Below are 57,029 nucleotides of genomic sequence, written 5' to 3'. Positions count from 1 at the left end.
GCACCCGTAATAGCGGGCGAGAACCTCGTCATGCACGTTCGACAGAGCCGCTTTCAGCTCTGCCGACAAATCGTCGGGAGAACAGCAGGCATTGGTTTTGAGATCCCCGCTGCCTTGTAGAACCTTGCCATAATACTCTTGCACATCTGCGTGGCTCATTTTGTTCTCCCTAACTGACTTTCAATTACATCGTGCTGTTGGTCGCGCCACCATCGAGCAGGATATTCTGCCCGATCATAAAACCGGCGTATTGCGAACACATGAAGGCGCAAGTGGCACCGAACTCTTCGGTGGTGCCATAGCGCCCTGCGGGGATTCCCTGGCTGCGACCGGCGCGCACTTCTTCCGGCGTTGTGCCGGTTGCGTTGGCCTGATTTTGGTCCATGCCCACCATACGATCCGTCGCGTGGAAGCCCGGCAGAAGGTTGTTCATGACAACGCCTGCGCCCGCGACCTGACGCGACGTGCCTGCAACGTAACCTGTGAGACCAGCGCGCGCGGAGTTCGAAAGACCCAGAACACCGATTGGGGATTTCACCGACACAGACGTGATGTTGACGACACGGCCCCAGCCACGCTCCATCATGCCCGGAACCAGCGCTTTGATCAGAGAAATTGGCGCGAGCATGTTGGCGTCCAGAGCAGCAATGAAATCGTCACGCTCCCAATCGGTCCACATCCCCGGCGGCGGGCCACCGGCGTTATTGACGAGGATATCAACACCTGCCGCTTTTTCGAGAACAGCGGCGCGACCGTCTTCGGTCGTAATATCGGCAGCAACGGTGACAACATCCACGCCGAACTCTGCGCGAATGGCTTCAGCGGAGGCTTCGAGCGCCTCAACGCCACGCGCATTCATCACGAGATCAACACCCGCCTCAGCCAGAGCGCGGGCACAGCCGAGCCCGAGCCCCTTTGACGATGCACAAACGAGCGCGCGTTTACCTTTGATTCCAAGATCCATGATCTACTCCCGAATAGCGTTTCAAAAACGGTTGTAAGCGACGGTCTCCGCCGTGTCACCCGCCTCACGCGCCCGCACAAATCCTGTGCGGCTTTGGAGGTGTCCGCAGCTCCGTCAGAATGAACCAATCGTGCCCCAATTCGGACACTCTTGGGGGGCAATAACGCCCATAGAATAAGTTTTGTGAGTAAGTGGCACCGCGGAGAACAGAAAAATGTTCAACTTTGGCAGTTTCCATAATAACGAAGGGATAGTTGCCAAGTTAAATAGTGGAACGCCAGTGCGTTCGGAGGTTTCCGTGGGTCTTTATAGCAAAGATATCGCGTCTTATGCGGAGAGAAGCGCGCCCGAGCAGACGCTTGTGGTCTACCGTGGCTGCGATCTGAAAGTGGTCAGCGGAGCCAATCTTGGCGATAGCCTCCGCCACGCGGACGACATCGAACTCGCCGACAGCTATCAACTTTCCCGCTACGCCAACGGAGCGCGACTTTCCATTCATGTGGACGAAGAGCGTCTCACCGTTGCAGGTGGCTCAGAAATTTGCACTCCGGGAAACACTCTGCATCTCGACTGCATCGCGACACTTATGGGGCTTTGCGGTGCGACGGTCGAGATCCTCGTCGTTGTGGAAACCGATGCGAAAGGCATGATCGAGGACGTGCTTTTCCTTCCCTTCGCGCCTCTAAAGCACGAGGCGGAATACGCACTTATCAAGCTCGACACCGAAAACGTGCGCGCCCGCCTCGGAGAAGTCGCCTGCCTCGCCTTTTCGCGCGGGACGCGGATCACGCTTGCCAACGGGCTGCAAAAGCCAATTGAAGACCTGAGTGTCGGCGACAGCGTTCTGACCCGAGATAACGGCCCGCGAACCGTGCGCTGGATCGGCATGACCACCATGCGCGCCACGGGTGCGTTCGCCCCGATCGTGATTAAAGCGGGCGCATTCGACAACACGGGCGACCTGATGCTGTCACCGAACCATCGCATTTTTATCCGCGACCGCCAGGAGAGCGCTTGGCCCAAAAGCTGCGCCGAAGTGCTCGTAAAAGCGCGTCATCTCGTGAACGGTCACGACGTCATTCAGGCCGAAGGCGGATTTGTCGATTATTTCCAGCTCATGTTTGACGAGCACGAAACAATCTTTGCAGAGGGTCTCGCCGCAGAAAGCATGTTTGCCGACAGTCGCGCTCAGCCTTTCCTGCCAGCCACGATGCGCATCTGCATCGCCGAAGGGCACACCGTCGCGCAGGCCGGCCGAAAGTCCGAAATGCGCCCTGGCGTGCGAGAAGCCAAAGCTGCCAACAATCTCCTGCGCCTGATCAACCGGGACTGACACCACGAGGCGTCTGACTCGCACTGCGCCATGTGGAAACACCCATGGCGGTGGTTTCCACGCCATTCCCCATTGCCCAGTCCCATGAGCAGACGTATATGAGCGCCATGTCGAACGCTTCACACACCGCCCTTGATTTGCCGGACGAGATTGCTCGTCGCCGGACCTTCGCCATCATCTCGCACCCGGACGCCGGTAAAACGACGTTGACGGAGAAATTCCTTCTGTATGGTGGCGCGATTCAGATGGCCGGTCAGGTGCGCGCGAAAGGCGAAGCACGGCGCACACGCTCCGACTTTATGCAGATGGAAAAGGATCGCGGGATTTCCGTGTCGGCTTCTGCCATGTCGTTCGACTTTCAGAACCACCGCTTCAATCTCGTTGACACACCCGGCCACTCGGACTTTTCCGAAGACACCTACCGGACGCTGACCGCCGTGGATGCGGCGATCATGGTGATCGACGGGGCGAAAGGCGTGGAGAGTCAGACGCAGAAACTCTTTGAGGTCTGCCGTCTACGCGATCTGCCGATCCTGACCTTCTGTAACAAGATGGACCGCGAGAGCCGTGATACGCTCGAAATCATCGATGAGATTCAGGAAAACCTCGCCATTGACGTGACGCCCGCCTCTTGGCCCATCGGCGTCGGTCGTGACTTCCTCGGCTGCTACGACGTGCTCAATGACCGCCTTGAACTGATGGACCGCGCTGACCGCAACAAGGTCGCCGAGAGCATCAAGATTGAGGGCCTTGATGACCCGAAACTCGCCGAATATGTGCCGGAGCATCTTCTTGAGCAACTCAAGGAAGAGCTTGAAATGGCGCGTGAATTGTTGCCGCCGTTCGACCGTGAGGCTTTCCTTCAGGGCACGTTGACACCGATCTGGTTCGGCTCCGCGATCAACTCCTTCGGCGTACAGGAACTCATGGACGGCATCGCCAAATACGGCCCTGAACCGCAAGTTCAAAATGCCTCCCCGCGCGAGATCAGCCCTGATGAGAAAAAGGTCATGGGCTACGTCTTCAAAGTGCAGGCGAATATGGACCCGAAACACCGTGACCGCGTGGCCTTTGTCCGCCTTGCGTCGGGCCATTTCAAACGCGGGATGAAGCTCACCCATGTGCGCTCCAAGAAGCCGATGGCGATCTCGAACCCCGTTCTCTTCCTCGCCTCCGACCGCGAACTCGCAGAAGAGGCTTGGGCAGGTGATATCATCGGCATTCCGAACCACGGACAGCTGCGCATCGGCGACACGCTGACCGAGGGCGAAGACATCCGCGTGACCGGCATCCCGTCCTTTGCGCCGGAATTGCTCCAAGGCGTCCGTGCGGGCGACCCGATGAAAGCAAAGCACCTTGAAAAAGCCCTCATGCAGTTTGCTGAGGAAGGTGCTGCGAAGGTCTTTAAACCGGCGATCGGCTCCGGCTTTATCGTCGGCGTTGTGGGCGCGCTTCAGTTCGAAGTGCTCGCGAGCCGGATCGAACTCGAATACGGTCTCCCCGTGCGGTTTGACGCGTCGCAATTCACCTCGGCGCGTTGGGTCACTGGTCCGAAGGCCGAGTTGGACAAGTGCATCAACGCCAACAAACAGCACATTTCCTACGACCACGACGGCGACCCCGTGTTCCTCACGCGCCTGCAATGGGACATCGACCGGATTGAACGCGATTATCCGGAACTGACGCTGTCGGCGACGAAAGAAATGATGGTCTAAAGCGACTGGCGCCCCTTTTCGGCGCCAGTTTCCATACTTAATCAGCGCAAAGACGGGCTTTCCTTGACCTTTTACGGTTTCGGGCGTAGAACGCGCGCAATGACGCTCTGGTAATCCGACCAGACGGGCCGCGTGGTGTTAGCGGCCGACTTTTTAGCCGCACATCACGAAAGGCAACCATTGACAAAGTTTACTGATCTTAACCTCGACCCGAAAGTTCTCCGCGCCGTCCAAGACGCCGGCTACGAGAGCCCCACTCCGATTCAGGCTGGTGCGATTCCTCCTGCGCTTGAAGGCAAGGACGTGCTCGGGATCGCGCAAACCGGGACGGGTAAGACAGCCTCTTTCGTGCTTCCGATGATCACCATGCTCGGCCGTGGACGCGCACGTGCGCGGATGCCGCGCTCTTTGGTGCTCGCGCCGACACGGGAACTCGCGGCGCAGGTTGCGGAAAACTTCGATCAATACACGAAATACATGAAGCTGACCAAAGCGCTCCTGATCGGTGGTGTTAGCTTCAAAGAACAGGACGCCCTCATCGACCGTGGCGTCGACGTTCTGATCGCGACCCCGGGTCGCCTGCTTGACCATTTCGAGCGCGGCAAGCTCCTTTTGACCGGCGTTCAGATCATGGTGGTGGACGAAGCCGACAGGATGCTCGACATGGGCTTTATCCCTGACATCGAACGCATCTTTAGCCTCACGCCCTTCACCCGCCAGACCCTGTTCTTCTCGGCGACGATGGCGCCGGAAATCGAGCGGATCACCAACACCTTCCTCTCGGCACCAGCGAAAGTCGAAGTTGCCCGTCAGGCGACGGCATCCGAGCGCATCGAACAGCACGCTCTGATGTTCAAAGGATCGCGTCGTGATCGCGCCGCCTCCGAGAAGCGCAAGGTGCTCCGCGCCCTGCTCGACGCTGAGGGCGACACGCTCCAGAACGCTGTGATCTTCTGCAACCGGAAAACAGACGTCGATATCTGCGCGAAATCCCTGCAAAAGTACGGCTACGACGCCGCACCGATCCACGGCGATCTCGACCAGAGCCAGCGTAACGCAACGCTCGACAAATTCCGCAATGGTGAGATCAAGCTCCTGATTGCGTCTGACGTCGCCGCACGCGGTCTCGATGTGCCCTCCGTGACGCACGTGTTCAACTTCGACGTGCCTGGCCATCCGGAAGACTACGTGCACCGCATCGGCCGCACCGGTCGCGCAGGTCGCGACGGCAAGGCGATCACCCTCGTTGAGCCGCGTGACGAGAAAAACTTTGACGCCGTCGAGAAACTCGTCGCCAAAGAAATCCCGCGCATGGAAAACCCGCTCGGGTCCTCTGCACCGGAAGACGAGAGCAAAGACACCGCCAAGTCAGAAGCTCAGTCCGAGAAGCCGAAGCGCAGCCGCTCCCGCCGTCGCAAGTCCGACGAGCCGAAGCAAGAGGCTCAGGACACGGCACCTGTCGCAGTAAAAGAAACCGCGACGAAGGAAGAGCCTGCGAAGCAGGAACAGAAACCGCGCCGCGAACGTGGTGGCCGCCGCGACAACGACAAGGTGATTGGCCTCGGAGACCACCTGCCCTCTTTCATCGCGCTGAGCTTTGAAGAGCGGTTTGAGAAGCAAGCTGGCTGATCGCAGTTTCGCGTCCAAGAATTAAAAAACCCGCGCTCCGGCGCGGGTTTTCTTTTGCGCAAAGAAAAACGGCCCGACAAACGTCAGGCCGCAAATTCTAGTTCGCTGAGTGATGCATCGCTCAGGAAGACAGACGCGAGATCACGATCTGGACCTCGGGCTTTTTGCCCACCTCTTCCTGCGTCGTCTTGCGAATGATGCGGCGCATGTCGTCTTCGAGCTTGTCGTCGTCAGACAGCGTCTTCTTCTTTGCGCGCATGAGGAACTGGTTCACGTCCTCTTCGAGCACATCCACCAGCGGCGCACGCGACAGGCCAGTTTCTGGCAGGCCACGGACCTCACACCAGCAATCGCCGAGCGGTTCATCGTCCTCGATGATCACCGTGGCCACCACGAGGCCGTTCATCGCCATCCGGATGCGATCACGCACAATCCCGTCCATTGCCCCGATCTGGATCGAGCCATCGAGATAGGTGCGGCCTGTTTCGACGTATTCGGAAATCTTCGGCGTGTTGCCCCCGATATCGACCCCGACCCCGTTCGGCGCAACGATGGATTGGTAGCCGTTGCTCTCGGCGATCTTGGCGTGCTCCCGCAAGTGGCGGTGCTCACCGTGCATGGGAATGACAACCTGCGGCTTGACGATCTCGTGCATCAGAGAGAGATCAGGCTGGTTCGCGTGGCCAGAGACGTGAATGTCGTCGCGGCCGGAAATCGTCTCTACGCCCATTTCAGAGAAGCTATTGAGAATACGCCCGATGGCGACCTCGTTGCCCGGGATGGTCTTGGACGAGAAGATCATCGTGTCACCCTCGGCCATCTTGAGGCCGAGGTATTTGCCGCGCGAGAGCTGTGCAGTGGCGGCGCGGTATTCACCCTGAGAGCCCGTTGTCAGGAGCATCAGGTTTTCACGCGGAATGTCTGCTGCGTTCTCGGGTGACACGGTTTTCGGGAAGTCGGAAATGATGCCTGTCTCGATCGCGGCAGTGATCATCCGGCGCATTGCACGGCCCAACAGGACAACGGACCGTCCGGCCTTGGATCCCGCCTCTGCAAGCGTTTTCACGCGTGCGATGTTGGAAGCAAAGGTCGTCGCAGCCACCATACCATCTAGCGAGGCAATTAGCTCTGCCAACGGCTCAATCACCTCTGATTCTGAGCGACCCGGATTGGTGTTGAACACGTTGGTGGAGTCGCAGACGAGCGCTTTGATCCCGCCTTTGGAAATCTCTTCGAACATCTCGCGGTCAAACGGCTCCCCCACAACGGGGTTCTCGTCGACCTTGAAGTCGCCGGAGTGCAAAATGCGGCCCGCCGGCGTGTCGATCACGAGGGCGGAACTTTCGGGAATGGAATGAGAGATCGGCGCAAATCCGACGGTGAACGGGCCGCAAGTGACCGTTTCCGGCCAGCGCGACACGGTCTTGATCTGAAGCTCGTCGTGGCCGTGCTCTTCGAATTTGAGGCGGGCAAGGTGGGCCGTGAAGGCCCGCGCATATACCGGCGCGTCGAGACGTGGCCAGAGATGGCCGATGGCGCCAACGTGGTCTTCGTGTGCGTGGGTGATGAAAATCCCGTCGATCCGGTCCTTGCGCTCTTCGAGCCAGGAAATGTCGGCAAAGATCAGGTCAACACCAGGCGTGCCGTCCATCGACGGGAAGGTCACGCCGAGATCGACCACGATATAGCGTTCGTCATTGAGAGGGCCGTAACCGTAGACATAACAGTTCATGCCGATTTCACCGGCACCGCCCAAAGGAAGATAGAGAAGACGCGCGCTCATAGGTTGCCCATGTCCTTGTTATATTTGTGTATCACGGTCAAACCGTGGATCGTCAGAAACTCATCGAAATCGTCGAAGAGTTTGTGACCCTGATTGAACAGAGGTGCAAGGCCTCCCGTAGCGACAACGCGCATCGGTCTGGCGTATTCCTCTTTGATACGATTGCATGTTTCGCGCACGAGGCCAACATACCCCCAGAACACACCGGACTGCATACAGGCGACCGTATTGGTGCCAATGACCTTCTCCGGCATCGTCACGTCAACGTGGGGTAGCGCGGCGGCCTTGAGGTGAAGGCTCTCCAGAGATGTGTTCACTCCGGGAGAAATCACACCACCGACATAGGCACCGTCCTCGGCAACAACATCAAACGTCGTCGCAGTTCCGAAATCAACCACAATGAGATCACCGCCGAAACGGTCGAAAGCGCCTGCGGTGTTCACCAGCCTGTCGGGCCCCACCGTCGTACCTTCATCCACCCGTGGCATATGCGGCAGAAGGCACTCAGGCTTTCCGACGACTAGCGGGCGGCAATTGAAATACCGGTTCGCGAGAACGCGCAAGTTGAACACGACGCGCGGAACTGTCGAAGAGATGATCACCTCAGTGATGTCGGCTTCGATCTTCTGAAAATGCATCAGGGTCGAGAGCCAGACATAGTATTGGTCAGCCGTGCGCTGATGCTCTGTCGAGGTGCGCCAAGTCGCCACAAAGGACTCCCCGTCCCAAATCGAGAAGACGGTGTTCGTGTTGCCGGTATCAATACAAAGCAGCATCAGAAATAGACCTCAGCAGCAGGAATAGCGAGTTTGCCTTTGGTGGTCGCGAGGACCAGATTGCCGAAGGCATCGATCGTCTCGAACGTGCCGGTATGTTCCTCGGTCATCGTCCGGGCGCGGATGACCTCTCCGAGACGCGCGGCACGCGACAACCATGCTTCACGAAGCGGGGCAAATCCGTAAGTCGTGAATTGGCTTTCCCAAGTGGCATAAGTCGGCGCAAGGACGTCGAGGAATTCTTCAGGGGTTACCAGTGCACCCGTCTCATCAGCAAGAGAAACCGGAGCGACGGCCCCTGCCTCGACCTCGGAGACGCCCGGCGCGTGGGCGAGATTGATTCCGATCCCAATGGCAAGATGAGAGGGACCGCGTTCAAGAAGGATACCCGCCACTTTTCCGCCATTCAGCAGCACATCATTGGGCCACTTGAGTGAGAATGGGTCCGTGCGTCCGGTCACGGCAATGAATGTATCATGAAGTGCCAAGGCAGCTGCAAAAGAGCGCAACGCGACGAGTTCAGGCGCCTCCGTCGGAAACATCAAGAGCGTGGCTGCAAAATTCCCTGCAGGATTGGACCAATGGCGACCACGACGCCCGTGGGCTGCCGTTTGCTCATGCGCCATAATCCATTGCGGAAATGCGGAAGAGGCCGCGACTCGCGCGGCCTCCGACATTGTGCTGTCGACCGTTGGGAGGACGGTGCGCCCGACCCCCTCCGGCCACTTATGGCGATTATTTGACAAGAGCGTCTGCAGCGATTGCAGCCATGCCATCGACACCAAACATATTGATGATCCCGAAGAGCATGATCAGCGCGGACACTGCAAGGAGTGCATAGGCCACCGGCGCCTTGGTCTTGTCGAGCGGCTCGGATTCTGCGCCGAAGTACATGTAGTACACGATGCGCAGGTAGTAGAACGCACCGATCACGGAGGCGATCACACCGAACACAGCAAGGTAGGTCAGACCAGCGGACCATGCTGCCTGAAGCACGAACAGCTTGCCGAAGAAGCCGAGCATCGGCGGGACACCTGCGAGCGAGAACAACAGGATCAGCAGAGCCAGCGCCTTGACCGGCGAGGTGCGCCAGTAGAGGTTCAGCGCTTTGATGTCCGTCACCGGCTGACCGTCACGCTCCATCGTCATGATAAAGGCGAAGACACCGATGTTCATCGCAACGTAGATAGCCATGTAGACGAGCGCAGATTGCACGCCAAGCGCATCACCTGCCGCGAGGCCCATGAGAGCAAAGCCCATGTGGGAGATCGAGGAGTAGGCCATCAGGCGTTTGATGTTCGTCTGACCAATACCTGCGAATGCACCCAGGAACATGGAGGCCACAGCAATCACAGCGATGACTTGCTGCCAGTCGCCAACAACGCCACCGAAGGCATCATGCAGCACGCGAGCGAAAAGGCCCATGGCGGCGAGCTTCGGCGCGGTTGCGAAGAACGCGGTGGTTGGGGTCGGAGCGCCTTCGTAAACGTCCGGCGTCCACATGTGGAACGGAACAGCGGAGACCTTGAACGCGAGGCCGGTGATCACAAACACGAGGCCGAAGAGCACGCCAACCGGAACCTCGTCCTGCACCACGGTGATGATGCCGGCAAAGGAGGTCGTGCCGGAGAAGCCGTAAACCAACGAGGAACCGTAAAGCAGCAGACCGGAGGACAGCGAGCCAAGCACGAAGTACTTCAGACCCGCTTCGGTCGATTTCACGCTGTCACGGCGGAAGGACGCAATCACGTAGAGGGCGAGCGACATAAGCTCGAGGCCAACGTAGAGAGTCATCAGGTCGCCGGAGGAGACCATCACCATCATCCCGATCGTCGAGAAAAGCACGAGGATCGGATACTCGAACTTTGCGAAACCGCGCTTATCGAGGAAGTCGTAGGACATCACGAGGATCGCAGCACCGGCGAGCAGAACACCCACTTTGCCGAAACGCGAGAAGGCGTCGTCGATGAACATACCGTCGAAGGCCACATTCGAGCCGCTGCCACCGAGACCGATGAGCAGAGCGATGATCACGAAGACCGCCGCAGTCACCCAAGTGATCAGACCTGCGAGTTTATCCTTGCCGGTGTAGACGGCGAAAAGGAGTGCCGCCATGCCGTAGATGGCCAGAAGCACTTCCGGTAGGACGATGGAAAAATCAGAAGAAGTCATATCCACAGGTCCTTTAGTGAGCCGCGGCCTCTGCCACCATCGGCAGAGCTGCGTGATAGTTGTCGATGAGCGCCTCTACGGACGGACCGGTGATATCGGTCACGAGCGACGGATAAACACCGAGGAGCAAGGTCATGGCGACGAGCGGAGCAAAGATCCACTTCTCGCGCGGGGTCATGTCCTTGATCGCCTTGAGGCTCTCTTTGATCAGGTCGCCGAGAACGACGCGGCGGTAGAGCCAGAGTGCGTAGGCCGCCGAGAAGATCACACCGGTTGCCGCAACAAGAGCGACCCAGGTGTTGGCTTGGAACATGCCGATCAGCGTCAGGAATTCACCGACGAAGCCCGAGGTGCCCGGAAGGCCGACGTTCGCCATGGTGAAGAACAGGAAGACGAGCGCATAGGCCGGCATGTTTTTCACGAGGCCGCCGAAGGCGTCGATTTCGCGGGTGTGCATCCGGTCGTAGATGACGCCCACACAGAGGAAGAGCGCGCCGGAGACGAAACCGTGAGAGATCATCTGGAAGATCGCGCCGTCAACACCCTGCTGGTTCATCGCAAAGATACCGGCGGTGACGTAGCCCATGTGCGCAACCGAGGAATACGCGATGAGCTTTTTCATGTCCGCTTGGACCAGTGCCACGAGCGAGGCATAAACGATCGCGATAGCAGAGAGCCAGAGGACAAAGTCCGCGAGCATGTCGGAAGCGACCGGGAACATCGGGATAGAGAAGCGGAGGAAGCCATAGCCACCCATTTTCAGCAAGATCGCCGCCAGAACAACGGAGCCAGCCGTCGGCGCCTGAACGTGTGCATCCGGCAACCAGGTGTGCACCGGCCACATCGGCATCTTCACCGCAAAGGAGGCGAAGAAGGCGAGGAAGGCGAGCGTCTGCATGCCGCCGATGACTTGGAACCCGAGGACCGAGATGGTCGAGGACGAGAAGTCATGTGCGAGCAGCTGAACGATGTCGGTCGTGCCTGCGTCGATGTACATGGCGATCATCGCGACCAGCATCAGCACGGAGCCGAGGAAGGTATAGAGGAAGAACTTGAACGCTGCGTAAATGCGGTTCTTGCCGCCCCAGATGCCGATGATCAGGAACATCGGGATCAGACCTGCCTCGAAGAAGAGGTAGAAGAGGACGAGATCGAGTGCCATGAACACGCCGAGCATGAGCGTTTCCAGAAGCAGGAAGGCGATCATGTATTCTTTGACGCGGGTCTTCACGTCCCATGCCGACCAGATGGTCAGCGGCATGAGCGCGGTGGTCAGCATCACGAAGAGCACGGAAATACCGTCAACGCCCATCTTGTACTTGAGGCCCATGATCCAGTCGGCCTCTTCAACCATCTGGAAGCCGGTATCCTCGGGATCAAAACCCGTAAGGATGAAGAGCGAGATCAGGAAGGTGATGACCGTCGCGAACAGGGCCAGACGTTTGGCGTTGAGTTGGGCAACCTCATCGTCGCCGCGCAGGAAAAGCGCGAGAACGATGGCGGCAACCGTCGGAAGGAAGGTGACGAAAGAAAGCACGTTATCCATTAGTGTGCGCCTCCGCCAATCGACATCCAGGTAATCAAGATCACAATCCCCAGAACCATGCTAAATGCATAAGTGAAGATGAAGCCCGACTGCGCCCGACCTGCAAGGCGGGTGAAGAAGGGCACGATGCCCATGGCGAGACCGTTGATCGCGCCGTCGATGGTCTTCTCGTCGCCGCGCTTCCAGAGGAAACGACCGAGGGCGAGAGCCGGACGAACGAAGATCGCGTCATAAATCTCGTCGAAGTACCATTTGTTCAGCAGGAACTGGTAAGCGACGGGCTGGCTTTCGGCGAGTTTGCGCGGGGTTTCCGGTTTCCAGATGTAGAACCAGAGCGCCACGAGGAAGCCGAGAACCATTGCGACGAAGGGCGACACTTTCACCCAGGTCGGTGCGTGGTGCGCATCGTCAAGGATGGTGTTGTCAGCGGCCACATAGATCGCGCCTTGCGGAGCCATACCTGCGGCGTGCGCGTCGTCTGCGCCATGAGAGTCAGCAGCAACAGCATGCGTATCGGTTTCACCGTGCGCGTCAGCCGCAGCTTCTTCACCGTGGGCTGGAGCAGCCTCACCATGAGCGTCGGTCATTTCGACCTCTGCGTGGTGCGGAAGACCAAAGAACTCAACGAACTTGTCGTGGTCACCGAAGAACGCATTGTACCAGATCATACCTGCGAAGATCGCCCCCAAGGACAGCGTTCCGATCGGGACGAGCATGACCAGCGGGCTCTCATGCGCATGTTCGTGCGCGTGATGATCGCCGCGTTCCTTGCCGTAGAAGGTAAGGAAGATCAGGCGCCATGAGTAGAAGGAAGTGAACAGAGCCGCCACGACCAGCATCCAGAAGGCATAGCCGACACCGGAGGCATAGGCGCTCTCGATGATGGCGTCTTTCGACAGGAAGCCTGCGAAACCGAAGTGAGTGAGCGGGATACCGACACCGGTGATGGCGAGCGTGCCGATGATCATCATCCAGTAGGTGAACGGGATCTTCTTACGCAGCGCACCGTAGTTGCGCATGTCCTGCTCGTGGTGCATCGCGGTGATGACCGAACCAGCACCGAGGAAGAGCATCGCTTTGAAGAAAGCGTGCGTCAGCAGGTGGAACATTGCCGGACCGTAGGCACCGACACCGGCAGCCACGAACATGTAGCCGAGCTGCGAACAGGTGGAGTATGCGATCACGCGTTTGATGTCGTTCTGTACGAGGCCAACAGTCGCCGCGAAGAACGCGGTGCTTGCCCCGATGTAGATGATGAAGGTCTGGGCCTGCGGCGCATATTCGAAAATCGGAGACATGCGGCAGACGAGGAACACACCAGCCGTCACCATGGTCGCGGCGTGGATGAGGGCAGACACAGGTGTCGGGCCTTCCATCGCGTCCGGCAGCCAGGTGTGCAGGAAGAGTTGAGCAGATTTACCCATCGCCCCGATGAAGAGCAGGAAGGCCAGCAGGTTTGCGGCGTTCCAGTCACCCCAGAGGAAGTGGATGGTCGTTTCTGCGAGAACCGGACCGTTCGCGAAGACGTCGTCGAGGCGGATGCTGTCGGTCAGCAGGAAGAGACCCGCAATGCCGAGGATAAAGCCGAAGTCACCAACACGGTTGACGATGAACGCTTTCATCGACGCGGCACCGGCGGACGGCTTCTTCATGTAGAAACCGATGAGCAGGTAGGAGGCGAGACCCACACCTTCCCAGCCGAAGAACATCTGGGCGAGGTTGTCGGCGGTCACGAGCATCAGCATCGCGAAGGTGAAGAGCGAGAGGTAGGCGAAGAAACGGGCGCGATAAGGCTCGTCATCCCCGAAGTTCTCGTCATGCGCCATGTAACCCAAAGAGTAGAGGTGCACGAGCGCAGAGACCGTGTTCACCACGATCAGCATGATCGTCGTCAGACGGTCGAGACGGATGCCCCAGTCGACCGAGAGAGAGCCGACGTCGATCCAGCGCAGAACCGTGACATGATGGGTTTGACCGTCGTGGGAGAGAAACAGAACCCAGGACAGGATCGCAGCGAGAAAAAGCAGACCCGTGGTGAGATACTGCGCCGTCTTCTCGCCGATCAACCGCCAGCCGAAGCCGCCAATAATGGCACCCACAAGCGGGGCAAAAAGAATGATCGATTCCATGTCCTGTTACCCTTTCATCACGTTGACGTCTTCGACGTCGATCGTGCCGCGGTTGCGGAAGAAGCTCACAAGGATCGCAAGACCGATAGCTGCCTCTGCGGCGGCCACGGTGAGCACGAGCATCGTGAAAATCTGTCCCGTCAGATCCCCCATAAAGGAGGAGAAAGCGACAAGGTTGATATTGACCGACAGCAGGATCATCTCGATGGACATCAGGATGATGATGACGTTCTTTCGGTTCAAAAAGAGCCCGAAGATGCCGATGACAAACAGCGCCGCTGCGACTGTCAGGTAATGTTCAAGTCCGACCATGTCGTCCCTCAGTTTTTTCTCTCTCGCCGCTTCTATTGCGGCTGGTTCGTTTCGGGGCGGCACACATTGTCGCCCCGGCATTTCATATCAGGCGTTAGAGCCCCTGCCCCGGTTTGATGTCTTTCATCTCGAAGGCGTCTTCCGGGTTACGGTACATTTGCTTGAGCACGTTCTGGCGCTTGACGTCCGCGCGGTGGCGCAGGGTCAGCGTGATCGCACCGATCATGGACACGAGCAGGATCAGACCGGCGACCTGGAACAGCAGCAGGTAATCGTCATACATGATGCGACCGATGGCTGCGGTGTTGTGGGTCTCAGCCAGATCCGGTGTCACGGAGCGGCGAAGTGCTTCGGCACCCTCAGCGGAATGCCAGTCACCGAACGCGATGGCGAGTTGCAGGATCAGGACCACACCGATCAGGAGACCGAAGGGCAGATATTTCGCCATACCCGCCTTGAGTTCCGCGAAGTCCACGTCGAGCATCATCACGACGAAGAGGAAGAGCACCATCACCGCGCCGACGTAGACGATCACGAGTAGCATCGCCACGAATTCCGCGCCGAGCAGGACAAAGAGGCCCGCCGCCGACAGGAAGGTCAAAATCAGCCAGAGCACAGAGTGCACCGGGTTTCTCGAGACCACGGTAAAGGCCCCGGCCACCAACATCAGGATGGCAAAACAAAAGAATGCGAAATCCGCGACAGTCATTCACTGTCCTCCTGCGTCTCGGAGAAGACGGCCTGCGCCAACTCCAGTGCTTTTGACATAGCCGGGACACCGCCCAGCATGGACATTTGGTAGATCACTTCCGCGATCTCTTTTTGGCTGGCCCCTGCTTCAAGAGCATGGCGCACCGTCAGTTTGAACGGCGCCTCAGCCTGTGCGCCCAGAACGGTCTGACCGGCCAGCACGACGAGAAGCCGTGTCTTGGCGTCGAGCCCGTCCTTATTGAAGGTGTTGCCCCAGAACATTTCCATCTGTTCCTTCGTCATCGTCGGGAACAGCTTGTCGAGAGACGGCATCTGGAAGTTTTCCAGAGCCGGATTGAACGACGCCGCCATTTTCTGGCTCTGCTCGATCATCTCAGCGAAAAGTTTGGTGAAATCGTTCATCGGCTTTCCTTATAGGGCCTCAGCGATAGGGCGCGTCGAGTTCGAGGTTGCGTGCGATCTCGGCTTCCCAGCGCGCACCGTTCTCAAGGAGTTTTTCCTTGTCGTAGAACAGTTCTTCACGCGTTTCGGTGGAGAATTCGAAATTCGGACCTTCGACGATCGCGTCCACCGGGCAGGCCTCTTGGCAGAAACCGCAGTAGATGCATTTCGTCATATCGATGTCGTAGCGCGTGGTGCGGCGGGAGCCGTCTTCACGCGGTTCGGCGTCGATGGTGATCGCTTGTGCCGGGCAGATCGCTTCGCAAAGTTTACAGGCAATGCAGCGCTCTTCGCCGTTCGGGTAGCGACGCAGAGCGTGCTCCCCACGGAAACGCGGGCTCAGCGGGCCTTTCTCATGCGGGTAGTTGATCGTCGCCTTCGGAGCGAAGAAATACCGCAGACCGATTTTGAAGCCGGCCCAGATGTCCATCATCAGGAAATACTTGGCGGCACGGTTGTAATCGACAGCCATGGATCAGACCCCCATCGTCCAGCGCGCCCAGAACGCACCGAAAACTTCGAATTTAGCAAGGAACGCGACCAGAACGACCCAACCCAGCGAGAGCGGGAGGAACACTTTCCAACCGATGCGCATCAGTTGGTCGTAGCGGTAGCGCGGCACGATGGCTTTCACCATCGAGAAGATGAAGAAGAAGAACAGCATCTTGATGACGAGCCAGAAGATGCCATCCGGCAGGAATTCAACCGGAGAGTTCCAACCACCGAAGAACAGGATGGAGACGAGCGCACACATGAGCACCACAGCCATCAGTTCGCCCATCATGAAGAGCAGGAACGGTGTCGAGGAGTATTCCACCTGATAACCGGCGACGAGTTCGGATTCCGCTTCCGGAAGGTCGAACGGCGGACGGTTCGTTTCAGCGAGGGCGGAGACGAAGAAGAGGAAGACCATCGGCAGGTGCGGCAGCCAGTACCAGGACAGGAAGCCTGCGCCATCTTGCGCTGCAACGATGTCACCAAAGTTCATGGAGCCAGTGGAGATGATCACACCGATGATGATCAGGCCGATAGAAACTTCATAAGAAATCATCTGTGCCGCAGAGCGAAGCGAACCGAGGAACGGGTATTTGGAGTTGGAGGCCCAACCGCCCATGATCACGCCGTACACTTCGAGCGAAGACACAGCGAAGATGTAGAGGATCGCGACGTTAATGTCCGCGATGACCCAACCGTCGTTCCACGGGATCACAACCCAAGCAATACAAGCCGTGATGAAGGTGATCATCGGCGCGAGGTAGAAGACAAATTTGTCTGCACCGGCCGGCACAACCACCTCTTTCACGAGGTATTTGATAAAGTCTGCAAAGGACTGCAGGAGGCCGAAAACGCCAACGATGTTGGGGCCTTTGCGCATCTGGACCGCAGCCCAGATTTTCCGGTCGCCATACATCAGGAAGGCGAGTGCCACAAAGAGCGGCACGAGGACCAGCAAGATCTGCCCAAGCGTGAGCAGTGCGATCCCGAGATTAGTTGTCGTGAAAAATTCGACCATTTTTCAGCCTTTCACACCGTCGGTATTCCGTTGTCCCGGCAGCTTGCGAGATCGACCGTCGTGTCGAGCTTGCGCGAACCGTCGGGGAGCGCTGGCGAGATGGTGTAAACAGCATCCGCGCGCCAAATTCCACCCTCTTGTGCGACATTTGTGCGCACATCTCGCGCAAATCCGGTTGCCCGGATCGACGCGGTTTGTGCGGCGGCGCAATCTGCATTGGCCATCGCACTATTTTTTGCCTCTTCCCCGCGTGCGGAGAGGAGGGAATTTTCGAATGCACCGTCAAAAACGGCGCCGGTTGCCGCACGGCTCACCTCGGGGGCGCTACAACACGGACGGGCACAGCCGGAGAGCTGTGTGACCGCCAAAAGCGCCACCATGGTGGGATATGCGACCCCGTTGATCATTACTCAGCAGCCACCGGAGTTTCAGCGCGCGCTTTCGCCATCGCGGAAAGTTCCGCCATGAGAGAGGACGCGCGTGCGATCGGGTTGGTGAGATAGAAGTCTTTGACCGCATTGCGGAACGTCGCTTTGCCGAGATCTTTCTCCGGCAGGGCAACAACTTCGTTTTCCGGCACGCTGTCGATCTCTGCGAGGACCGGTGCGGCCTCGATCAGAGCGTTGCGCAGTTGTGCGAGAGAATCGTAGCCGAGGGTCGCACCGAGTTCTGCGGACAGAGCACGAAGGATCGCCCAGTTCTCTTTCGCCTCACCCGGAGGGAAAGCAGCGCGGAGCGCGAGCTGCGGACGACCTTCGAGGTTCACGAACAGACCGTTTTCCTCGGTGTAGGCCGCACCCGGCAGGATCACGTCCGCGCGGTGTGCGCCACGGTCACCGTGGGAGCCTTGGTAGATCACGAATGCATCGCCGGAGATTTCAACTTCGTCAGCGCCGAGGTTGTAGATGACCTCTGCCCCGTCGAGCGCCTTGTCCAGACCGCCTTCGGTCACTGCGTTCACATCCATCGCGCCGACGCGGGAGGCGGCGGTGTGAAGGATGAGCAGTTTGGAGTTGGTGTTTGCTGCGAGCTTCTGAGCAGCGGCCAGAACAGCCTCGCCATCCGCCTCGTTGATCGCGCCTGCGCCAACGATGATGAGAGACGGCGCCTCAACCACGTCGCCGTAGTCTTTGCTCAGCAGGCTTTCGAGCGCTACACGATCAGCCCCCACATAGGCGTAATCATAGGTCAGATCGGCTTCTTGACCGACGAGACCAACCTGAGCGCCTTTCGCCCATGCCTTGCGGATACGCGCGTTCAGGACAGGCGCCTCTTCGCGCGGGTTGGTGCCGATCAGCTGGATGAATTTCGCGTCGTCGATGTCCGCAATGGACGCGGTGCCTGCGTAGACAGAGCGGTTGCCAGCCGGCAGTTTCGCACCGTCGATACGGCACTCGACGGAGCCGCCGAGACCTTCAACGAGTTGCTTGAGCGCGAAAGTCGCTTCAACCGGAGCCAGATCACCGACGAGACCGGTGACTTTCTTGCCCTTCATCGCAGCGGCAGCAGCAGCGAGTGCCTCTGCCCATGTCGCTTTGGTCAGCTTGCCGTCCTTACGCACATACGGCGTGTCGAGACGCTGACGCTTCAGACCATCCCAGACAAAGCGGGTTTTGTCGGAAATCCACTCTTCGTTCACGCCGTCATGGTTGCGCGGCAGAATGCGCATCACTTCGCGGCCTTTGGTGTCCACGCGGATGTTGGAGCCCAGAGCGTCCATCACGTCGATGGTTTCGGTCTTGGTCAGTTCCCACGGACGCGCAGTGAAGGCGTAGGGTTTGGAGGTCAGCGCACCAACCGGACACAGGTCGATGATGTTGCCCTGAAGGTTGGAGGCGAGCGTTTCGTTGAGATAACTGGTGATCTCGCTGTCTTCGCCGCGACCCGTTTGGCCCATCTGGGTGATGCCCGCGACCTCGGTCGTAAAGCGCACGCAGCGGGTGCAGGAAATACAACGGGTCATCGCCGTGCCGACGAGCGGCCCAAGGTTCAGTTCGGTGGAAGCACGTTTCGGCTCGCGGTAGCGGGAGAAGTCCACGCCATAGGCCATTGCCTGGTCCTGAAGGTCGCATTCGCCACCTTGGTCACAGATCGGGCAATCCAGCGGGTGGTTGATCAGGAGGAATTCCATCACACCTTCGCGGGCCTTTTTGACCATCGGAGAGTTCGTCTTCACGACCGGCGGGGCACCTTCCGGCCCAGGGCGCAAATCTTTCACCTGCATAGCGCAGGAAGCGGCCGGCTTCGGCGGGCCACCCACGACTTCCACGAGACACATGCGGCAGTTGCCGGCAATCGACAACCGCTCATGGTAGCAGAAACGCGGCACTTCGATCCCGGCCACTTCACAGGCCTGAAGGATCGTCATGGCCGGATCGACTTCGACCTCGTTCCCATCAATGATAATTTTGCGCGTATCTGCCATATCACGTCACCTGTTCTTCATTAGAAGCATGGAGAGCTCGGATGTGCCCTCCCTCAGCTCCCGTTTCGCAAAGGCGCAAAGCGCCCTATTGTTCGTCGCATCTACCCCTTGGGCAGACAGATATTCATCAGCAGCCACCGACACGGTTTGCATGTAGGCGGGGCTCTGCAAATCTTGGACCTCGGAGGAGCTATAGCCCTGTTCCGAGATGTGTCCCATCAGCTTTTGCGCCGAAGCGCCGGTAGCCGTCGGGTTCACCGCATATTTCGGACACTCGGCGGCAATCTTTGTCGCCACGGTCGAAAGCATCACCTCGTTCATCACCACCGGATCTTCGGTGATGCTTCCCGCAGCATGTGCAGGAAGGGCGAGCATCGCTGCCGCGAGGATATGGAGCGCACGAACCGTCATTTCACATCCTTCAGGAAAGAGCCGATGATCGAGCCGCGCGCGATCTCTGCCTCACCGAAGGCACAAAGACCCTCCGGCGTGGACGGATCGAATCCCGCGTCTGCGATGTACTTGGTGCCGAGCGCACGAATACGGTCTTTCTCCGCATCACTTTCGACATAGGCGCGGATCTGATCGTCGGTGTATCCGAGATCAGACGCATCCGTCTTCACGCCCCACAGGAACGTCAGCCCCTTAAAGGTGCGCAGGTCGAGCGTCGGGCACTGGTCAGACGTCTCGATGGCAAGACCTGCCCAGAGCATATTCGTGTCGATCGCTTTCTGTTCGCGAAGCGGCGGAAGTTCCGCAGCAGCCGCAGCGCCGGACATCATCGCGAGAGAGAAGCCAAAGTATTTCAAAGCCTTCACAGGAGAACTCCTTCTGAAATTGGACGGTCGGCATGCATCGCTGCCATCGCTCCGTCTGTCAGATACGATCCGCCATTGGCGAAATCGCTGTCCCCATGATTTAGACTGTTGGCAAGACGTTCGAGCGCCTCGTCCGACTTTTGCAGATTTGTAGTGGGAAGTACCCCGAACTCATCCTGAGCATCGACCACAGGCACAACACACAGACCGGCCAACGGCCGTCCTGTGGTGCTGATCGCCTGATATGTGGTCTGACATGCCATCAGAGAACCGGTCCTTCTATGAGCGTGGCGCCGAGCGGCGTCATCTCGGTAATTTCCATCGAGGCGGCAGCGCAGATGTCTGCGTCTACGCCCGAGAGGCCGTGGCGGGCGTCGAACGCCGCCTCGGCTTTTGCCAGCCGAGCCGCCTTGACCTCTACCGGTAGGAACGGTGCGCGTTCGACCCGAGAGGACAATAGCTGCGTGGTCTGGTTGTTCACATAAATGCCCGAGCACTCATCCGCGATCTTCTCCGACAGAAGCAGCATCCCGGACAGGTCCTCTGTTTCCATCGTTTTGAAGGTCTCGTTTGCCACGGCCCGTCGCTCTTCTGTCATGCCACGCATAACCTCGTTCGCCTCGCTCATTTGGCAGGCGCTCAAGACCGTAAGCGGCAGGAGGGCGACGGAAGGCTTCATCAGTAAACCTTACTCCGCAGCGTAGGCAGCGGTGACGCGGCCCGTCTTTTTGGCTTTGATGCGATCTTCGATCTCGTCACGGAAGTGACGGATCAGGCCCTGGATCGGCCAAGCAGCCGCGTCGCCGAGCGCACAAATCGTGTGGCCCTCAACCTGTTTCGTCACGTCGAGCAGCATGTCGATCTCTTCGATCTCTGCATCGCCCGTCACAAGACGGTCCATCACGCGCATCATCCAGCCGGTGCCTTCACGACACGGGGTGCACTGACCACAGCTCTCGTGTTTGAAGAAGGACGCGAGACGCCACACGGCTTTCACGACGTCAACGGAGTTGTCCATGACGATCATACAGCCGGTGCCGAAGGAGGATTGGTTCTCACGCATCCAGTCGAAGTCGAAGATTGCGTCTTCGAGCTTGTGCTTCGGAAGAACCGGACAGGAGGCGCCACCCGGGATGATGGCTTTGAGGTTGTCCCAGCCACCACGGATGCCACCGCCGTGCTTTTCGATGATCTCGCGCACGGACATGGACATTTCTTCCTCGAACACACAGGGCGTGTTCACGTGGCCGGTGAGGGCCATGAGCTTGGTGCCGGCGTTGTTCGGGCGACCGAAGGAAGCGAACCAGTCCGCGCCGCGACGCAGGATGGTCGGCACAACGGCGATCGATTCCACGTTGTTCACCGTGGTCGGGCAGCCATAGAGACCCGCACCCGCCGGGAATGGCGGTTTCATGCGCGGCATGCCTTTTTTGCCTTCGAGCGATTCAATCAGAGCGGTTTCTTCGCCGCAGATATAGGCCCCTGCCCCGTGGTGCAGGTAGACGTCAAAGTCGTAGCCGGATTTGCAGGCGTTACGACCGATGAGACCTGCGTCATAGGCTTCGTCGATGGCTGCCTGAAGCGCTTCTTTCTCACGGATGTATTCACCGCGGATGTAGATGTAGGCCGCACAAGCACCCATAGCGAAACCGGCGATCAGAGCACCTTCGACCAGCGTGTGCGGATCGTGACGCATGATTTCGCGGTCTTTACAGGTGGCAGGCTCGGATTCATCGGCGTTGATGACGAGATAGGCCGGACGACCATCGGTCTCTTTCGGCATGAACGACCATTTCAGGCCCGTCGGGAAGCCCGCGCCACCACGACCGCGCAGGCCAGAGGCCTTCATCTGGTCAATGATCCAGTCGCGCCCGTTGGCGAGAATGCCAGCCGTGCCATCCCAATGCCCGCGCATTTTCGCACCAGCGAGACTACGGTCATTCATACCGTAGAGGTTGGTAAAGATCCGATCCTGATCCTTGAGCATCGCTCTTATCCCTTCAGTCCTGCTGACGCTTGTCGCGCCAGATCTGATAAATCACCACCATGGCCCACACGAACGAGGCCAAAGCTGCGAGGTCGAACAGGAAGACATATCTGGGATCAAGTCCCAATGTCCCGCCGATCCACTGGACCCCGATCCAGATCAACATCGTTGCTGCGATCACCACGGCTACCATCCGTGCCTTTCGCGCCAACTGCTGGTCCTTCTCCGGCCCCATCGCGTTCATAGTCTCAATACACGTCGCCGTCTTCGACGCGTTTCGAGAATTCGGTTTCCCCGCCTGCGGCGAGGGTCGTTGCCTGAGCCACCCAATCGTCACGGGTGACACGGCCTTTAAAGCCTTTCAGGTTTTCATCCATCCACGCCACTTCGGCATCGCCCCATCCGGCGATCTGGGAAAAATGAAAAATCCCCATGGAGTGCAAGAGTTGTTCGAGCTTCGGCCCGACCCCTTTGATCTCCTTGAGATTGTCCGCCGCGCCGCCCATCGGCCCCGCGAGGAACTCAGGTTTGGTTCCGCCCTCATCAGAAACGGGTGTCGCCTCTGGCGTCGCTGCGGCTGCAGACGAACGAACTTCACGCGTGTCGGCCGCATGCGGTTCCGGCGCGATCTCGTCGGCCACCGGAGTCGCCGGCTCGTCGCCGACACCAGCGGTGTGCATGAGACCATCCGTCGTCACGTCTGCCTCTGGATGTCCCTCTGCCACGGCAGCGTCATCCTCATACCAACCGATCCACAGCAGGATCGAGACCAGCGCAGCAACGAGAACACCGACAATCACAGACGCACCAGTGGAATACCCGGCGAGCACCAAGAGCGCCAGAAACGCCAACACACCGCAGATGGCAGCGATTAGCCAGATTTTCGGGGTTTTCACAGAAACCTCACTCATCCTTCTTCTCCTTTACCATTCCTAGTCGTCGGCCGTTTGGCTCTCTTATTGCTCGTTCCGCTCGGTCTTTTGCGCGTTAAACCTTAGGCGTCGCCACCTTCTGCAAAAATCTTGGCTTGCTCGATCCAGCCATCACGTTCGATCCGGCCTTTGAACTTCAGACGGCTGTCGACCCATGCGACCTGCTCCGGCGTCCATGCCGCGATCTGGTCGAAGTGGTAGAAGCCAAGCTCGTTCAGCGTTTCTTCAAGCTTCGGGCCAACGCCCTTGAGCTTTTTGAGATCGTCAGCACCACCTTCGCGAGCGGCGTCGAGCGTCACTGGCTTTTCTTCAACTTCAGCCTCGGCAGCAGGAGCGGGAGCCGGTTTTGCAGCCGGAGCCGCTTTTTTCTCGGCAGCCTGTTGAACAGCGGATTTTGCCGGAGCGGCAGGCTTGGCAACTTCGCCATGGCCCGCGCCTTTGGAAATCCACGGCGTCAGCAGCGGCACTTCGGTACCGTCGATGCGCTTGAGCGTGTCGCCAATATCAACTGCGCGCTGAACAGAACCGTTGTATTCCGCGCCGGTGCCTTTGTGCTCGGCGAGAACAACCGGACCACCTGCGGGCTCGGAGGAGTAACGACCAGCTTGCGAGCCTGGAACCGGCACATTGCCTGCTTCCATCTGGTCGAGCAGTTTCTCGAAGTTCTCTGCGGTAAGATCTTCGAAGTAGTCTTTGCCGATCTGCGCCATCGGGGCGTTCGCACAAGCACCGAGGCACTCGACCTCTTCCCAAGAGAACTTGCCATCGGCGGAAAGCGCATGCGGCTTTTCATTGATGCGGCGTTTGCAGACTTCGATGATGTCGCCAGAGCCACAGATCATGCAGGTCGTCGTACCGCACACCTGAATGTGTGCCACGGTGCCGACCGGCTGAAGCTGGAACATGAAGTAAAAGGTCGCAACCTCGAGCACGCGGATGTACGGCATGCCAAGCATGTCACCAACGTATTCAAGCGCAGGCTTCGTGAGCCAGCCTTCCTGTTCCTGTGCACGCCACAAGAGCGGGATCACGGCAGACTGCTGACGGCCTTCCGGGTATTTCGCGATCTGGCCTTCGGCCCACGCCTTGTTCGCCTCTGTGAATTCGAAAGAGGCGGGTTGTTCAGAATAAAGACGGCGCAGCATTAGCGGTCGACCTCCCCGAAAACGATGTCCATGGTGGCGATGATTGCGGACACGTCGGCCAGCTGGTGCCCTTTGGCCATGTAGTCCATGGCCTGCAGGTGCAGATAGCCCGGCGCACGCAGTTTCGCGCGGTAGGGTTTGTTGGAGCCGTCGGAGTAGAGGTAGACCCCGAATTCGCCTTTCGGCGCTTCAACGGCGGCGTAAACCTCACCCTCGGGCAGCTTGAACCCTTCGGTGTAGAGTTTGAAGTGATGGATGAGGGCTTCCATGGAGGTTTTCATGTCGCCACGTTTCGGCGGCGTCAGTTTTCCACGGGCAAGCACATCGCCCTGGTTTTCCGGCTCACGCAGTTTCGCGATCGCCTGTTTGATGATCTTCGTCGACTCGTACATCTCCTGCATGCGGCACATGTAGCGGTCGAAACAGTCGCCGTTGGTGCCAACGGGGATCTGGAAGTCGAATTCGTTGTAGCACTCATAGGGCTGCGAACGACGCAGGTCCCATGCCATGCCGGAGCCACGCACCATCACACCGGAGAAGCCCCAATCGAGTGCTTCTTGCTCGTTGATCAGGCCGATGTCCACGGTCCGCTGTTTGAATATCCGGTTGTCGGACAGCAGGTAATGAATGTCGTCGAGCACTTTCGGGAAGTGATCGGCCCACTCTTCGATATCGTCGAGCAGTTCCGGCGGCAGGTCTTGGTGCACACCACCCGGACGGAAGTAGGCGGAGTGCAGACGGGCACCACAGGCGCGCTCGTAGAAGATCATGAGCTTTTCACGCTCTTCAAAGCCCCACAGTGGCGGGGTCAGAGCGCCCACGTCCATTGCACCGGTGGTGGTGTTCAGGAGGTGGTTCAGCACACGGCCGATCTCGGAATACAGAACACGGATGAGAGACGCACGACGCGGGATTTCAACGCCAGCGAGACGTTCAATCGCGAGACACCATGCATGCTCCTGGTTCATCGGCGCCACGTAGTCGAGGCGGTCGAGATACGGCAGGTTCTGCAGGTAGGTGCGGTTTTCCATCAGCTTTTCGGTGCCGCGGTGCAGCAGGCCGATGTGCGGGTCAGCGCGTTCTACGATCTCACCGTCGAGTTCCAGAACCATCCGCAACACACCGTGGGCCGCAGGGTGCTGGGGCCCGAAGTTGATGTTAAAGTTGCGGATCTTCTGTTCGCCGTCGGTGGCGTCGCGCGAGCCGTCATCGTAGGTGTTTTGCCGGATGTCGCCGTCCATTCTCAGATCCTCGCCATGTTCGCCTGCCACCGTTCGGGTAGCCGGCCAAATGTCTTCTCCACATAGGCATATTGCGGGGCCAGATATTGGGCCGCTTTCTGCCGCTGTGCGTCACTCAGTTTCAATTTCACACCCTCATGGGTGCGGGGTTCTTCCTCGACGGTCTTCTCCGAGATGCCCAGAAACTCGCAAATCGTCGCGAGACCGTCGGTTGTCATCAATTCCTCGGTAAAGCCAATGAGACGTTTCTCCTCGGGCACCGAGCGTTTCAGTTTTTCCACAATCGTGGCGTAATCGCCGCGCGGGATGATCTGGTTCGGGCGGTTCTTCGTGACCAGACGATCCAGAACTCTGTCCGCCTTTTCCGCGAAATCCTCACCGTCTTTCAAGCCTCGCTGCGCGCGCATACGCACATGTGACCACAGCCGGTCCACAGGGTCGCGCATCAGGAACACGAAGCGCACGTCGGGGGCCATGGTTGCCATTTGCTTTAGCCGCTCTTCGGGCAAAAGCCCATAAGCCGGCGTCAGGTCCGCCACGAGTTTGCGGTCCCCCACCCCATCGACCAGATAGAAGAGATAATCATTCAGCCCCTCCTCCCCTTTCGACAGGATTTGCGTGAGTTCGTCGACATCAAGCATCCGACGCACAAGATTGGCAACCCGCCACGGATCATCGTTCTCTTGCGCCTCAGCGCGGCGTTTCTCGAGGTCAGCGCGCAGTCTCGCGAGGTCGTCGAACTGGAAGGTGAAGTTATCAAACTCGATCGTGTCGAAGTAATGAAGTTCCTTCACAGACCGGATGTGGCAATCAGGATGATCGTGCAAATAGCTGTAAAGCGAGCTGGTGCCCGCTTTGGTCGCCCCTACACAGATCATGATTGCCGGATCGCTCACTGGACTTACGCCCCCTTCTCATCGCCAGGAAGGATGTATTTCGCACCTTCCCACGGAGACAGGTTGTCGAACTGGCGGTATTCCTGCACGAGGCTGACCGGTTCGTATACGACGCGTTTCAGCTCTTCGTCGTAGCGCACTTCGGTGTAGCCGGTCGCCGGGAAGTCCTTGCGCAGCGGGTGGCCACGGAAACCGTAGTCCGTCAACAGACGACGCAGGTCCGGGTGGCCGGTGAAGATGATACCGAACATGTCGAACACTTCACGCTCGAACCAACCTGCCGACGGGTGCACCGGAAGGATGGACGCAATCGTCTCGTCCTCACGCACAGCTGCGACGACGCGGATGCGGTGGTTCTGATACATCGACAGGAAGTGGTAAACGACGTCAAAACGCTGATCGCGCGTCGGATGGTCCACGGCAGTGATGTCCACGAGCGTGGAGAATTTGCATGCTCCGTCCGTTTTCAGAAAGTCGACGAAATCGACGATCCCGGTCGGGGTGACACGCACGGTCAACTCGCCAAATGCCACCTCAGTCGAGAGCACGTCGTCGGGACGTTTCAGCTCGATTGTCGCCGCGAGTTCTTTCAAGGCCTCACTCATGATTACCTCTCTTGCTGCGACAGAAGGGATGCCTTCCGACGCTTACTCTGCTGCACCGTATTCAGCGCAGCTTTCCATGTCTCGGGAAGCGCATCGCCATAGCGCTTGTCCATTTGTGTGTAGATCGGGGCCAGACGGCCTGCGAGCGCCTCAACGAGGCGCGCATCGGCCTCATCCGCACGCGGGGTCAGACCGCCGTGCACGCGGGTACCGTAGTCGCCGCGCATAAACGGGATGCCGAGGAAGTCGCAGATTTTGCCCACGCCTTCGTCGCTAAACAGCTCTTCGTAGAACAGCACGAGGCGCTGCTCTTCCGGAATGGCCGCTTCGAATTTCTTGAGCACCTGCGCGTAACGCGTCCGCGCGACGATGCCCTGATGGGCGTCACCGTTCACGAACCCGTCGACGAAATCCACATAGCTCTGCTCCGATTGCTCTGCCGGACGCTTTTTGTAGAGCATCTTGAGCTGCGACCGCGTGCGGTCGATCGGATCACGCATGATGTAGATGAACTTGGAGTTCGGGAAGTCGCGGTTGATCTGCGCGAGGTTGTCCTCGGACAAGAGCGCATAGCTCGGCGTAATGTCCGCGACGATCTTCGCGTTTCCGCGACCGGTCGTCATCAAACGTCGATACACCGCGTGATCCTCACCCGGTGCATCGATCATGTCGAGCAGCGCCTGCAACCGTTCCGCTTCCCCCGCACTCTTCACTTCAGAGAGCTTGGCGGTGCGCAGGTTATACGCCCGCCGCACCTTCGGATCGAAGTGCGCGTCGAAATAATGCAACTCTTTCACCGCCGGCACGTGCACATCCGGGTGCTTGCGAAGATAGCTCGCAAGCCAAGTCGTCCCGGCTTTTTGCGCACCAATGCCGAAGCAGTAGGTCACATTGTTATCGAGGGTTGCGTCCATACGGTCCTTCGCGATGGGTAGCGGTCGTCTCAGGGCTTAGCGGGCAATGGTGCCCGTGCGGCGGATTTTACGGGACAGCTGCAGAATGCCGTACATCAGCGCTTCTGCGGTCGGGGGGCAGCCCGGGACGTACACGTCCACCGGCACGATGCGGTCACAACCGCGCACCACCGAGTAGCTGTAGTGGTAATAACCGCCACCGTTTGCGCAGGACCCCATGGAGATCACATAACGCGGCTCCGGCATCTGGTCGTAAACTTTACGCAGAGCGGGGGCCATTTTGTTGGTGAGCGTACCAGCCACGATCATCAGGTCGGACTGACGCGGGGACGCACGCGGCGCTGTGCCGTAACGTTCGAGGTCATAGCGCGGCATGGAGGTCTGCATCATTTCAACAGCGCAGCATGCGAGACCAAAGGTCATCCAGTGCAGCGAACCGGTACGGGCCCAGTTGATGATGTCTTCCGTCGAGGTCAGCAGGAAGCCTTTGTCCTGCAGCTCTTTGTTCAACGCCTGTGTCGCGACTTCTTTGTCGGCACCGGCGGTGTTGGCTCCGGTCATCACGCCCATTCCAGCGCCCCTTTCTTCCATTCATAGGCAAAGCCCACGGTCAGCACGCCCAGGAACACCATCATCGACCAGAAGCCCGTCATGCTCAGATCCTTGAAGGCAACAGCCCAAGGGAAGAGGAAGGCAATTTCGAGGTCGAAAATAATGAACAGGATCGACACGAGGTAGAACCGCACGTCGAATTTCATCCGTGCGTCGTCGAATGCGTTAAAGCCACATTCATAGGCAGAGACCTTTTCAGGGTCTGGATTGCGGACGGCGAGGATGAGGGCTGCGAAGATGAACACGAGGCCAAGCGCAATGGCGAGGCCGAGGAAAATGATGATTGGGAGATATTCCCGAAGCAAGTCTTCCACGAGCGGCTCCTTGATCTGCGCGCTGCCGTCGCGGGACTGAACTGTCGGGCGAACGCAGGCACGCTGCTTTGCTAGCTTTTGGTGGTTTAGCTTCCTGCGACAATATGGTCAACCAAACGGACGTATCTAAACCCCTTTGTTTCAATGCGGTCTGCAAGTTTTTTTATCTTGTGATCACGAATGACGGCCTGATCCGGACAGTTCTCGGACTGCCCGCGATTCGAGGCATAAATCCGATTGTTTAAATCGGAATTAAGAGCATTGTGCAGCGCTCGGGTCGTTCAAGCAAGCTTGCCGACCTCTTCAGAGATAATTCGCGCAATCAGCGCACAATCCTGCAGGGTAAAGGTCAACGGCAACCGCATATCCATAATGGCGCGCAGGATGCGGTCGCTCTCGGGGAGACTCTGCGGCTCCGCATAGCGCCAGCTCTCGTAGCGAGACGTAAAGGCGACGGGTTCCGGTGCGCCGAACCATTTGAGTTCGACGCCGCGCGACAAACATCCGGCAACCAGAGCTTCGATCCGCTCGTCGGACCAATCCATCACAAGAAATTGAAACGAGGAGGCGACATACTGCTCAGCTTGTGGGCGCTCGATCAGCGTGAGTCCAGGCGTGCCGCGCAGCCCTTCCTCGACGACGCGATACCGCGCGTTCCACTTTTCAACCTGCTCGGGCAAATTCCGCAACTGGACGCGCAGAATAGAGGCACGCAAGTGATCCATCCGCCCCGACACGTTCGGCGTCACATATTTGATCTTTTCAAACACCTCCGGCGCAGGACCGGCAGAGTGCTTGCCATAGAGCATGTACGACCCCGACAACATGATCGCGCGCGCGGCAAGCTCCTCATCATCGGTGACGAGCAACCCGCCCTCCCCCGAATTGATATGCTTGTACGTCTGCGTCGAATAGCAGCCGATCACGCCATGACGACCGGAAGGCACCCCATCCCAAGACGCGCCCATCGTGTGTGCGCAATCCTCGATCACGGCGACGCCCGCGCCATTACAGATATACATGAGCGCATCCATATCGACGATGTGGCCGCGCATGTGGGAGAGCATGAGGACTTTCGAACCCGTCTCCGCAATCTTCACCTGCAGATCGTCGAGATCGATCACGAGCCCCTCGGTCACCCCGACAAACACCGGATTTGCCCCCACCGCCGCAATCGCACCGGGCACGGGGGCAAGGGTAAATGCATTGGTCAGAACAGGCTCGCCCGGCTGCACTTCGAGTGCCCGCAATGCCGCGCCGAGCGCGTAACCGCCGGACGCCACAGCGAGACAATATTTAGCACCGGTGTAGGCTGCGAATTCTTCCTCAAGGAGCGCGACTTCACCCTTCTCGTTCGGCAGCGTGTTGTAGCGGTGCAAACGACCGGAGCGCATCACGGCGACAGCCGCCTCAATCGCCTCTTCGGGGATGGGCTCCTGCTGCGTAAAAGTACCGGTGAAAATCTCGTCGCTCATCCGATCAACTCCCGCGTGACCCGCGCGAGGTCATTATAGTGTGAGAGCAAAGCCTCCGGCGCGAGCGAGCGCACGCCCTCCCCGTCCGGCCCGAATGTCACCAAAGCGCAGGGCACACCCGCCGCTTTCGCCGTCGAACGATCCGTTTCGGTGTCCCCGACGAGAAAACTCTGCGCGAGAATGCCACCGGCCTCTTCGACAGCCGCGACATAAGGTTTCGGGTCCGGCTTGGAGACACCAACCGTTTTCGCCCCGATCATCGACCCAAACATATCCCGCACCCCGAGGCGCGTGAGCAGACGGTCCGCGAGGTCCTCGGGCTTGTTGGTGCAGACGCCGACGGCGTAGCCATCCGACCGAAGTTGTTCGATCGCCTCAATCGCCCCGTCATAAAGACGTGTGTGCGTATCGATATTCTCTGCATAGGCGTCGAGCAGGATGGGATATTGGGTCATCACATCCTCTTCCGTGAACCCCGGCTTCACTTTGGAAAACCCGAGGTTGAGCATCGCCCGTCCGCCGCGAAAGGCCGTGTGCGCGTCGGCCACAGGGTCCAAAACATCACCATACCCCAGACCGCGAAAACAGGCATTTGCACCTGCAATCAGATCGGCGGACGTGTCCGCCAGCGTGCCGTCGAGATCGAAAATCACCGTCTTCATCTGGGTCTTAAACCTCTCTCAAATCGGACGGCATCGGATGCATTTGGCAAATCCCCGCCCAAGCCTGTAATCTGGCGTCAGAAATAGTGAAGCTTGCGTAGGCCATCTCGCCCTTGCGGTACTCCCGCTCATGGGTAAAACGGCTAGCAGACAAAGAAAAGAGCAGATCGGGACCAAACCATGGCCACAGCCCTCATTCTCCTTGCCGCAGGACAAGGCACCCGCATGAATTCAGATCTGCCGAAGGTGCTCCACCCGATCGGCAACGCCCCCATGTTCGCCCATGCCCTCGCCTCCGCCTCCGCCCTTGCGCCGGAGCGCACCGTGGTCGTCGTTGGCCATGGCGGGGAACTGGTGTCTGCGGAAGCCAAGAAGATCGACGACACGATCCTGATCGCGGAACAAACCGAGCAACTCGGCACGGCCCATGCGGTGCTGCAGGCGAAAGACGCGCTCGACGGGTTCGAGGGCGATGTGATCGTGCTCTATGGCGACACGCCGTTTATCTCCGAAGACACGATCCTCGCGATGGCCGAAGCCCGCAAAACCGCTGATGTGGTTGTCCTCGGGTTCGAAGCCGCCGATCCCGCCCGCTATGGCCGCCTCGTGATGGACGGCGACAAACTCACACGGATCGTCGAGTATAAAGACGCGACCGACGCAGAACGTGCAATCACCCTGTGCAACTCCGGCCTCGTCGCCGCAGATGCCGCTGTGCTCTTCGACCTTCTCGCGCGCGTCGGCAACGACAACGCCGCAGGTGAATACTACCTGCCAGACATCGTGGAACTCGCGTGGGAGACCGGCCGCACAGCGACCGCCGTATCTTGCGATGAGGCGGAGACGCTCGGGGTCAACAGCCGCGTGGAACTCGCCCGCGCCGAAGGGATCTTCCAAGCTGCAAAGCGTCTCGAAGCGCTCGAAAACGGCGTGACCCTCGTGGCGCCTGAAACCGTCTTCTTCTCCCTCGACACATATATTGGCCGCGATACCATCGTGGAGCCCAATGTCGTCTTCGGCCCCGGCGTGACGGTCGAGAGCGGCGTGCGCCTGCGCGCGTTCAGTCATTTCGAAGGTTGCCATGTCTCTCTCGGGTCCACCGTCGGTCCGTTCGCCCGCCTGCGTCCCGGCGCGGAACTCGCCAACAACGCGCACATCGGCAACTTCGTCGAGGTGAAGAACGCGCAGATCGGCGAAGGCACGAAGGTCAACCACCTCACCTATATCGGCGACGCGGACGTCGGAGACGGCACGAACGTCGGCGCGGGCACCATCACCTGTAACTATGACGGCGTGTTCAAACACCGCACGACGATTGGCCGGAACGCGTTCATCGGGTCGAACACCATGCTCGTTGCCCCCGTCGAAGTGGGAGACGAGGCTATGACCGCCTCCGGTTCCGTGATTACATCGGATGTGCCCGCAGGCGCCCTCGCGGTGTCCCGCGCCAAGCAGGCCAACAAACCCGGCCTCGCGATCAAAATGTTTGACATGCTAAAAGCGCGCAAAGCGAAGATGCAGAAGGGGCAATAACATGTGTGGAATTGTAGGTGTTCTTGGAAACCACGAAGCCGCGCCCATTCTGGTCGAGGCCCTGAAACGGCTCGAATACCGCGGTTATGACAGCGCGGGGATTGCGACCGTCTCCAACGGCACACTTGATCGCCGCCGCGCGGTGGGCAAGCTCGTGAACCTCTCCGACCTCTTGGTGCACAACCCGCTCGCGGGGAAATCCGGTATCGGTCACACCCGCTGGGCCACCCACGGCGCGCCGAGTGTCACCAACGCCCACCCGCACAAGGCAGGCCCCGTCGCCGTTGTCCACAACGGGATCATCGAAAACTTCCGCGAGTTGCGCAGCGCACTGGCGGAAAAGGGCTATCACTTCTCGACCGAGACCGACACGGAAACGGTCGCGCTCTTGTGTCAGAGCTTCATCGATGCAGGTGACGCACCGCAAGACGCCGCGTTCAAAACCATCGACGCGCTCGACGGCGCATTCGCGCTCTGCTTCCTGTTCGATGGCGAAAACGACCTGCTCGTCGCCGCGCGCAAGGGCTCCCCGCTCGCCATCGGTCATGGCAAAGGCGAAGTGTTCGTCGGTTCTGATGCCATCGCACTCGCCCCGATGACGGATCAGGTCACCTACCTCGACGAAGGCGACCGCGCCGTTCTCACCCGCACCTCGGTCGAAATTTTCGACTACTCCGGCGCGCAGGTCCAACGCGAACGCCGAACGATTGCGATGGACAGCGCACGGATCGAAAAGGCAGGTCACAAACACTTCATGGCCAAAGAAATCGCGGAGCAACCCACCGTGATCGCAGAGGCGCTTAACTATTATCTCTCCGCAGATGAAAAGAGCATCACCCTCCCCGATCCCGGCCTCGACTTTGCAGAGTTCGACCGCATTATCATGGTGGCCTGCGGCACGGCCTATTACGCCTGCTACACGGCGAAATACTGGTTCGAGCAACTGGCCCGCATCCCCGTCGAAATCGACGTGGCCTCCGAGTTCCGCTATCGCGAACCGCCTGTCGCCGAAAAGACCCTCGCGATCTTCGTGTCGCAGTCTGGCGAAACGGCAGACACCTTGGCCGCGCTCCGCTACATGGCTGGAAAAGCCTCGCGCATTGTATCTGTCGTGAACGTCGCTGAGTCTTCTATTGCGCGTGAGAGCGACATCGCCCTCCCGATCCTCGCGGGCGTCGAAGTGGGCGTCGCCTCGACCAAGGCCTTCTCCTGCCAACTCACCGTCCTCGCGCTCCTCGCACTCGAGGCCGCCGTGCAGCGCGGCAAGATGAGCGCCGAGGATCTCGCAGAGCAACTTGGCAAACTTCGCACGCTCCCGGGCCTTCTGACCCGTGCGCTCGATCTCGACGAAGTGCTCAACGCGGTCTCCAATGACCTGTCAGAGAGCCGCGATGTGCTCTTCCTCGGGCGCGGCATGATGTATCCGCTCGCTCTCGAAGGCGCGCTCAAACTCAAAGAGATCAGCTATATCCATGCAGAGGGCTACGCCTCCGGCGAACTCAAACACGGGCCGATTGCGCTCATCGACAGCCACACCCCTGTGATCGTCTTTGCGCCCCATGACGCGCTGTTCGACAAAACCGTCTCGAACATGCAGGAAGTCATGGCGCGCGGAGGCAAGGTTCTCTTGGTCTCTGACAAGAAGGGCTTGGAGGTGGCCTCCGACGGCGTTTGGCAAACCGTGCAAATGCCCGATGTGCCGGACCTCTTCGCCCCGATCCTTTACGCGATCCCCGCCCAGCTCATCGCCTATCACACGGCGGTGGCCAAGGGGACGGACGTGGACCAGCCCCGCAACCTCGCGAAGTCGGTGACGGTCGAGTAATACGGTCGCCTGAAAAGGCCCAAATGAAAAACCCGCCCTCGAAAAAGGGCGGGTTCTTTGTGTCCAATCTCGAAAACGAGGATCAGAGGTCGAGTTCCTCCTGAACGAACTCGATCATCTCCGGCGTCAGTTCCTCGGGTGTGATCGGGCCGTTGCCGGTCGCGTTGTAGGCCGCGGCGATGGCCTCCAGCATGGCTTCTTCGCTCGCAGCTTCCTCGGTTTCCTCGACTTTGCCGTTGGCTTCATCAAGGATCGATTTGTCCGCTTTCGCATCGGCGAGAGCGGCTTCGGCATCGGCGAGCGTCTCGAGCTTGTCGGAGTACTCGTCGTATCCTTCTTCACCCTCGGCAATCGGATTGTCTTCGAGTTCTGTCCGCAGATCTCCCAGTTCGGTCTCCCACTGCGTGGAGTCATCGCCGAGCTCGAGATCTTCTGCATACCCCGCCAGAACACCAAAGCTGTCAGCGTAATCTTTTGCGGCTTGCTCGGCCGCAGAGAGCGCGTCTTCGTACTCCTCAACCGCAACGATGTAATCTTTCAGCGGAACGAGTTTCGGATCGTTGGAGTTGTTGAAGCCGTTCTCGCTGCGTTTCAGCGAGTTGAGTGACTTCAGATCGGACGCAAGCGGTTTATCTTTGTCTTTTGCGGAGGAAGAATTGCCTTTGGAGCTGCTGGAATTGCCCTTCGAACCAGAGTTTCCTTTGGAACCGCCCTTATCGGAATTGCCGCCGTTGGCGTTCTCACTCTTGGCGTAAGCAGCGCCTGTTTCGAACAGGTCGGATGTCACTGCCGGTGCGACCAGACCAAAAACAGCGGCCGTCATTAGCAGTTTCGTCAAGCTTCGCATGTATTCATTCCTCTCATAGTCTTTAGTTTGCTGATAATATCGCAACAATTCACAGAATTATGATTAACCGTGTCCAAAGCATAGCCTAATTTTTCGATTAGGCAAAAAAATGTCTATTTTGACCCCGCAAACGACACCATTGCGGAAATCGCCTGCTTCTGCGAGAAAGCGCGCCAGTGAACAGCGGGAGTGTCCCAAATGGAATTCGAAACTGCCATGTCCGCCCTGCGTGCCGCAGGGGACGCAGAACGCGCGGAAAACCTGACGGAGAAATTCGGTTCAGGTGACTATTTCGGCGTGCCTCCCCAGACGCTCGACACCGTCGCGCGGGACTGGCGCGCGGAGACCGACATATCGGTCCGCCTCCCGCTCGCACGGGCCCTCTGGGAGAGCGGAAATTTCGACGCCAAGATCGTGGCGGCCAAGCTCCTGACCCAAGCCCGCATCAAAGAGGACGCAGACATCTGGTCCCAGATCCTCACATGGCTTTCTGAGGAGAACGCATGGCTGGTCGTTGACGCCCTCGCATCGGCAGGCGCACGCCGTGTGTCCGCTGATTTGTCACGCATCGAGACCGTGCTCACGCTCGCGCAGTCGGAACGCCCGCTTGATCGACGCGCTGCGCTGCTCCTCACTCTTCCGCTCGCGAAAATCACCCACCAGAGCGTCGAGGAAAAATCCGCCATTGATGACATTCTTCCGTTCCTCACCCACGCGCTCGAAGATGCGGACAAGGACGTCTCCCGCACAGCAGACAATTGGCTCCGCGCCCTGAGCAAACATGACCCGAAACGCGCCAAGATGATGCGCCGCGTCATTCAAAGTCGCGCGAGCAACGATTAATCCGGTTGGAAGTCACGCAGCACCGGCCTATCGTCTCCCGCATGTCAAACGCACCTCGCCTCATAGACCCGTTCGCTCGCGCAATCACCTACCTGCGCGTTTCGGTCACCGACCGTTGCGATTTCCGCTGTGTCTATTGCATGGCCGAAAACATGACCTTCCTGCCAAAGAAGGAACTTCTGACGCTCGAAGAACTCGACCGGATGTGCACGACCTTTATCAACCTTGGCGTTGAGAAGATTCGGATCACGGGCGGCGAGCCGCTTGTGCGTCGCGGGATCATGACATTCTTCGATGGCATGACGCGCCATTTGGAGAGCGGAGCACTCAAAGAGTTGACGGTGACAACGAACGGCTCCCAGCTCGACCGGTTCGCAAACGACCTTTACAGCGCGGGCGTGCGCCGGATCAATGTCTCGCTCGATACGCTCGACCCTGAGAAATTCACGCGGGTGACACGGTGGGGCCGACTGGAGCAAGTCCTGCGCGGAATTGAGACCGCACGAAACGCCGGGCTTCGGGTCAAGATCAATACGGTTGCCCTCAAGGGTTTCAACGAAGACGAGCTTTTCACCCTCACTGACTGGTGCGCCCGCGAGGACATGGATCAGACCTTCATTGAAGTGATGCCGATGGGCGACCTCGGGAATGAAGACCGCGTCGGACAATACTGGTCTCTCAAAGAACTGCGCGCCACTCTGTCGGAACGCTTCACCCTCACTGATCTGCCCGAAAGCACCGGAGGCCCCGCGCGCTATGTTCGGATCGAAGAAACCGGACAAAAGATCGGATTCATCACACCGCTGACACACAATTTCTGCGAAAGCTGCAACCGCGTGCGTATGACCTGCACTGGTGAGCTTTTCATGTGCCTCGGCCAAGAGGACAACGCGAGCCTCCGCGATGTGCTGCGCGCCAATCCGGATGACGACGCCCCTCTCGTCGCCGCGATTGAGCGCGCGATTGGTCGCAAGCCCGAGGGACACGATTTCGACTACTCACGGCAAAAGCCGGACGGTCAGGTGTCCCGCCACATGAGCCACACGGGCGGATAGGGGGCGCTGCCCCCTCGCCTGCGGCTCACCCCCGGGATACTTCCAGACAAAAGAAAAGCGCCCCCGAAAAGGGAGCGCAGTTTCATCGTCCGTGCTGGCTTCTTCTTGGCTCAAATACTCAAATCAAGCCGCCGGCAGGCGGCTTTCCACCATTTCGGCGTACCAAGAACAGCCAGCGGGAAGCACCTCGTCATTGAACATGTACTTCGGGTGGTGCACTGGTGCGCCCGGACCGTTGCCGACGATGATATAGGCTCCTGGGCGTTCTTCGAGCATATAGGCGAAATCTTCGCCGCCCATCACGAGCGGGTATTCACCGCAATCGCCCGCGACCTTCTTCGCGGCCTCGATGGCGTATTCGGTCTCACGGTCATGGTTGACCATCACAGGATAGCCGCGGTGATAGTTCACATCTATGTCCGCTCCATAGGTCGCCCCGACACCGGCACAAATAGCTTTCAGGCGTTCCTCTGCCTGATCACGCACATCTGCATGGAGTGTCCGGACTGTGCCTTTGAGCAGGACAGACGCCGGAAGCACGTTGTGGGCTTTTGACGACGATTCAATGGTACAGACGGACACAACAATCTGCTCTGTCGGATCGACGTTGCGGGACGCGATGGTTTGGAGCGCGAGGATGAGATGTGCGGCGGTCACGCTGCTATCTACGGTCTCATGCGGTTTCGCGGCGTGGCCACCCTTGCCGCGCACGACGATATCAAACTCATCCGCCGCCGCGAAGAACGGGCCCGGACGGATCGCAAATGTGCCCGCCTCGAGGTTCGGCCAGTTGTGCATCCCGTAGACCTCGTCGATGCCGAACTTGTCCATCAGGCCCTCATCGCACATGACCTTGCCGCCGCCGCCGCCCTCTTCGGCTGGCTGGAAGATCACGACAGCGGTGCCATCAAAGTTGCGGGTTTCGCAGAGATACTTGGCCGCGCCGAGGAGCATGGAGGTGTGACCGTCGTGGCCGCACGCATGCATCACGCCCGGGTTTTTCGACGCAAATTCTGATCCTGTTTCCTCGAGGATTGGAAGTGCATCCATATCGGCGCGCAGGCCGATGGTTCGGCCCTTGGTGTCTGTTTTGCCCTTGATCACCCCTACAACGCCGGTTTTCGCCATGCCCTCAACCACCTCGTCACAGCCGAACTCGCGCAGCAGATCGGCCACCTTCTTTGAGGTCCGCGGCAGATCGAACATCAGTTCTGGGTTCTCGTGGATGTCTCGTCGCCACGCAGTGATCTCTGGCAACATTTCGGCAAGGCGGTTCTTGATGGGCATTCTCAACTCCGGGGCGGTTAGGTCGGCGCAATCACATTGGACAGTGACTATCTGAGTCGACGCAAGATTACGGTCACACGGGACGCTTTGGGTCGTCAGGAGGCAAGGAGTGTTTTGGCACACCCCCTGTCCGGCACCCTTTGCCCACTAACCTGATGATGCGGCGCGCGGAGGTCAAGCGAGGATGCCTAACAATTTATCCCTTGGTAAAAAAATATGCGCAAAACGCACCGTCACCTCTTGCGAGACGCAAATAAGTTGTTACCGTCTGGTCAAAGCCGACTTTGGAAAAACCGAAGCGGACGAAAAAATACAATAAAAACAAAACAGTGGGAGTTTGTGCATGGCCGATGGGGCCGAACCCGTACTTAATGTCCGGGATCTGAATACCGTATTCAAAACACGGTCCGGATCCGTTCATGCCGTAAATTCAGTCTCGTTCTCGCTCAAACCCGGTGAATTGTTGGGCGTCGTTGGCGAGTCCGGATCTGGCAAATCCGTGACGATGATGTCGCTGATCGGGCTGATCCCTTCGCCGCCTGCGCAGGTGTCTGGCACGGGCGTCGAATTCGGCGGCATGGACCTATTGAAAGCGTCCGACGACGAGTTGCGCCGCATTCGGGGCGCGCGGATCGGGTTCGTCTTTCAGGACCCCATGACCTCCCTGAATCCTGTGTTCACAGTCGGTTACCAGATCATGGAACCGCTCCGCAAACACATGAAGATGAACAAGGCAGACGCGCGCAGGCGTGCTGTAGAGCTTCTTGAACTCGTCGGAATTCCGGATGCCGAACGTCGCCTCAAGGATTTCCCGCACCAGTTCTCCGGCGGCATGCGCCAGCGCGTGATGATCGCAATTGCGCTCGCCTGTGATCCGGAGGTGCTCATTGCGGATGAGCCTACCACCGCGCTTGACGTGACGATTCAGGCCCAGATTCTCGAATTGATGCACGAACTGCGCGCAAAGCTGGGCATGGCAGTGATCTGGATCACCCACGATCTCGGCGTGATTGCGGGCATCGCGGATCGGGTGCTCGTGATGTATGGCGGGCAGATTGTCGAACATGCGCCGGTGAAAGAGCTTTTCCAGCACCCGAAGCACCCCTACACGCGCGCCCTGCTCAAAACCATTCCGAGCGTTCGCGGGGAACGTGCAGACCGGCTTGAGGTGATCGAAGGCCAGCCCCCGATCCTGCGGGCCGCGCCGACGTCCTGTTCCTTCTCCGCACGCTGCGAGTTCTGTTTCGAGCGATGCCTGAATGAGAACCCACCGCGCTTTGATGTCGGGCACGGACATGACACCGCGTGTTTCTATGATTTTGACGCGAACGGCCCACGCCACCAACCGAATATGGCGATGACACAACTCGCAGGAGGTGTCGGCGATGCTGGATGAGACCAACTCCGGAAACGTGCTCGTCGAGGTGCGCGATCTGAAAATGCACTTCCCGATCCATGCGGGCGTGTTCAAAAAGCGCGTTGGCGAGGTGAAGGCCGTCGATGGTATTTCCTTCGACATTTTCGAGGGGGAGACCCTTGGCCTCGTGGGCGAGTCCGGATGTGGCAAGTCCACGGCGGGCCGCGCGATCCTGCGGCTCTACGACATCACAGAAGGCTCTATCAAAATCGACGGCGTCGAGATTGGTCCGACCCCGCAACCGAAGCTGCGCGAGATGCGCCCGACGATGCAGATGGTCTTCCAAGACCCGCAGGCGTCCCTGAACCCGCGCATGAGTGTGGCAGCCATCATTGGCGAGCCGCTTGATGAGCACACGGATTTCTCCAAAAAAGAGAAACGCGAAAAGGTTCTGGGCCTGATGGACGCAGTGGGTCTCAACCGTGATTTCGCGAACCGCTATCCGCACGAGTTCTCCGGTGGCCAGCGCCAGAGGATCGGCATTGCCCGTGCGCTCGCGCTCAATCCGAAATTCATAGTCTGCGACGAACCGATTGCGGCGCTCGACGTGTCCATTCAGGCGCAGGTAGTGAACCTGCTCGAAGATTTGCAGGAAGAGTTCGGGCTGACCTACCTCTTCATCTCGCACGACCTGTCGATGGTGCGCCATATCGCGGACCGTGTGGCCGTGATGTATCTCGGGCGGGTCGTGGAACTCGCGACGCGTGAGGAGCTTTTCCGCGCGCCGAAGCACCCTTACACGCAGGCGCTCCTGTCCGCCGTGCCGGAACCGGACCCGTCGCTGGAAGAAAAGGTGGAGCGGATTTTGCTCGAGGGCGATGTGCCCTCCCCGTCCAAACCGCCGAAGGGCTGCAATTTCTGCACCCGCTGCCCGCAGGTTATGGACATCTGCAAAGAGATTGACCCCACCGGAAAAGAGATTGCGGCCGGTCATCAGGTCGCCTGCCATCTCTACGCGGACACATGAATTAACTCATACTCGAACATCAAAAAGAGCGTGCATCCAAACACGCCGCACCGAACATAACTGAGCATTCAACTAGGAGAGGTTGTTGAAATGAATATGAAGACGATTTTGATGGGCGCCGTCGCAGGTCTTGCGATTGCTCCGGCCGCATTCGCCGAACGTGGCGCGGACGGCCACGTGAACATCATCTACTGGCAAGCGCCGTCGACGATGAACCCCTATCTTTCCGGCGGCACCAAAGAGCTCGAAGTTGGCTCTCTCGTGCTTGAGCCGCTGGCCCGCTACGACGAAACAGGCGCCATGGTGCCGTTCCTCGCTGAATCCGTCCCGACCGTCGAAAACGGTGGCGTGTCCGCCGACCTGACCACGATCACCTGGAAGCTCAAAGAAGGTCTCAAGTGGTCTGACGGTTCCGACCTGACCTCCGAAGACGTCAAGTTTACCTGGGAATACTGTACGTCCGAGGGCGGCGGCTGTGCCCAGACCGAGAAATATAACGACGTTGTGTCCATTGATACGCCGGACGACCTGACCGTCGTCGTAACCTTCGGCGTACCGAAGCCGTTCCCGTATGGTCCGTTCGTCGGCGCGCAGGCTCCGATCATCCAGAAAGCCCAGTTCGAGAGCTGCGTTGGCGAAGCCATGGCCTCCTGCACCGACCAGAACTTTGCTCCGATCGGCACCGGCCCGTTCGTCGTGGATGAATTCAAGACCAACGACGTCGTAAGCATGTCCGCCAACCCGAACTACCGCGATCCGATGAAACCGGCCTTCGCAACCGCGACCGTCAAAGGCGGCGGTGACGCTGCTGCCGCTGGCCGCTCCGTTCTGGAAACCGGCGAATTCGACTACGCATGGAACCTCCAGCTCGCGCCCGATGTCCTCGCTGACATGGAAAGCAAGGGCATGGGCCACCTCGAGTCCTCCTTCGGCACCCTTGTCGAACGGATCATGGTGAACTTCACCGACCCGAACCCGGCTCTCGGTGAAGAGCGCGCAACCGCCGCCCACCCGCACCCGTTCCTCTCCGACATCGCAGTGCGTAAAGCTCTCTCCATGGCCATCGACCGCGAACTGCTCGTGGAAATCGGCTACGGCGCGGCTGGTAAAGTGACCTGTAACGTGCTTCCGGCTCCGGCGATCTACTCCTCCACCGCAAACGACGATTGTATGGTGCAGGATATTGAAGGTGCGAAAGCCCTTCTGGACGAAGCTGGCTGGGTTCCGGGCGCTGATGGCATCCGCGAAAAAGACGGCGTGAAACTGTCGCTGCTTTTCCAGACGTCCACCAACGCTGTGCGTCAGGATTTCCAGGCGATCATCAAACAGTGGTGGTCCGAGATCGGTGTTGAAACCGAACTGCGCAACATCGACGCATCCGTGTTCTTCGGTGGTGATGCCGGTTCCCCGGACACATTCCAGAAGTTCTATGCAGACCTCGAAATGTATGCGAACAACTTCGACGGCACCGACCCGGAAGCCTACATGGCGAACTGGGCATGCGTACAGGCACCGCGTCCGGAAACCCAGTGGCAGGGCAACAACATGCCGCGCTACTGCTCTGAAGAGTACGACGCACTCGTCGCCGAGATGGCAAAAACCGGTGAACTCGAGAAACGTGCAGAACTGGCGAAAGCCATGAACGACATGCTGATGCAAGACTACGCGATCATCCCGCTGGTCTACCGTGGTCGTGTCTCCGCTGCCTCCAACACCCTCGGTGGCGTGGTCATGAACTCCTGGGATTCCGAACTGTGGAATGCCGCTGACTGGTACCGCATGGACTAATTATCTCTCGGGCGCCCCGTCGCATATGGGGCGCCCGTTCCTTTCTGACTGACTAAGACCTGAACCGAGGCGCCGAACATGCTCCATTTTACGATCCGTCGTTTGCTCTTAGCGATCCCGACGCTTCTGTTCATATCTTTGGTGATTTTCCTGCTGCTCGATCTGGCCCCCGGCGATCCAATGGCCTCCATCCCGCTCACCGTCCCGCCGGAGGTGAAAGAGAAAATGCGCGAGGCGCTTGGCCTTGGTGAACCCGTGCATATCCGGTTCCTCAACTGGCTCTACCAGTTCTTCGTCGTTGAGCCGCAGGTGGCGTTTGACCATCTCTTCGGCACCAACTTCGCTGAGGGCAAACAACGCATCATTTCGTTCCAGTCCCGCTCTCCGGTGATGTCCGTCGTGGCCGAGCGCATGCCGCAAACCCTTTGGGTCGTCGGCCTGTCCTATATCTTTGCGACGCTGATCGCCGTTCCGATCGGGATCATCTCCGCCTACCGCCAATACAGCTGGTTCGACCAGATCGGCACGTTCATCTCGATGATCGGCTTCTCGATCCCGACCTTCTTCTCCGGCGTGCTGCTGATCGTGGTGTTCTCTGTGATCCTCGGCTGGTTCCCGTCGATCTACGACACCACACATGAGGTCACGGACTGGTCCTCATTTGTGTATCAGATGAAGCAAATGGCGATGCCGGTCTTCGTGCTCACACTCTACAACGCCGCCCAAGTCAGCCGCTTCATGCGCGCCTCCATGCTCGACAATCTCAATCAGGACTACGTGCGCACCGCGCGCGCCAAAGGCCTCTCCGAAAAGGTCGTCGTGCTCGTTCACGTGCTGCGCAACTCGATGATCCCCGTTGTGACCGTGATCGCCCTCGGCGTCCCGACCATCTTTGGCGGCGCGATCATCACGGAGCAGGTGTTTCAGGTGAACGGCCTCGGCCAGATGCTCATCACCGCAATTTACGCCTCTGATGCCCCGATGGTGCAAACCCTGACCTTCATCTTCGCGGTGCTGATCGTTCTCTTCAACCTGATCGCGGATATCCTCTACGGTATCCTCGATCCCCGCATTCGTTACGACTAAGGGAGATCACCATGACTGACGCGACGATCCAAGCCGCCCGTCCGCCACGCTCCCAATGGTGGGATGTCTGGGACCAGTTCAAGACCCACAAAGGCGCGATGGCGGGACTGATATTCTTCGTCTTCATTATTGCCGCGGTCTATCTCGGCCCGTTCCTGTGGACGATTGATCCGACCTATATCGACATCCGCGCCCGCAACTCCGGCCCGTCTCTGGCGCACCCGTTCGGGGCGGACCAGCTCGGCCGCGATATCCTCGCCCGTATGTTGCAGGGTGGTCAGGTCTCGATCTCTGTGGGCCTCACGGCGATGCTCCTGTCCCTCGTGCTTGGCACCTTTGTCGGCGTGCTCGCAGGCTACTGGAAACGTCTCGACGGCCTCCTGATGCGTCTGACAGACCTGTTCCTCGCCCTGCCCCTTCTGCCGCTGCTGCTCGTGATCATCATGCTTTTCCGCGATCCGCTGCGGGCGATGTTCGGGCTGGAGACCGGTATCTTCATCCTGATCGTTTTCGTGATCGGCATCACCTCATGGATGCAGACCGCACGGATCGTGCGCGGCGATGTGCTTGCCCTCAAAGAGCGCGAATACGTCCTCGCCGCCCGCTCAATCGGCACGCCCTCGCGCCGCGTGGTCCTGCGTCACATCCTGCCGAACATCATGTCCCCGATCATGGTCTCTGCGACCCTCGGCATCGCCAACGCGATCATCACGGAGAGTGCGCTGTCCTTCCTCGGCCTCGGCTTCCCTCCGGACTATCCGACATGGGGCCGCCTGCTCTTTGATGCGAAGGATATGATCCAACAGTATCCGGAGCGCGTCATCTGGCCGGGTCTCGCAATCTCGCTGACCGTGCTTGCCGTGAACTACATCGGTGACGGCCTCCGCGACGCGCTCGACCCGCGCATTCGCGGTCGCTAAACCCGAAAGACATTCCCAAAACGAAAGACGCGCAGGGCATCCCCCGCGCGTCTTTTTTGTCTAAAGGCGCTGTCGAAACACCCTATCCGAGATGGGTCTTCTTGATCCGTTTCAGCCCCATCCATACAGCCAACACGACCACCGGCGTCGCCATCGCAAGCGCGACGCCTTTGCTCATCCCAAGCGGCTTGAGCAGCGGATAGATGACATAGCCCACGAGGCTCACGGCATAGTAGCTGATGGCCACGACAGACAGTCCCTCAACAGTCTCTTGCAGGCGCAGTTGTAGATCGGCGCGGCGGTCCATGCTCTCAAGCACACGTTGGTTTTGCTCCTGTCGTCCCACATCCACCTTCGTGCGCAAAAGGTTCGCAGCCCGCGCCGTCCGCTCCGCGAGGCTCTCCAACTGCCCCTTCGCCGCTTTCACCGTGCGCATCGCAGGATCGTAGCGCCGCATCATGAATTCCCCGAAGAGTTGCCGCGCCATAAACCGGCTCTCGCGTAGAACCTCGATCCGCTGGGTGACAATCGCCTCATAGGCCCCCGTCGCCCCGAACCGGAAGTTGGTTTTGGTGACCATCTCCTCAATCCGTGTTGAAAGCCCGAGAATATCTTCCAGCAGGCTCTCAATCGGCGTCTCCGACTTCGAGGTGAGGGTCGTCATGATCTCCGACAGCTCTTTCTCGATCACAGCCAACTCGCTCACGACGGAACGCGCCTGAATGAGACCGAGCATCGAGACGGTTTTGTAGGTCTCGATCTCGCAGAGGCGCTGAAGCACGCGACCGATCCGGCGCTGACCACAATCCGGCGCGGGGAACAGGGCAAAGCGGATGTGCCCCGCCTCATCGATCCGGAAATCGCTCGCCACCACGATGGCCCCGTCGAGAACCCGCGAACAGGCGAGGCTCTCACGCTCGAACCAGTTGTCCACCCGCAGAACGATATCCTCATCCGTGGCGACAGTCTCGACGCGGATGAGCGCAGAGGTAATCCGCTGGCCCGGCGCTTCCGCCAACCACTCTTCTGGGAAGAGATCAAACGTCCCTTTGTCAAAGGCGCGGTCTGCCACACCGTCGGCGAAGATCGTGTAGGTCACGAACTCTGTGTGGCTCTCCCATTTGAGACGGTATTTGCCGAGCGGCCCGATGTAATGCGTCGCCCCCGGCGCGGGATGCGCGGCCCCGTAGCGGTCCAACAGCGACAACAGATGCGCCCGATCCAGATCGCGATCCCGACGCGCGGCATCACCGGAGGCACGGATCGCCAGATAGGCGGCACGTGCGTTCGTGCCCACCTCCGGGAATGGACGGGCGTGCAACTCGTTCGAGAGTTCGTATCGGCGCGGGTGGTCGATGAGCGGGGCCATGATGTGTCTCACAGTGCAGTGCGTTATTGTGCCCGCCTGTATAGCGCCACTTCTCTGTGCAACAAAGGATAAATTATCGCATTTTCAATTGCTTATAGGAATACAACTGTATACTTTCGTCTCAGTTCCGGTCATCCTATTTCCAGCAGCATTTATTCATGCACACCCCTCGACGGGGGTAACAAGTGGCCAGCAATGAGAGAAAGCGCTCATGTTTACAGCTCTTTACACGATTTTCGGCACCACTATTTTGCTCGTTATTATCCTTCTTTTTCTGTGGCAATGGCGTCAGCCGTCATGGATGGGGTTCCGCGGGCGCACGCTTTGGGATTGGTTGGAAATTTTTACAATCCCGGCCTATCTCGGGATCGCCTCGCTGGTTTTGGGCTTTGTGCAACTCGAACTTGCGGGCCTGCGCGCCGAAGAGGCCGCGTTTCAGACCTATCTCGACCGCATCTCTGACACGGATTTATCGAACCCGGACACCCACGCCATTGTCCGTGCGCAAACGAGTGCTGTGCTCACGCAGGTCACCGGCGCCCGCTCAGCCCGCGTGTTGCGGGTCTTATCAGAACTCGAAGCGATTCACATTGCGCGCCCCGACCTCGAAGGACATGACCTGCGGCGCACAGAGTTGAAGGGCCTCGATCTCCGAGGCCTGAACTTCGAAGAAGCCAAGCTCAAAGGCGCGGACTTCGAAGGCGCGCTCTTGCAAGGCAGCAACTTTGAGGATGCGGACCTGAGAGGGGCCGACTTCAAAGAGGCCAATCTCACTGACGTAGATTTCAGTGGCGCAAATCTACGGAACGCGAGCCTCGCCCGCGCCTTGGTCACGAACGCGAATTTCGAGAGCGCAAAGAACGTCTCGGATGATCAATGGGCCAAAACATGTGACAGGCCTAACGCCTGTATGGCCCATACCGAAGACGACGATGACTGACGGCCTTAGCCGAGTTCTTCAGCCACCACGTTCATCCAGTAGGCAACGCCAATCGGGATCAGGTCGTCATTGAAGTCGAACTTCGGCGTGTGCACATAGGCCGCATCAGGTCCATCGCCATTGCCGATGGACACATAAGCGCCCGGAATTTTTTCGAGATAGTATGCGAAATCCTCGCTCGCTCCGATGGCCGAGGCCTTCGTATCCGTCAGAGCCTCGCCAAGCCCCGCCACATGCGCGCGACCAGCCACAGCCACCTCATCCGCGCTGTTCACGAGAGGCGGATACCCGCGATCATAGACTAACTTCGCCTCAACTCCGGCTGCCATCGCACAACCTTCGGCCAACCGCGTGATTTCACGTTCAAGCGTATCGCGCACCTCCGGCCGATAGCTACGCGCCGTGCCCGCGACGAGGACGTGCGCCGGAATGATATTCGGGCTCTCGCGATCCCCGCCTGCCAGATGTCCGATGGAGACCACGGCCCAATCCGTGAGCCCAACCTTGCGCGAGACGACGTTCGACAGGCTCGCCATGAACTGCCCTGCGGCGACGGTCGGATCGGTTGCATTCTCCGGCGCGGCGCCGTGACCTCCGGTCCCTTCGAAACTCACCTCCCAATTGTCAGAGGCAGAGGCGTAGGGCCCCACACGGGTAGTCAACGCGCCGAGCGGCTCCATCGGTCCGTTGTGCACGCCGTAAATCGCGTCCGTCGGAAAGAGATCGAACAAACCGTCCTTGATCATCTCATAGGCACCGCCCCCGCCCTCTTCGGCGGGTTGGAAGACAAAGCGCACGCTGCCCGCAAAGTCGGGATTGGCCGCGAGCTTTTCTGCCGCCCCCAAGAGCATCGTCGTGTGCCCATCATGTCCGCAGGCATGCATCTTTCCGGAAACGGTCGAGGCATAGGGCTTGCCCGTCTCCTCGGTAATGTGCAGCGCATCCATATCGGCGCGCAGGCCGATCACCTTTTGGCCGGGTCGATTGCCTTTAAGCGTGCCGACCACGCCCGTTTTCCCGAGACCGCGATGCACCTCGATCCCCAACCCTTCGAGAAACTCTGCAACCAAATTGGAGGTCCGCACTTCCTCGTAAGCCGTTTCAGGATGGGCATGAATGTCCTGACGGATCGATTTCAGGCGATCAATGAACTCCTGATCTTCGGCGATATCTGCGGGAGTAACGTGTGGCATGGAGCGATCCTTTTCACTGCGATCACAGAGTGTTGGAACTCCTACCGAATGAAAAGAGGACGCTGCGCATAGGGCCTGTGCGTCCTACGGTGCAGACGCCGCCGCAGCGCCATTTGCGCCAGAACAAACACGAGATCGCGAATATATGGGACAATGGGGCATGGAGGAGGAGGACCACCATGACATATTCAACACCCAAACCAACGGGACTCACCCGTCGTGCCGTTTTGCTCTCGGCGCTGGCACTGGGCCTTGCAGCCTGTACGCAGACGCTCATCGAGCCAGAGGTCGCGCAAAGCCTGACCATTCGCAACATTGGCTATAGCACCGCCAATCTCAGACTGATGAACGTCCGAGGATTGCCAATCTCCGAGCAGCAGCTCGTCTCCGATCTCGATATCGCCATTCGTCGCGAGCTGGCGCCATACATGTCGCGAGGCGGGAACGCGGACCTGCACATCGACCTGACACGCGTTCTGCTCAAAGGGCCGGAAATGTCCCTCGTGGCAGGCGGCAACAGCTTCATCGACGCCAAGGTCTCCGTTACGAGCGTGATGGACGGCACCCCCGTGCTCGAACCCAAGGTCTTTTCCGGCATGGAGGACGAAATGCGTTGGGGCGGGATTATCGGCGCCATGAGCGCACCGCCCGCGCAAGAAGACTACGACAACACGGTGAACGGATTTGCCGTGATGTTGCGGCAGGCCCTCTTTGAAGGCGGCGCCACGATGTACTGAACGCGCTCGAATGCGCACGAAAAAGGGCGGCCCGAGAGCCGCCCTTTCTATATCACGATGCGTGACGCGATCAGTCGATTTTCGGGAGCAGGTCGCCGATGGACTGTTTTGCGTCGCCGTAATACATGCGCGTGTTGTCTTTGTAGAACAGCGGGTTTTCGATGCCGGAGTAACCGGTACCCTGACCACGCTTGGACACGAACACCTGCTTGGCTTTCCAGACTTCCAGAACCGGCATGCCCGCAATCGGAGAGTTCGGGTCGTCTTGCGCGGCCGGGTTCACGATGTCGTTGGAGCCGATCACGATGACCACATCCGTATCCGGGAAGTCGTCGTTGATCTCGTCCATTTCCATCACGATGTCGTACGGCACTTTGGCTTCTGCGAGGAGCACGTTCATGTGCCCCGGCAGACGACCCGCCACAGGGTGGATCGCAAAGCGGACGTTCTTGCCCTTGGCGCGCAGTTTACGGGTCATTTCGGCCACGTTCTGCTGTGCCTGAGCCACGGCCATACCGTAGCCCGGAACGATGATGATGCTGTCTGCGTCGTTCAGAGCATTGGCCACACCGTCCACATCGATGGCAACCTGTTCGCCTTCGACTTCCATCGCCGGACCAGCCGTGCCGCCAAAGCCGCCGAGGATCACGGAGACGAAGGAGCGGTTCATAGCCTTACACATGATGTAGGACAGGATCGCACCGGAGGAGCCCACGAGCGCACCCACAACGATCAGAAGGTCGTTGGAGAGCGAGAAGCCGATCGCAGCCGCGGCCCAGCCCGAGTAGGAGTTGAGCATCGACACAACCACCGGCATGTCGGCGCCGCCGATGCCCATGATCAGGTGATAGCCGATGAACAGCGCCATCGCGGTCATGACGAACAGCGGCAGAAGACCACCGGTGTTGAAGTACCAGATCAGCGAGAGCAGAGAGATTGCAGCCGCAGACGCGTTGAGCACGTGGCCACCCGGCAGTTTCTTGGCCGCAGAGGTCACTTTACCTGCGAGTTTGCCATAGGCGATCACGGAGCCGGTGAAGGTCACAGCACCGATGAAGATCCCGAGGAAGAGTTCCACCTTGAGGATGTTCAGCTCAACAGGCGATTTGTGAGCCACGAGGGCTGCAAACGCGCCGAGGTCTTCCATGCCGTGCGCGTCGAGACCGGCCACACGGGCCATCACGAAGTGCGCGTTGAAGCCGACGAACACAGCCGCCAGACCAACGAGCGAGTGCATCGCTGCCACAAGCTGCGGCATCTCGGTCATTTCGACCTTCTTCGCCACATACCAGCCGATGAGACCACCGCCTGCGATCAGGATCACAGACAGGAGCCACAGGCCGGAGCCCGGGCCAATAAGGGTTGCGAACACAGCGAGCGCCATACCCGCAATCCCGTACCAAACAGCGCGTTTGGCGCTTTCCTGTCCGGACAGACCGCCCAGAGACAGGATGAAGAGAACAGCGGCAACAACGTAGGCCGCAGTGGTAAATCCGAATTCCATTGTCTCTCTCCCGCCTTACGATTTCTGGAACATGGCGAGCATGCGCCGGGTCACGAGGAAGCCACCGAAAATGTTGATACCGGCCATAAAGACCGACAGGGCGGCAAGGATGATCACAAGGAAGGAGCCCGATCCGATTTGCATCAGAGCGCCGAGAATGATGATCGAGGAGATCGCGTTGGTCACAGCCATGAGCGGCGTGTGGAGCGAGTGCGAGACGTTCCAGATGACCTGGAAGCCGACGAACACGGAGAGCACGAACACAATGAAGTGCTGCATGAAGGACGCAGGCGCAACGAGGCCCACACCCAAGAGAAGCACGGCACCAACAACGAGCAGAGTGACCTGCTGTTTGGTCTGCGCTTTGAACGCAGCGATTTCTTCTGCGCGTTTCTCTTCCGGTGTTTTCTCTTTGACGACTTCTTTCGGCTTCGCAGCAATCGCGGCCACTTTCGGAGGCGGCGGCGGGAAGGTGATGTCGCCCTCAAACGTGACGGTCGCACCGCGGATCACGTCGTCTTCCATGTTGTGGTTGATCTGACCGTCTTTTTCCGGGGTCAGGTCAGCCATCATGTGACGGATGTTGGTCGCGTAGAGCGTCGAGGCCTGCGTCGCCATGCGGGACGGGAAGTCGGTGTAGCCGATGATGGTCACGCCATTGTCGGTCACGATTTTCTCGTCAGCCACGGTGAGCTTGCAGTTGCCGCCCTTTTCCGCCGCGAGGTCAACGATCACGGAACCCGGTTTCATCGCCTCGACCATGTCTTTGGTCCAGAGCTCCGGCGCTTCGCGGTTCGGGATGAGCGCGGTGGTGATTACGATGTCCACCTCAGGCGCAAGTTCACGGAACTTGGCGAGCTGGGCGTTGCGGAATTCTTCGGACTGAACAGAGGCGTACCCACCGGTGGCGGCGCCGTCCTGCTGTTCTTCTTCGAAATCGAGGTAAACGAATTCGGCGCCCATGGATTCGACCTGCTCGGCCACTTCCGGACGCACGTCGAATGCGTAGGTGATTGCGCCGAGGGACGTGGACGTCCCGATGGCGGCGAGACCGGCCACACCAGCACCCACAACGAGCACTTTCGCAGGCGGCACTTTACCAGCAGCCGTCACCTGACCGGTGAAGAAGCGGCCGAAGTTGTTACCAGCCTCGATCACCGCGCGGTAGCCCGCGATGTTGGCCATGGACGACAACGCGTCCATCTTCTGAGCGCGCGAGATACGCGGCACCATTTCCATGGCGATCACGTTGGCACCGGAGGCTTTCGCCTTTTCCATGCCCTCTGCGTTGCCGCCCGGGTTGAAGAACGAGATAAGGGTCTGGTCTTTGCGCAGACGCTTCATCTCTGTTTCATCAGGCTGGCGCACTTTCGCGACGATGTCGCTTGCCTTCCACAGCGCCGCTGCGGTCTTGATGACCTCAACTCCTGCGGCTTCATAATCGCTGTCGGAGAAACCGGCACGGGCACCCGCACCAGATTCGACAGCAATCTCGTAACCAAGCTTCTGAATCTGCTTGGCACTATCCGGCGTCAACGCAACACGCGCCTCGCCTTCATAGATTTCCTTAGGAACACCGAATTTCACGTATTGGTCCTCTTTTTCCCCAGTCCTAAAACGCTGACACCTTACTTACTTAACGCGGCAGCGCAGCGCAACAATATTGCGCAATGGTCGTAGATTCTGTGACAGCGCGTCACAGCCAACGCCGTGTATGAGCGGCCCAGGTTTGAAATTCCTCACGAAATTCCGTCCTCAGCCAGTTTTCTTCCTCCCTGATAAACCGCCGCTCGATCACGATCATAAAGACCGGGATCAGAACGACACCTATCGGGCTGCCGCACAGTAATGCAACGCCTCCGAGAGTAAAGACGTCACCAAGATAAATCGGGTTTCGTGTAAATCTGTAAACCCCATCCGTCACGATTGACGTCGGCACGCGATGCGGGATCACCGTCGTGCGGTGCCGCCACATGGCGTAAACAGCGAGGATCATCAGACACAGCCCGATCAAAATGATGGCGCAACCGATCAATTGCACAAAGAACGGTGTAGCAATTTCGATACCAAAACGCGCGAAGAGGTAGGTGACGGCCATAAAGGCCACGGTCCAGATCGGGGGATAATCAAGGTGACGCATGCAAGCGACGCTAGCGCGTGATCCCGCCCGAGGCTAGAAGGGAGGCATGAAATTGCGCCCTTTGACCCGAAAAGATTCCGCTGCCTGCCATCGGGTTTTCCTACATGCCGTGCATGAAGGCGCAAAGGCGCATTATTCATCCGAACAACGCGCCGCCTGGGCGCCGAAGACCGCGCGCCCCCACGAAGACTGGCCCGAAATGATCACCCACGGCTTTGCCATCGGGGCAACGCGCTGGGGTCGGATTCGCGGTTTCTTTGCGATGGGAACGGACGGGTTCATTGATCTGGCCTATGTCCACCCGTCAGAGATGGGCAAAGGCACCGCCGGAAAACTCTATGACGCCTGTGAGAACGAGGCGCGACGGCTCGGTCTCTCCCACATGGAAACCGAGGCCTCCCATCTCGCCCGCCGCTTTTTCGAGAAACGGGGATGGTCGGTGACGGCGCAGCAGACCGTGATCCGCAACGCCGTCGCAATTGAAAATTTCAGGATGGAAAAACAGCTCTCGTCGTCTTAGGCGATGCTCTCGACGATCCCGCCCTCGACCTTGAGTGCCGCGCCCGTTGTCGCACTCGCCTGCGGGGAGGCAACGTAGACGCACATCGCGGCCACTTCCTCCGGCGAAGCGAAACGCCCCAAGAGGCCGGAGGGACGTTTTTCCTGCAGAAAGAGAGCCTCCGCTTCTTCGACGCTCACGCCACGTTCTTCCGCCATCGCGCTCAGCATCCGACCTGCGCCTTCGGTGCGGGTCGGACCAGGCAAGATCGTGTTCACGGTCACGCCGGTTCGCGCCAGAACCTTGGCCAAACCGCGCGACAGACCCTGAAGCGCCGATTTGGAGACGCCATACTGAACCATATCAAATGGAATGTTGAGCGCGGATTCGCTGGAGATGAACTGGATGCGCCCCCACCCGCGGGCACGCATGCCTTCGGCGTAGTGACGCGACAGGCGCACACCGCTCATGACGTTGATCTGGAAATAGGTCTCCCAATCGTCATCCGTCAGATCAAAATAGTCCTTACGACCATAGATACCGAGGTTGTTGATCAGGATATCCGCCTCCGGCTCCGCCGCGATCAGCGTCGCACAGCCCTCTGACGTGCCCAAATCAGCCACCACGCCGCGGACGCTGTCTCCGCCGATCTGCGCGAGCGCGGAATCGACACTCTCTTGCGTGCGTCCAGTGATGACGACATCTGCTCCGGCCTCGGCCAGTCCGGTTGCAATCGCCAGCCCGATTCCTCCGGTTGAGCCGGTTACAATTGCCGTTTTCCCTGACAAATCAATCTTCATGAGACGCCTCTTCTTTTCCATAACTTTTGGCAAGCCATCCAGACAGCCCGCCCGATCACCGGAAAGCTAGGCGCAGCGCGCCGCGTGAAAAGGGCAGCATTCAGGAAAGACTTTCCACGAAACATTCACAATTGAATCACGCAGAGTGACCTTCAAAGCCGCGTATTAAGCGGTCTCTTGCAACTCACCTTTGCGCGCATTCGAGAAGGCATAAACGGCCTTGCCAAATGCTTCGAACAGGGGCTTCGAAACAGGATCCTCGCCTGCGCGGTATTCAGGGTGCCATTGCACCGCGAGCGTGAAGCCCGGCGCATCTTTCACGTAGATTGCCTCGGGCGTTCCGTCGGGGGCATAGCCCTCAACCACGATCCGCGCGCCAGGTTTCTTGATCCCCTGACCGTGGAGCGTGTTGGTCATCACCTCTTCAGACCCCAGAAGCGCCTCGAACACGCCGCCTTTGGCGAATTTCACAGGATGGCGAAGCGCGAATTTCTCTTCAATCGTCCCATCCGGCGGCATCCGGTGGTTCATGCGCCCCGGCAGGTCCCGGATTTCCGGATAGAGCGTCCCGCCCATCGCGACGTTGACCTCCTGAAACCCGCGGCAAATCCCGAGAAACGGTTGCCCCTTTTCGACGCAGGCGCGGATCAGCGGCAGAGCCACCGCATCGCGACACCGATCAAAGGCCCCGTGTGCTTCGGTTTCAGGTTCACCATACTCTTCGGGGTGCACATTTGGCCGACCGCCAGTGAAGAGAAAGCCGTCGCAGGCCTCCATCAGCTCTGCAACGGACACAAAATTGGGATCAGCAGGAATGAGCAGAGGGAGACAGCCGGACACCTCCGACACGGCCTCCGCATTCATACGTCCGCCCGTGTAGGCGGGATACTGACCGTTCAATAGGTCCGAGTTACCAATGATACCAACGACGGGCCGCGACATGTCTTAGTCCCCTTTTGGCCTTACCATAATGGCTTTGGTCCGAGAGAAAAGGGGGAGAGAGCGTCGGAGCTTCGTTGGCCTGAGCACAACCGTTGTGCGCACGATTGCGCCGCCCGTTTTTTGGTCACGCGCATTTTCGCGCTTAAACGCCTCATGGACGCGCGTTCAGGCCCGCTGCTGTGATGCCGGCGCGGGCGGCCTCGGCGTCATGCTCCGGCGTATCGCCTGCGACCCCGACGGCCCCGATCACGGCACCCTCTGTGGAGAGCACCAAAACACTCCCCGGGAGCGCCACGAGTTGCCCGAAAGCCGCTCTTGCGCCCGAGATGAGTTCCGGCATCCGCTCCGCGCGATCCGCCAACTCTGAACCGTTGAGCCCCATCAGAACCGCGCCCTTCGCCTTGGCATGCGCGAGATCAAACCGGCCCGGCGGAGCGGCGTCTGCGCGGGCAAACGCCTGCACGTGGCCGCCTGCGTCGAGCACCACAACACTAAGCGGGTTCCACCCGAGACTTTCGCCATGCGCCATGGCCGTAGCGATAATCGTCTGCGCCTGAGACAGCGTGATCTCCGTCATCGCTCAGGCCTCCGCCTTCATCTCCAGACGACGGGCGTGCAGAACCGGCTCCGTGTAGCCGGACGGCTGGACACGACCCTCGAACACGAGATCACAGGCCGCCTTGAACGCGAACCCGTCAAACGCTGGCGCCATCGGGCGATAGAGCGGATCGTCGGCGTTTTGACGGTCCACGACAGCTGCCATCTTCTTCATGGCCGCCATGACCTGCTCCTCGGAGACAACGCCGTGGTGCAGCCAGTTGGCGAGACCCTGAGACGAAATCCGGCAGGTGGCGCGGTCTTCCATCAGACCAACGTCATGAATGTCCGGCACTTTGGAACAGCCCACGCCCTGATCAATCCAACGGACAACGTAGCCAAGGATCCCCTGCGCATTGTTCTCGACTTCGGCGGTGATTTCTTCATCCGACCAGTTCACGCCTTTTGCGACCGGAATGGTGATCAGATCTTCGAGCGTTCCACGCGCACCGCCAGCGGCGATTTCGTCCTGAACGGCGAAAACGTCGACCTTATGATAATGCGTTGCATGCAGCGTCGCGGCTGTCGGCGACGGTACCCATGCACAGGTCGCGCCCGCTTTCGGGTGGCCGATCTTGGTTTCCAGCATGGCGTGCATCAGGTCCGGCATGGCCCACATGCCTTTGCCGATCTGGGCTTTGCCTTTGAGACCGCAGGCAAGGCCGATGTCCACGTTGCGCTCCTCATAGGATTTGATCCACGGCTGATCCTTCATCTCGCCTTTGCGGATCATCGGACCCGCTTCCATCGAGGTGTGGATTTCGTCGCCGGTGCGATCGAGGAAGCCTGTGTTGATAAATGCCACACGATGCTTTGCCGCGCGGATACATTCCTTGAGGTTCACCGAGGTGCGGCGCTCTTCGTCCATGATACCGAGTTTGACGGTGTATTGCGGCAGGCCGAGAATTGCTTCGACGCGGGTGAAAATCTCATCCGCAAAGGCGACCTCTTCGGGGCCATGCATTTTCGGCTTCACAACATAGACAGAGCCTTCGACGGAGTTGCGCGGGCCTTCGGTCTTTTGCAGGTCGTGCATCGCAATCATCACGGTCACAAGCGAATCCATGATGCCTTCACCGATCTCGATCCCGTCTTTGTCGAGGATCGCAGGGTTCGTCATCAAGTGTCCGACGTTGCGGACAAGCATCATAGCGCGACCTTGTAGCGTGATCTCGGCGCCTTCAGGCGACGTGAATACGCGGTCCGGATTGAGCGCGCGGGTAAAGATCTTGCCGCCCTTCGCAACTTCTTCTGTCAGATCGCCCTTCATCAGGCCGAGCCAGTTGCGGTACGCGCCGACTTTCTCTTCGGCGTCCACAGCGGCCACAGAATCTTCGCAATCCATGATGGCGGAGACGGCGGCCTCGACCAGAATGTCGGAAATCCCCGCCTTATCCTGCGCGCCAACCGGCGTGGACGGATCAATCACGATGTCGATGTAAAGACCGTTCTTTTGCAGGAGGACGTGACCCTCGGAGGAACCCGCGAACTGTGCGGGATCGGCCAGACCCGTCTCCCCCATCGCGCCATCTACGAGGAGCATCCCGTTTTTCACGGTGAGCGCGGTCACATCGGCCCAGCTTCCACCCGCGAGCGGAGCAGCTGCGTCGAGATGCGCTTTTGCCCATGCGATAACCCGTGCGCCACGGTCCGCATCATACCCTTTGCCCGTCGGCAGATCGCCCAGCGC

The 57,029-nt window shown here is 59.1% G+C and carries 57 protein-coding genes (2 of these 57 cut by a window edge); 15 read left to right on the top strand and 42 right to left on the bottom strand.

The features are described 5' to 3' along the window. Together LA304_RS17455 and LA304_RS17450 are read right to left on the bottom strand one after the other, a co-directional pair. Positions 1-159, bottom strand: partial view of a methyltransferase domain-containing protein gene (locus tag LA304_RS17455; protein WP_224504465.1) — the beginning only. Its footprint begins 897 nt before the window's first position; the window shows 159 of its 1,056 coding nt (coding positions 1-159); the start codon lies at positions 157-159; the stop codon falls past the left edge of the window. 25 nt (positions 160-184) lie between these two features. Further along, entirely contained in the window at positions 185-964 is a 780-nt protein-coding gene (locus LA304_RS17450; RefSeq protein ID WP_224504464.1) for an SDR family oxidoreductase, read from the bottom strand. A gap of 298 nt (positions 965-1,262) precedes the next feature. Between LA304_RS17450 and LA304_RS17445 the strand changes: the two genes are divergently transcribed. From LA304_RS17445 to LA304_RS17435, 3 genes are all read left to right on the top strand, one after another. Beyond that, positions 1,263-2,297 (top strand): Hint domain-containing protein, encoded by a 1,035-nt coding sequence (locus tag LA304_RS17445; RefSeq protein ID WP_224504463.1) that lies wholly within the window; start codon positions 1,263-1,265, stop codon positions 2,295-2,297. 107 nt (positions 2,298-2,404) lie between these two features. Further along, the gene (locus LA304_RS17440) at positions 2,405-4,012 is read left to right on the top strand and encodes a peptide chain release factor 3 (RefSeq protein ID WP_224504524.1); all 1,608 of its coding nucleotides are present in this window, start codon (positions 2,405-2,407) and stop codon (positions 4,010-4,012) included. Between the two features lie 180 nt (positions 4,013-4,192). Then, complete coding sequence (locus LA304_RS17435) at positions 4,193-5,641, top strand: DEAD/DEAH box helicase (RefSeq protein WP_224504462.1); 1,449 nt, start codon at positions 4,193-4,195, stop codon at positions 5,639-5,641. Between the two features lie 121 nt (positions 5,642-5,762). Here LA304_RS17435 and LA304_RS17430 read toward each other — a convergent pair whose 3' ends face one another. The 29 genes from LA304_RS17430 to LA304_RS17290 form a co-directional block, all read right to left on the bottom strand. Next, a complete protein-coding gene (locus LA304_RS17430; protein ID WP_224504461.1) occupies positions 5,763-7,424 on the bottom strand; it encodes a ribonuclease J in 1,662 nt (553 codons plus the stop codon). Beyond that, positions 7,421-8,200, bottom strand: a complete 780-nt coding sequence (locus tag LA304_RS17425) for a type III pantothenate kinase (protein WP_224504460.1) — start codon at positions 8,198-8,200, stop codon at positions 7,421-7,423. The genes LA304_RS17430 and LA304_RS17425 overlap by 4 nt, the downstream gene beginning before the upstream one ends. Next, positions 8,200-8,976 (bottom strand): biotin--[acetyl-CoA-carboxylase] ligase, encoded by a 777-nt coding sequence (locus tag LA304_RS17420; protein ID WP_224504459.1) that lies wholly within the window; start codon positions 8,974-8,976, stop codon positions 8,200-8,202. Before LA304_RS17420 ends, LA304_RS17425 begins: the two co-directional genes overlap by 1 nt. Next, on the bottom strand, positions 8,936-10,372 hold the full coding sequence (gene nuoN, locus LA304_RS17415; RefSeq protein WP_224504458.1) for an NADH-quinone oxidoreductase subunit NuoN: 1,437 nt from the start codon (positions 10,370-10,372) through the stop codon (positions 8,936-8,938). The genes LA304_RS17420 and nuoN overlap by 41 nt, the downstream gene beginning before the upstream one ends. A 13-nt stretch (positions 10,373-10,385) precedes the next feature. Next, positions 10,386-11,918, bottom strand: coding sequence for an NADH-quinone oxidoreductase subunit M (locus tag LA304_RS17410; protein ID WP_224504457.1), 1,533 nt, complete (start codon positions 11,916-11,918; stop codon positions 10,386-10,388). Next, a complete protein-coding gene (gene nuoL / locus LA304_RS17405) occupies positions 11,918-14,047 on the bottom strand; it encodes an NADH-quinone oxidoreductase subunit L (RefSeq protein WP_224504456.1) in 2,130 nt (709 codons plus the stop codon). Before nuoL ends, LA304_RS17410 begins: the two co-directional genes overlap by 1 nt. A 6-nt stretch (positions 14,048-14,053) precedes the next feature. After that, complete coding sequence (gene nuoK, locus LA304_RS17400) at positions 14,054-14,359, bottom strand: NADH-quinone oxidoreductase subunit NuoK (RefSeq protein ID WP_224504455.1); 306 nt, start codon at positions 14,357-14,359, stop codon at positions 14,054-14,056. A gap of 94 nt (positions 14,360-14,453) precedes the next feature. Beyond that, a complete protein-coding gene (locus tag LA304_RS17395) occupies positions 14,454-15,068 on the bottom strand; it encodes an NADH-quinone oxidoreductase subunit J (RefSeq protein ID WP_224504454.1) in 615 nt (204 codons plus the stop codon). After that, positions 15,065-15,472 carry a carboxymuconolactone decarboxylase family protein gene (locus LA304_RS17390; protein WP_224504453.1) on the bottom strand — a complete coding sequence of 136 codons (408 nt, stop codon included), beginning with the start codon at positions 15,470-15,472 and terminating at the stop codon, positions 15,065-15,067. Before LA304_RS17390 ends, LA304_RS17395 begins: the two co-directional genes overlap by 4 nt. Before the next feature lie 19 nt (positions 15,473-15,491). Continuing rightward, positions 15,492-15,983: an NADH-quinone oxidoreductase subunit NuoI gene (gene nuoI, locus LA304_RS17385; RefSeq protein ID WP_224504452.1), complete on the bottom strand. Its 492-nt coding sequence runs from the start codon at positions 15,981-15,983 to the stop codon at positions 15,492-15,494. A gap of 3 nt (positions 15,984-15,986) precedes the next feature. Then, positions 15,987-17,024: an NADH-quinone oxidoreductase subunit NuoH gene (nuoH, locus tag LA304_RS17380; RefSeq protein WP_224504451.1), complete on the bottom strand. Its 1,038-nt coding sequence runs from the start codon at positions 17,022-17,024 to the stop codon at positions 15,987-15,989. 11 nt (positions 17,025-17,035) lie between these two features. Further along, on the bottom strand, positions 17,036-17,431 hold the full coding sequence (locus tag LA304_RS17375; protein ID WP_224504450.1) for a hypothetical protein: 396 nt from the start codon (positions 17,429-17,431) through the stop codon (positions 17,036-17,038). Next, entirely contained in the window at positions 17,431-19,449 is a 2,019-nt protein-coding gene (nuoG, locus tag LA304_RS17370) for an NADH-quinone oxidoreductase subunit NuoG (protein WP_224504449.1), read from the bottom strand. Before nuoG ends, LA304_RS17375 begins: the two co-directional genes overlap by 1 nt. A 6-nt stretch (positions 19,450-19,455) precedes the next feature. After that, the gene (locus LA304_RS17365; RefSeq protein WP_224504448.1) at positions 19,456-19,860 is read right to left on the bottom strand and encodes a DUF5333 family protein; all 405 of its coding nucleotides are present in this window, start codon (positions 19,858-19,860) and stop codon (positions 19,456-19,458) included. After that, a complete protein-coding gene (locus tag LA304_RS17360; RefSeq protein WP_224504447.1) occupies positions 19,857-20,267 on the bottom strand; it encodes a DUF5333 domain-containing protein in 411 nt (136 codons plus the stop codon). The genes LA304_RS17365 and LA304_RS17360 overlap by 4 nt, the downstream gene beginning before the upstream one ends. After that, positions 20,264-20,530, bottom strand: coding sequence for a hypothetical protein (locus LA304_RS17355; RefSeq protein ID WP_224504446.1), 267 nt, complete (start codon positions 20,528-20,530; stop codon positions 20,264-20,266). The genes LA304_RS17360 and LA304_RS17355 overlap by 4 nt, the downstream gene beginning before the upstream one ends. Further along, positions 20,530-20,946, bottom strand: coding sequence for a hypothetical protein (locus LA304_RS17350; protein WP_224504445.1), 417 nt, complete (start codon positions 20,944-20,946; stop codon positions 20,530-20,532). The genes LA304_RS17355 and LA304_RS17350 overlap by 1 nt, the downstream gene beginning before the upstream one ends. Before the next feature lie 9 nt (positions 20,947-20,955). Then, complete coding sequence (gene nuoF / locus LA304_RS17345; RefSeq protein ID WP_224504444.1) at positions 20,956-22,254, bottom strand: NADH-quinone oxidoreductase subunit NuoF; 1,299 nt, start codon at positions 22,252-22,254, stop codon at positions 20,956-20,958. Positions 22,255-22,267: 13 nt separating this feature from the next. After that, the gene (locus LA304_RS17340) at positions 22,268-22,489 is read right to left on the bottom strand and encodes a DUF5337 domain-containing protein (RefSeq protein ID WP_224504443.1); all 222 of its coding nucleotides are present in this window, start codon (positions 22,487-22,489) and stop codon (positions 22,268-22,270) included. 13 nt (positions 22,490-22,502) lie between these two features. Further along, positions 22,503-23,165: an NADH:ubiquinone oxidoreductase gene (locus LA304_RS17335; RefSeq protein WP_224504442.1), complete on the bottom strand. Its 663-nt coding sequence runs from the start codon at positions 23,163-23,165 to the stop codon at positions 22,503-22,505. A gap of 83 nt (positions 23,166-23,248) precedes the next feature. After that, positions 23,249-24,331 carry an NADH-quinone oxidoreductase subunit NuoE gene (gene nuoE / locus LA304_RS17330; protein ID WP_224504441.1) on the bottom strand — a complete coding sequence of 361 codons (1,083 nt, stop codon included), beginning with the start codon at positions 24,329-24,331 and terminating at the stop codon, positions 23,249-23,251. Continuing rightward, entirely contained in the window at positions 24,331-25,572 is a 1,242-nt protein-coding gene (locus LA304_RS17325; RefSeq protein WP_224504440.1) for an NADH-quinone oxidoreductase subunit D, read from the bottom strand. Before LA304_RS17325 ends, nuoE begins: the two co-directional genes overlap by 1 nt. Positions 25,573-25,574: 2 nt before the next feature. Further along, positions 25,575-26,468, bottom strand: coding sequence for a sulfotransferase (locus LA304_RS17320; protein ID WP_224504439.1), 894 nt, complete (start codon positions 26,466-26,468; stop codon positions 25,575-25,577). A 5-nt stretch (positions 26,469-26,473) separates the two neighbouring features. Next, positions 26,474-27,073 (bottom strand): NADH-quinone oxidoreductase subunit C, encoded by a 600-nt coding sequence (locus LA304_RS17315; protein ID WP_224504438.1) that lies wholly within the window; start codon positions 27,071-27,073, stop codon positions 26,474-26,476. A 2-nt stretch (positions 27,074-27,075) separates the two neighbouring features. Then, positions 27,076-27,987 carry a sulfotransferase family protein gene (locus LA304_RS17310; RefSeq protein ID WP_224504437.1) on the bottom strand — a complete coding sequence of 304 codons (912 nt, stop codon included), beginning with the start codon at positions 27,985-27,987 and terminating at the stop codon, positions 27,076-27,078. A gap of 36 nt (positions 27,988-28,023) precedes the next feature. After that, the gene (locus LA304_RS17305; protein WP_224504436.1) at positions 28,024-28,557 is read right to left on the bottom strand and encodes a NuoB/complex I 20 kDa subunit family protein; all 534 of its coding nucleotides are present in this window, start codon (positions 28,555-28,557) and stop codon (positions 28,024-28,026) included. Continuing rightward, complete coding sequence (locus tag LA304_RS17300; protein WP_224504435.1) at positions 28,548-28,913, bottom strand: NADH-quinone oxidoreductase subunit A; 366 nt, start codon at positions 28,911-28,913, stop codon at positions 28,548-28,550. Before LA304_RS17300 ends, LA304_RS17305 begins: the two co-directional genes overlap by 10 nt. A gap of 281 nt (positions 28,914-29,194) precedes the next feature. After that, entirely contained in the window at positions 29,195-30,388 is a 1,194-nt protein-coding gene (locus LA304_RS17295; RefSeq protein ID WP_224504434.1) for a DegT/DnrJ/EryC1/StrS family aminotransferase, read from the bottom strand. Then, complete coding sequence (locus LA304_RS17290) at positions 30,385-31,050, bottom strand: HAD-IA family hydrolase (RefSeq protein ID WP_224504433.1); 666 nt, start codon at positions 31,048-31,050, stop codon at positions 30,385-30,387. Before LA304_RS17290 ends, LA304_RS17295 begins: the two co-directional genes overlap by 4 nt. 180 nt (positions 31,051-31,230) lie before the next feature. Between LA304_RS17290 and glmU the strand changes: the two genes are divergently transcribed. After that, positions 31,231-32,583: a bifunctional UDP-N-acetylglucosamine diphosphorylase/glucosamine-1-phosphate N-acetyltransferase GlmU gene (gene glmU / locus LA304_RS17285; protein ID WP_224504432.1), complete on the top strand. Its 1,353-nt coding sequence runs from the start codon at positions 31,231-31,233 to the stop codon at positions 32,581-32,583. A 1-nt stretch (position 32,584) separates the two neighbouring features. Beyond that, positions 32,585-34,408 (top strand): glutamine--fructose-6-phosphate transaminase (isomerizing), encoded by a 1,824-nt coding sequence (glmS, locus tag LA304_RS17280; RefSeq protein ID WP_224504431.1) that lies wholly within the window; start codon positions 32,585-32,587, stop codon positions 34,406-34,408. 82 nt (positions 34,409-34,490) lie between these two features. Here the strand turns inward: glmS and LA304_RS17275 are convergent, their stop codons facing one another. Next, complete coding sequence (locus LA304_RS17275) at positions 34,491-35,255, bottom strand: hypothetical protein (RefSeq protein WP_224504430.1); 765 nt, start codon at positions 35,253-35,255, stop codon at positions 34,491-34,493. 198 nt (positions 35,256-35,453) lie between these two features. Between LA304_RS17275 and LA304_RS17270 the strand changes: the two genes are divergently transcribed. After that, positions 35,454-36,098, top strand: a complete 645-nt coding sequence (locus tag LA304_RS17270; RefSeq protein WP_224504429.1) for a DNA alkylation repair protein — start codon at positions 35,454-35,456, stop codon at positions 36,096-36,098. 41 nt (positions 36,099-36,139) lie between these two features. Further along, positions 36,140-37,153 (top strand): GTP 3',8-cyclase MoaA, encoded by a 1,014-nt coding sequence (moaA, locus tag LA304_RS17265; protein ID WP_224504428.1) that lies wholly within the window; start codon positions 36,140-36,142, stop codon positions 37,151-37,153. Between the two features lie 123 nt (positions 37,154-37,276). On the opposite strand, the gene LA304_RS17260 is transcribed toward moaA, so the two are convergent. Further along, complete coding sequence (locus LA304_RS17260) at positions 37,277-38,440, bottom strand: M20 aminoacylase family protein (RefSeq protein WP_224504427.1); 1,164 nt, start codon at positions 38,438-38,440, stop codon at positions 37,277-37,279. A 343-nt stretch (positions 38,441-38,783) separates the two neighbouring features. Between LA304_RS17260 and LA304_RS17255 the strand changes: the two genes are divergently transcribed. The 5 genes from LA304_RS17255 (at position 38,784) to LA304_RS17235 (ending at position 44,618) form a co-directional block, all read left to right on the top strand. After that, a complete protein-coding gene (locus tag LA304_RS17255) occupies positions 38,784-39,836 on the top strand; it encodes an ABC transporter ATP-binding protein (RefSeq protein WP_224504426.1) in 1,053 nt (350 codons plus the stop codon). Continuing rightward, positions 39,826-40,824: an ABC transporter ATP-binding protein gene (locus LA304_RS17250; protein ID WP_224504425.1), complete on the top strand. Its 999-nt coding sequence runs from the start codon at positions 39,826-39,828 to the stop codon at positions 40,822-40,824. The genes LA304_RS17255 and LA304_RS17250 overlap by 11 nt, the downstream gene beginning before the upstream one ends. A 90-nt stretch (positions 40,825-40,914) precedes the next feature. After that, positions 40,915-42,612 (top strand): peptide ABC transporter substrate-binding protein, encoded by a 1,698-nt coding sequence (locus tag LA304_RS17245; protein WP_224504424.1) that lies wholly within the window; start codon positions 40,915-40,917, stop codon positions 42,610-42,612. A 78-nt stretch (positions 42,613-42,690) separates the two neighbouring features. Beyond that, positions 42,691-43,698 (top strand): ABC transporter permease, encoded by a 1,008-nt coding sequence (locus LA304_RS17240; RefSeq protein WP_224504423.1) that lies wholly within the window; start codon positions 42,691-42,693, stop codon positions 43,696-43,698. An 11-nt stretch (positions 43,699-43,709) separates the two neighbouring features. Beyond that, on the top strand, positions 43,710-44,618 hold the full coding sequence (locus LA304_RS17235) for an ABC transporter permease (protein WP_224504422.1): 909 nt from the start codon (positions 43,710-43,712) through the stop codon (positions 44,616-44,618). 82 nt (positions 44,619-44,700) lie between these two features. Here LA304_RS17235 and LA304_RS17230 read toward each other — a convergent pair whose 3' ends face one another. Then, a complete protein-coding gene (locus LA304_RS17230; RefSeq protein WP_224504421.1) occupies positions 44,701-45,987 on the bottom strand; it encodes a DUF3422 family protein in 1,287 nt (428 codons plus the stop codon). A gap of 211 nt (positions 45,988-46,198) precedes the next feature. On the opposite strand from LA304_RS17230, the gene LA304_RS17225 reads away from it, so the two are divergent. After that, entirely contained in the window at positions 46,199-46,927 is a 729-nt protein-coding gene (locus LA304_RS17225; protein ID WP_224504420.1) for a pentapeptide repeat-containing protein, read from the top strand. 5 nt (positions 46,928-46,932) lie between these two features. Here the strand turns inward: LA304_RS17225 and LA304_RS17220 are convergent, their stop codons facing one another. After that, positions 46,933-48,120, bottom strand: a complete 1,188-nt coding sequence (locus LA304_RS17220) for an amidohydrolase (protein WP_224504419.1) — start codon at positions 48,118-48,120, stop codon at positions 46,933-46,935. A gap of 179 nt (positions 48,121-48,299) precedes the next feature. On the opposite strand from LA304_RS17220, the gene LA304_RS17215 reads away from it, so the two are divergent. Further along, positions 48,300-48,857 carry a hypothetical protein gene (locus tag LA304_RS17215; RefSeq protein ID WP_224504418.1) on the top strand — a complete coding sequence of 186 codons (558 nt, stop codon included), beginning with the start codon at positions 48,300-48,302 and terminating at the stop codon, positions 48,855-48,857. A 70-nt stretch (positions 48,858-48,927) separates the two neighbouring features. On the opposite strand, the gene LA304_RS17210 is transcribed toward LA304_RS17215, so the two are convergent. The 3 genes from LA304_RS17210 to LA304_RS17200 all read right to left on the bottom strand — a co-directional run bounded on the left by LA304_RS17210 (position 48,928) and on the right by LA304_RS17200 (position 52,459). Next, a complete protein-coding gene (locus LA304_RS17210) occupies positions 48,928-50,361 on the bottom strand; it encodes an NAD(P)(+) transhydrogenase (Re/Si-specific) subunit beta (RefSeq protein WP_224504417.1) in 1,434 nt (477 codons plus the stop codon). 15 nt (positions 50,362-50,376) lie between these two features. Beyond that, the gene (locus LA304_RS17205) at positions 50,377-51,948 is read right to left on the bottom strand and encodes a Re/Si-specific NAD(P)(+) transhydrogenase subunit alpha (protein ID WP_224504416.1); all 1,572 of its coding nucleotides are present in this window, start codon (positions 51,946-51,948) and stop codon (positions 50,377-50,379) included. Positions 51,949-52,057: 109 nt separating this feature from the next. Further along, positions 52,058-52,459 carry a methyltransferase family protein gene (locus tag LA304_RS17200; protein ID WP_224504415.1) on the bottom strand — a complete coding sequence of 134 codons (402 nt, stop codon included), beginning with the start codon at positions 52,457-52,459 and terminating at the stop codon, positions 52,058-52,060. Positions 52,460-52,547: 88 nt separating this feature from the next. Here LA304_RS17200 and LA304_RS17195 point away from each other — a divergent pair, with 88 nt between their 5' ends. Next, positions 52,548-53,021: a GNAT family N-acetyltransferase gene (locus tag LA304_RS17195; RefSeq protein ID WP_224504414.1), complete on the top strand. Its 474-nt coding sequence runs from the start codon at positions 52,548-52,550 to the stop codon at positions 53,019-53,021. On the opposite strand, the gene LA304_RS17190 is transcribed toward LA304_RS17195, so the two are convergent. The 4 genes from LA304_RS17190 to LA304_RS17175 all read right to left on the bottom strand — a co-directional run. Continuing rightward, positions 53,018-53,800: an SDR family NAD(P)-dependent oxidoreductase gene (locus LA304_RS17190; protein ID WP_224504413.1), complete on the bottom strand. Its 783-nt coding sequence runs from the start codon at positions 53,798-53,800 to the stop codon at positions 53,018-53,020. The genes LA304_RS17195 and LA304_RS17190 overlap by 4 nt on opposite strands. A 165-nt stretch (positions 53,801-53,965) precedes the next feature. After that, entirely contained in the window at positions 53,966-54,742 is a 777-nt protein-coding gene (locus LA304_RS17185; protein WP_224504412.1) for a gamma-glutamyl-gamma-aminobutyrate hydrolase family protein, read from the bottom strand. A 151-nt stretch (positions 54,743-54,893) separates the two neighbouring features. Next, positions 54,894-55,319 carry a GlcG/HbpS family heme-binding protein gene (locus tag LA304_RS17180; protein ID WP_224504411.1) on the bottom strand — a complete coding sequence of 142 codons (426 nt, stop codon included), beginning with the start codon at positions 55,317-55,319 and terminating at the stop codon, positions 54,894-54,896. A gap of 3 nt (positions 55,320-55,322) precedes the next feature. After that, on the bottom strand, positions 55,323-57,029 hold the 3' portion of the coding sequence (locus LA304_RS17175; RefSeq protein WP_224504410.1) for a malate synthase G. It continues 435 nt past the right edge of the window; 1,707 of the gene's 2,142 nt are visible here — the last part of the coding sequence; the start codon falls outside the window, past its right edge; the stop codon is at positions 55,323-55,325.

This window comes from Celeribacter litoreus (assembly GCF_020165855.1).
Classification (GTDB): Bacteria; Pseudomonadota; Alphaproteobacteria; order Rhodobacterales; family Rhodobacteraceae; genus Celeribacter; species Celeribacter litoreus.
Note: the sequence above shows the minus strand (reverse complement) of the source record. Positions and strands in the feature narration are given on the sequence as shown.

Coding starts and splice junctions, on each gene's coding strand:
- moaA (WP_224504428.1), top strand. CDS start 36,140: ATGTCAAACGCACCTCGCCTCATAGACCCGTTCGCTCGCGCAATCACC.
- LA304_RS17425 (WP_224504460.1), bottom strand. CDS start 8,200: ATGCTGCTTTGTATTGATACCGGCAACACGAACACCGTCTTCTCGATT.
- LA304_RS17210 (WP_224504417.1), bottom strand. CDS start 50,361: ATGGAATTCGGATTTACCACTGCGGCCTACGTTGTTGCCGCTGTTCTC.
- LA304_RS17195 (WP_224504414.1), top strand. CDS start 52,548: ATGAAATTGCGCCCTTTGACCCGAAAAGATTCCGCTGCCTGCCATCGG.
- nuoK (WP_224504455.1), bottom strand. CDS start 14,359: ATGGTCGGACTTGAACATTACCTGACAGTCGCAGCGGCGCTGTTTGTC.
- LA304_RS17410 (WP_224504457.1), bottom strand. CDS start 11,918: ATGGATAACGTGCTTTCTTTCGTCACCTTCCTTCCGACGGTTGCCGCC.
- LA304_RS17365 (WP_224504448.1), bottom strand. CDS start 19,860: ATGACGGTTCGTGCGCTCCATATCCTCGCGGCAGCGATGCTCGCCCTT.
- LA304_RS17395 (WP_224504454.1), bottom strand. CDS start 15,068: ATGACTGTCGCGGATTTCGCATTCTTTTGTTTTGCCATCCTGATGTTG.
- nuoN (WP_224504458.1), bottom strand. CDS start 10,372: ATGACTTCTTCTGATTTTTCCATCGTCCTACCGGAAGTGCTTCTGGCC.
- LA304_RS17180 (WP_224504411.1), bottom strand. CDS start 55,319: ATGACGGAGATCACGCTGTCTCAGGCGCAGACGATTATCGCTACGGCC.
- LA304_RS17290 (WP_224504433.1), bottom strand. CDS start 31,050: ATGAAGACGGTGATTTTCGATCTCGACGGCACGCTGGCGGACACGTCC.
- nuoL (WP_224504456.1), bottom strand. CDS start 14,047: ATGGAATCGATCATTCTTTTTGCCCCGCTTGTGGGTGCCATTATTGGC.
- LA304_RS17220 (WP_224504419.1), bottom strand. CDS start 48,120: ATGCCACACGTTACTCCCGCAGATATCGCCGAAGATCAGGAGTTCATT.
- LA304_RS17340 (WP_224504443.1), bottom strand. CDS start 22,489: ATGGGGCCGGAGAAGGACCAGCAGTTGGCGCGAAAGGCACGGATGGTA.
- LA304_RS17200 (WP_224504415.1), bottom strand. CDS start 52,459: ATGGCCGTCACCTACCTCTTCGCGCGTTTTGGTATCGAAATTGCTACA.
- glmS (WP_224504431.1), top strand. CDS start 32,585: ATGTGTGGAATTGTAGGTGTTCTTGGAAACCACGAAGCCGCGCCCATT.
- nuoF (WP_224504444.1), bottom strand. CDS start 22,254: ATGCTCAAGGATCAGGATCGGATCTTTACCAACCTCTACGGTATGAAT.
- LA304_RS17310 (WP_224504437.1), bottom strand. CDS start 27,987: ATGGACGCAACCCTCGATAACAATGTGACCTACTGCTTCGGCATTGGT.
- LA304_RS17350 (WP_224504445.1), bottom strand. CDS start 20,946: ATGAAGCCTTCCGTCGCCCTCCTGCCGCTTACGGTCTTGAGCGCCTGC.
- LA304_RS17295 (WP_224504434.1), bottom strand. CDS start 30,388: ATGAGCGACGAGATTTTCACCGGTACTTTTACGCAGCAGGAGCCCATC.
- LA304_RS17430 (WP_224504461.1), bottom strand. CDS start 7,424: ATGAGCGCGCGTCTTCTCTATCTTCCTTTGGGCGGTGCCGGTGAAATC.
- glmU (WP_224504432.1), top strand. CDS start 31,231: ATGGCCACAGCCCTCATTCTCCTTGCCGCAGGACAAGGCACCCGCATG.
- LA304_RS17255 (WP_224504426.1), top strand. CDS start 38,784: ATGGCCGATGGGGCCGAACCCGTACTTAATGTCCGGGATCTGAATACC.
- LA304_RS17325 (WP_224504440.1), bottom strand. CDS start 25,572: ATGGACGGCGACATCCGGCAAAACACCTACGATGACGGCTCGCGCGAC.
- LA304_RS17245 (WP_224504424.1), top strand. CDS start 40,915: ATGAATATGAAGACGATTTTGATGGGCGCCGTCGCAGGTCTTGCGATT.
- LA304_RS17450 (WP_224504464.1), bottom strand. CDS start 964: ATGGATCTTGGAATCAAAGGTAAACGCGCGCTCGTTTGTGCATCGTCA.
- LA304_RS17250 (WP_224504425.1), top strand. CDS start 39,826: ATGCTGGATGAGACCAACTCCGGAAACGTGCTCGTCGAGGTGCGCGAT.
- LA304_RS17190 (WP_224504413.1), bottom strand. CDS start 53,800: ATGAAGATTGATTTGTCAGGGAAAACGGCAATTGTAACCGGCTCAACC.
- LA304_RS17375 (WP_224504450.1), bottom strand. CDS start 17,431: ATGATCAACGGGGTCGCATATCCCACCATGGTGGCGCTTTTGGCGGTC.
- LA304_RS17275 (WP_224504430.1), bottom strand. CDS start 35,255: ATGCGAAGCTTGACGAAACTGCTAATGACGGCCGCTGTTTTTGGTCTG.
- LA304_RS17230 (WP_224504421.1), bottom strand. CDS start 45,987: ATGGCCCCGCTCATCGACCACCCGCGCCGATACGAACTCTCGAACGAG.
- LA304_RS17270 (WP_224504429.1), top strand. CDS start 35,454: ATGGAATTCGAAACTGCCATGTCCGCCCTGCGTGCCGCAGGGGACGCA.
- nuoH (WP_224504451.1), bottom strand. CDS start 17,024: ATGGTCGAATTTTTCACGACAACTAATCTCGGGATCGCACTGCTCACG.
- LA304_RS17440 (WP_224504524.1), top strand. CDS start 2,405: ATGTCGAACGCTTCACACACCGCCCTTGATTTGCCGGACGAGATTGCT.
- nuoG (WP_224504449.1), bottom strand. CDS start 19,449: ATGGCAGATACGCGCAAAATTATCATTGATGGGAACGAGGTCGAAGTC.
- nuoI (WP_224504452.1), bottom strand. CDS start 15,983: ATGGCTGTCGATTACAACCGTGCCGCCAAGTATTTCCTGATGATGGAC.
- LA304_RS17390 (WP_224504453.1), bottom strand. CDS start 15,472: ATGAACGATTTCACCAAACTTTTCGCTGAGATGATCGAGCAGAGCCAG.
- LA304_RS17420 (WP_224504459.1), bottom strand. CDS start 8,976: ATGGCATGGCTGCAATCGCTGCAGACGCTCTTGTCAAATAATCGCCAT.
- LA304_RS17185 (WP_224504412.1), bottom strand. CDS start 54,742: ATGTCGCGGCCCGTCGTTGGTATCATTGGTAACTCGGACCTATTGAAC.
- LA304_RS17215 (WP_224504418.1), top strand. CDS start 48,300: ATGACATATTCAACACCCAAACCAACGGGACTCACCCGTCGTGCCGTT.
- LA304_RS17315 (WP_224504438.1), bottom strand. CDS start 27,073: ATGAGTGAGGCCTTGAAAGAACTCGCGGCGACAATCGAGCTGAAACGT.
- LA304_RS17225 (WP_224504420.1), top strand. CDS start 46,199: ATGTTTACAGCTCTTTACACGATTTTCGGCACCACTATTTTGCTCGTT.
- LA304_RS17355 (WP_224504446.1), bottom strand. CDS start 20,530: ATGGCATGTCAGACCACATATCAGGCGATCAGCACCACAGGACGGCCG.
- LA304_RS17335 (WP_224504442.1), bottom strand. CDS start 23,165: ATGAGTGAGGTTTCTGTGAAAACCCCGAAAATCTGGCTAATCGCTGCC.
- LA304_RS17240 (WP_224504423.1), top strand. CDS start 42,691: ATGCTCCATTTTACGATCCGTCGTTTGCTCTTAGCGATCCCGACGCTT.
- nuoE (WP_224504441.1), bottom strand. CDS start 24,331: ATGCTGCGCCGTCTTTATTCTGAACAACCCGCCTCTTTCGAATTCACA.
- LA304_RS17235 (WP_224504422.1), top strand. CDS start 43,710: ATGACTGACGCGACGATCCAAGCCGCCCGTCCGCCACGCTCCCAATGG.
- LA304_RS17305 (WP_224504436.1), bottom strand. CDS start 28,557: ATGGGCGTGATGACCGGAGCCAACACCGCCGGTGCCGACAAAGAAGTC.
- LA304_RS17260 (WP_224504427.1), bottom strand. CDS start 38,440: ATGCCCATCAAGAACCGCCTTGCCGAAATGTTGCCAGAGATCACTGCG.